The organism is Diaphorobacter sp. (assembly GCF_050251835.1).
Classification (GTDB): domain Bacteria; phylum Pseudomonadota; class Gammaproteobacteria; order Burkholderiales; family Burkholderiaceae_C; genus JBFXIE01.
Genome location: NZ_JBFWLZ010000012.1, coordinates 1 through 57,671, shown reverse-complemented (window position 1 = coordinate 57,671; position 57,671 = coordinate 1). Strand labels below are relative to the sequence as shown.

Below are 57,671 nucleotides of genomic sequence, written 5' to 3'. Positions count from 1 at the left end.
GCCGACCAGGGCCAGGGCCAGATGGGCGGCGGCGTGGGCTGGGTGCACCGTCTCAAGGCCGTGTTGCCCAAGGCGGTCTATGAACTGATGGAACTGGCTTACAGCCTGGTGGCGTACCGCAAGCTCATGGCCGCCGCGCGCGAGTTCAAACCCGACCTGATCTACGAGCGTTACAACCTGTTCCTGCTGGCCGGCCTCATGGCCAAGCGCCGACTGGGCGTGCCCTTGCTGCTGGAAGTGAACGCCCCGCTGGTCCTGGAGCGATCACAGCACAGCGGCGGCCTGGCGCTCAAAGCCCTGGCCCGATGGGCCGAGGGCACGGCCTGGCGCGGCGCCGACGCGGTGCTGCCGGTCACTGCGGTGCTGGCGGGGCATGTGCGCGCCTATGGCGTGCCGGCCGAGCGCATTCACGTCATTCCCAACGGCATCAATCGCGCCCACTTTGCCCACGCCCCCCGTCCCGATGACGCCAAGGCCCGCCTGGGTCTGCAGGGCCGGGTGGTGCTGGGCTTTACCGGCTTTGTACGCGACTGGCATGGGGTGGATCGCATCGTGGCCTGGATGGCCCGCCCTGGCGCTCCCGACAACACGCACCTGCTGGTGGTGGGCGACGGCCCGGTGCGCGCCGAGCTGCAAGCCCAGGCCCGGCAACTGGGCCTGGCCGATCGCGTCACCTTTACCGGCGTGATCCACCGCGATCTGGTGCCCGCCTATGTGGCAGCGTTCGACGTGGCGCTGCAGCCCGCCGTCACGCCCTATGCATCGCCGCTCAAGCTGATGGAATACCTGGTGCTGGGCAAGTCCGTCGTGGCCCCGGCCACGCCCAATCTGCAAGAGGTGCTGACCGACGGTGTCAACGCACTGCTGTTCAACGAAGCCGAGGCGGGCGCGCTGGAAAATGCCCTGGATCGCCTCTGCCGTGACGGCGCCTTGCGCAACCGCCTGGCCCAGGCCGCGGCCGACACCATCGACCGGCTGGAACTGACCTGGCAGGGCAACGCGCGCAAGGCGCTCAGCCTGGTGGGAGGCCGCGCATGAAGGTGCTGCTGTTTTCCACCCTCTACCCCAGCGCAGCCCGGCCCATCCACGGCATCTTTGTGGAAACGCGCCTTTGCGAACTGATCAAGACGGGCCAGGTGCAGGCCCGGGTGATTGCGCCTGTGCCGTGGTTTCCCTTCCGGGCCGAGCGCTTTGGCGAGTACGCCCGGTTTGCCGCCACGCCGCGCCACGAGGAGCGAAGTGGCGTGCAGGTCTATCACCCGCGCTACCTGCTGCTGCCCAAGGTGGGCATGAACCTGGCCCCGTACGCCATGGCCCTGGGCGCGTTGCGCACCGTGCGCCGCCTGCAGCGCGAGGGCTTTGACCCTGACCTCATCGACGCCCATTACTACTACCCCGACGGCGTGGCCGCCGGCCTGCTGGCCAGGTGGCTGGGCAAGCCGCTGGTGGTGACGGCGCGCGGCACCGATCTGAACCTGATCCCGCAATACCCCTTTGCGCGCAAGCTGATCTTGCAAGCCGCTGCGCAGGCCCGGGCGTCCATCGGCGTGTGCCAGGCGCTGATGGACACCCTGGGCGACCTGGGCGCCGACCGCAGCAAGCTGCATACCCTGCGCAACGGCGTTGATCTGGAGCGCTTCGTGCCCGAAGACCGCACCCAGGCCCGCCAGCGCCTGGGCCTGCCGCTGGATGGGCGCTATCTGTTGTCAGTGGGGCACTTGATTGAGCGCAAAGGCCACCACGTTGCCATCGAAGCCTTGCCGCGCCTGCCCGGGGTGACACTGCTCATTGCCGGTGGCGGCCCGCAAGAGGGCGCCCTTAAAGCACTGGCGACAAAGCTGAACGTAGCCGAGCGCGTGCGCTGGGTGGGTGTGGTGCCGCAGGCCGACTTGAAGTGGTGGTACAGCGCGGCCGACGCACTGGCCCTGTGCAGCAGCCGCGAAGGCTGGGCCAACGTGCTACTGGAGGCCATGGCCTGCGGCACGCCGGTGCTGGCCACCAACATCTGGGGCACGCCCGAGGTGGTCAGCACCCCCGCCGCAGGCGTGCTGATGGCCCGGCGCGACGCCGCGGGCCTGGCCGCCGCCTGGGAGCAGCTGCACCGCCAGTTGCCCACGCGGGCTGCCACCCGGGCCCATGCCGAGACTTTCTCGTGGGAGGCCACCACGCAGGGCCAACTGCGGTTGTTCCGTGAGGTGATCCATGCCGCACCCTGACGCCATGCCCATCATCGCCGGCCGCGAGCGCCTGCTGGCCTGGGCGCTGGTGCTACTGAGCCTGGCGCTGCTGTTTGCCCAGGCGCCGCATGGCGGCGCGTTTTACTGGAGCGACGCACCGCGCCACGCGCTCAACGGCGTGTTCGTCATGGACCTCATCAAGGCCATGCCGCTGGACGACCCAGCCGGCTACGCCTACCGCTACTACGCGCAGTATCCGGCGCTCACCATCCTGTTCTACCCGCCGCTGTTTTATGCGATCAGCGCGCCGTTCTACGCGGTGTTCGGCGTGTCGCACGAGACCGCCTTGCTTGTGGTGGCCCTGCATTACCTGGCCCTGGGGCTGGGCTGCTGGCGCCTGGCGCGCTTCTGGCTGCCGGCCGCGCCCTCGCTGGCCTTTGCGGTGCTGGTGCTGTGGCTGCCCGAGGTGGCCTTCTGGGGCCGCCAGGTGATGCTGGAAGTGCCCGCCTTCGCCTTTGTGGTGTGGAGCGCCGTGGCGGTGATGGCCTACCTGCGCGGCGGGCCGGTGCGCTGGCTCTACCTGGGTGCGGCGCTGCTGGTGCTGGGCATGTACACCAAGATCAGCGTGGCCTACATGGGCGTGGTGTACGCAGCGCTCATCGCCCAGCGCGATGGCTGGGCCGTGCTGCGCAACCACCATCACTGGTGGGTGGCTGCGCTGGCCGTGGTCGGCCTGGTGCCACTGGCGGTGCTCACGCTGAAGTTCGGTCAGGCCAACGTGCAGTCGGTGACCGGCGTGGCCGACGCGGTGGCCTCGCGCGCCAGCTGGCAGGGCTGGGTGTGGTACCTGCAGCAGATCCCCGCGCAGGTGGGCTGGCCCCTGGTGGCGCTGGCCCTGGTGGGCGCGGCGCTGGCCGCCTGGCGGCGCCTGCCCGGCCTGGGCTTGTGGTGGCTGGGCTTTGCCGTGGGCTACCTGTTCTTCTCGTCGATTGATCTGAAGGAAGCCCGCCACAGCGTGTTTTTGCTGCCCAGCGTGGTGTTCTTCGCGCTGCTGGCGCTGCAAACCCTGTCGCCCGCGCGCTTGCAGACCTGGGCCCTGGGGGTGCTGGTGCTGGCCACCGCCAGCCTCACCGCCTGGGCCCGCCCGGTGTACTTTGTGGACGGCTATGCCCGCGCGGCCGCCGAAGTAGCCCGCCTGGCGCCGCGGGGCAGCACCGTGATGTTCTCGGGTTACCGCGACGGCTCCTTCGTGTTCAACCTGCGCGCCCGGGAAGACCGGCGAGACCTGCATGTGATGCGCGCCGACAAGCTGTTGCTGGGCGTGGCCGTGCGGCGCGAGCTGGGCGTGGAACAGAAAGGCCTGACTGAAGCGGAGATTGCCGATGCCATCAACGCCAACGGCGTGCACTACGTGGTGATGCAGCCCGGCTTCTGGATCGACCTGCAAGCCATGCAGCGCTTCGAGCGCGTGATGACCAGCGCGCAATTTGAAGAGGTGGCGCGCATCGCCACGCCGGCCAACCACAAGGCGCATGAGACCGAGCTGGTGATCTACCGCAACAAGGGGCAGGTGGCTGAGCGCCCGCAGGGCAAAGAGATTGAATTGAAGATCATCAACCGCCGCATTCCGGCCAGCTGACCAAGAGTCCAAGGAGACAGGCAGTGGAAGCCCTCATTCTGTTGATCGATATGTGCGTCATGCTCTACCTGTGCTGGCGCCTTTTCAGGGGCCGGGACGAGGCCGACATCGACCTGGGTTTTTTTCGTTATGACAAGCCTGACGGGCCAGGCTGAGCCACCCCTAACGCCCCCACGATCGTGACTGCACATGCGTGATCTGGCTTTTGCCCTGATGTTGCTGGCGGCCTTGCCGCTGGCGCTGGCGCGTCCGTTCAATGCTTACCTGTTGTGGGGCTGGACGGGCCTGCTGGCGCCCGCGACCTACTTTTACGGTTTCATGGTGGGTGTGCGCATCCACTATGTGTGCGCCATCCTGACCTTGCTGCTGCTGTTTCTGGGCCGCGTGCGCTGGCGCGACTACCAGTTCAATACCGTCACGCTGCTGTACCTGCTGCTGGCCGCCCACGCCACTTTGGCCTGGTTGTTCGCCTATCCGGCCAATCCCCATAACGATCAGTACTACGAGATCCTGATCAAAGGCCTGCTGTTTGGCCTCGTCATGCCTTTTTTCGTGCGTGAGCGCGCGCACTTTCATGCAGTGCTCATCGTCATCGGGCTGGGTCTGGGCATTCATGGTGTGCTCAATGGCCTGAAGACTCTGGCCTCGGCCGGGGGGCACATCATGGAGGGCCCAGCCGGCACCATGCTGGCAGACCGCAACCATCTCTCAGCTGCCCTGACTGTGGTGTTGCCGGTGTTTTTCTATTTGCATTCCCATACCGCCAATCGCCTGATTCGGCTGGGCTTTCTGGGGGCGTTCTGTGCGGTGGTGGTGGCCATTGTGGGCGGCGGATCGCGTGCCGGCTTCATTGCGGTGTCGGTCGTGGGCCTGTGGCTGGTGTTGACCACACGCCGCAAGGGTCTGGCGCTGGCGCTGGTGGTGGCGGGCGTCGTGGGCTTTCTCGCCTTTGCGCCGGATGACATCATCAGCCGGTTGACCACCATCAAGGAGGCTGACGAAGACAGCTCATTCATGGGCCGGGTGATTGCCTGGCAGGTCAGCTCGGCCATCGCCCTGGGCAACCCCGTTTTCGGCGGCGGTTTTCATGCCGTGCAGGTGTATTACATCTGGGATGCCTTCAAGGAGGCACCGAGCCTGCTGGGCTTTTTGAACCTGCCGGTGCCAACGTTCAACGCCAAGGCTGCGCACAGCATCTACTTTGAGGTCATGGGCGACCTGGGCTTTGTGGGCCTGGGTCTTTTCCTGACCATCCTCTGGCGCTCCATTGCAAGCCGCTACCGCATCAAGCGCATGACCGCCAGGCTTGGCGAAACCTACCAATGGGCACGCGACATGGCCGACATGCTGATGCTGTCGGTGCTGGCATATATGGTGGGCGGCGCATCGGTCAGTCTGGCCTACCTGGAGGTGATCTACATGATCGTGATGCTGATGGAGCTTCTGCGGCTACATGTGACGCGGGCCGTGGCTGTAGCCAAAACCGGAGGGCGGCCATGATCTCCAAGTTGCTCCTCCAATCGCTGTCCAGAGACAAGCTGTCAGTTTTTCTGTTTCACAAGGTGCCCCATCAATGCGACCCGCTGGTGCCGGCCGATGTGAGCATGGCGCGCTTCGAGCGCCTGCTGGATCACACGTTCACGGCGCTGAATGTGCTGCCCCTGGAGGAAGCCATCAAGCGCCTGGTCGCCGGCAAGTTGCCGCGCAGGGCGGCTTGCATCACCTTTGACGATGGCTACCCGGACTGGCTGGCCGGTGCAGCCCCGGCCCTGCGCCAGCGCAACCTGCACGCCACGTTCTTCATTACCTCTGGTCAGTTTGACGGCGTGCCGCTGTGGCATGAGCGCATCCTGGCTGCGGTGCGCCAGCTACCCGGGCCAACGCTGGATCTGGGCATCCCATTTTTGCCGGCGCAGTCTGTAGCCAGCACGCAAGACCGTCGCCAGCAGATACAGCGGCTGGAACAAGAGCTGAAATACCTGACGCTGCACCGCCGTGAACAGATTCTTCAGCAAATAGAGGGCATGGCAGGCGTGCAGGCCACCCAGGTTCCGGTGATGAGCGAGGCGCAATTGCGTGACCTGCACAGCCAGGGCTTTGACATCGGTGCCCACACGGCCATGCACCCCATACTGGACTACTGCTCCCGCACGGAGGTCGAGCGCGAGATCGGTGGCGCGCGCGAGCGTCTGCAGTCCATCGTGGGCGGCGGGGTGCATGGGTTTGCCTACCCCAACGGGCGTCCCTATGCCGATTTTTCGCGTCTGCATGTGGATGCGGTAAAAAAGGCCGGTTATCGCTATGCCGTCACCACCAACTGGGGCGTGGCCGATGGGCGCACCTCTGCCTTTCAGATCCCGCGCTTCACCCCCTGGGCCGAACGCGACTGGCACGTCACCTACCAGCTCGTGCGCAATCTCATGACCGAACCGTTGCAGGTGCCGGAGGTGGCCTCATGAGCGCGATGGCCAGCGCGATGGTCAGCGTGAAGAACGCCATGAGGCGGGCCCTCTATCGCAGCGGCGTTCTGGGCGCCTGGCACCGCTGGCGCAACCGCCGCGTGTTAACGGTGCTGATGTTCCACAGGGTACTGCCGGCCAATGACCCGGCCTTTGCCCTGGCCGAGCGCGAGTTCACCTTCACCCTGGACGGCTTTCGGCGCACGCTGGACTTTGTCCAGCGCCACTACAACGTGGTCAGCCTGGACGATCTGCAGGCTGCGCGCCAGGGGCAGCGTCCTTTGCCCCCCAACCCGATGCTGATCACCTTTGACGATGGCTGGCGCGACACGCTGGATCACGCCGCCCCTGAGCTGGCCCGCCGCAACCTGCCAGCGGTGCTATTCGTGTCCAGCGAGGTGGTGGGGCTGGACGCCCCGCGCTGGTGGCAAGACGCACTGGTTGCAGCACTTGCCGAACAAGGGGCGCCCGCCCGTCTGTGCGCCGCCGCCGGGTGGGGCAATATGCCCGAAGGCAGCGTCAGCCAAGCCTTGGCGGCCCACCTGGGCGCCATGCCGCAGGCAGACCGCCAGGCCTGGCTGCAGCGGCACGCCCCCGGGGCGCAGCAGCAGGTTGCGCAAAGGCAAATGCTGAGCCGGGACGACCTGCAGGCGCGTATCCCCGCGCAGTTGGCCATCGGAGGGCATGGACACACGCACAGCCCTTTGACACTGTCGCCCGACCCCCGGGCCGAATTGCTGGCCAGCCGTCGCATGCTGGACGAATTGGGGCAGGGGCTCAGGAGCATGTCCTTCCCGCATGGCGCCTGGTCGCCAGAACTGGTTACCGCTGCCCGGCAATGCGGCTTTGAATGGATCTTCACCAGCGATGCCACGTTGGTGGATTTGTCACGTTGGCCTGCATCGTTGCCTGCGCTGGGCAGGATTCACTTACCTGAAAACCCCTGGACCTGCCAGGCAGGATGCATCGATTTCGCTCGTTTGGCGACTTTCCTGTTTTTTCGGCCGCTGCAAAGTGTGCCAGCCATATGAGCCGCCAAGACCTGCAAATCCAGCGCAAGCCATTTGCCGCACTGACCGCAGCCGAGCGTCAGGACTGGAGCCGCATGCTTAACCAGAGTGACACCTCGCGCTGGGCCTTCCTGTCACCCACGTATGCCGAGGCAGTCAACGAAACGCTAGGCCCGGTGGAAGTGTTGCTTTGCACGCGTGGCGATGTGCTGGTGGGCCTGATGCCCTTGCAGCGGGCCATCGGCTGGACGGGCCGCCTGGGTCTGTGGGAACCCGCCGGTCGGCAGATGACGGACTACTTCGGCTTGCTGGCGCTTCCAGGCGTTGCACTCGATTGGCCTGCAATACTGCGCGCAGCCCGCATTCCGTGCCTTTACTTCACCCATCTGGACGAAAGTCAGCGCATTCATGGGTTGACGGGTGACAACCCCAGAAAAGGCCTCAGAACCCGCATCCATGCCGATGGAGGCGTGGCTCACTGGGAATGGCTGCGCAACCGCGACAGAAAACTGGTCAGCGACACAGAGCGGCGCGAGCGAAAACTGGCGGCCGAACACGGACCCCTTCAGTTTGAAATGCAGTCGGCCAACCCGATGCAAGACCTTGAATGTCTTATTGCACTGAAGAGCGCGCAATACCGGCGCACCGGCCACCACAGCGGCCCATTGCTGGACAAGGTCAATGTCCGTTTGCTCATCCGTTTGCTGGAATCCGGTGACCCCAACTGCCTGGCCCGCCTCAGCGTATTGCGATGCGGTGGCAAGTGGATAGCAGGACATTTTGGTCTTCAGTGTGGCCCAATTCTGCATTACTGGTTTCCGGTTTACGACCATCGATTTGCCAGTTATTCACCGGGGCGCATCTTGTATCGGCATATCTTGCGCAGCGCGCAAACTGAGGGTGTGACCTGTATTGACCGCGGCGAAGGAGAAACCGCCGCCAAACGCGATTTTTCAACCGAGGAGCACTTTTTTTACAAAGGGCTTGTGGTGTATGGCCTGAAAGGGCACGGTCTGCATTTTATAAAGCGTATGCAATGGCGCCTGATGTGCAAGTAAAAAAGCGCAGCGGTTGGCAAGGCTGTGAAAGACGGTTTATGTATAGAAGCTGGACCTTAAAGAAACCTAAAATGGAGCCAAAATCTTGAGGCGAAAGATTGCCGCGCAGTTCTTGGTGAGTAATATTGCAACACTGGCAAATTTTGTGTTGACCATTATTTTGGCTCGTATTTTGACGCCATCGGATGTTGGAATATTTTCCATGTGTGTCGTGCTGATCGGTATTGCGCATGTATTCCGGGATTTCGGTGTGACTGCATATTTGAAGCAGGAAAAAGAAATCAACGATCAAACACTGAGCGGAGCTATCGGACTGTTATTTGTGTGTTCGATAGTCACAGGCCTCCTGATGTTCTTCAGTGCTTCTTTTTGGGTTGATTTTTACGGAGAGCCAGCGGTAGAGCCTGTCGTCAAGGTGCTGGCTGCCGGGTTTTTATTGATACCTTTCGGCGCAATACCCCAGGCCTTGTTGATGCGTGAGATGGATGTCACTAGATCCGCATGGGTCACAGCCGTCAGTACGGTTATCTATTTTGTGGCGTCAATAGGTTTTGCGCTCGCCGGTGCCAAACACATGACAATGGCTTGGGCTAATTTGGTAAACATCATTGTGAGCGGGTTGGCCTTTAATTATGTTCTGCCTCAAAGTCTCCGCTGGAAGCCGTCCTTCCATGGATGGCGAAAAATACTGGGGTTCGGCACTGGTAACCTGGTTTCTGCATTGATGAAAACAGCTGATACTGCGCTTCCAGACATACTTCTGGGTCGATTAAGCAATGCGTTCAATGTCGGCTTGTTTAGTCGGGCTAATTCGACAGTGAATATAGTGGGTCTGGTGATCCATCCGACGATCTATTTTTTTGCCGTGCCATACATGGCAAAAACCCATCATGCCCACGGTAATCTGTCCAGAGAATACCTGAAGAGTTCCTCCATCGTAAATTGTCTGATGTTGCCCGCATTGGCTTGGGTAGCCATTATGGCTCACGAAATAGTCAGTGTGTTGTACGGATCGCAGTGGCTAGGAGCTGTGGTGGTCATCCCGTGGCTTAGTCTGATGTGCGCTGCTGCAACCATATTTTTGATGGCAGGGTACGCTGTCACCGGAATAGGCAAGCCGCATGCGGTCATTGCTCCGTTATTCATCGCCTTGCTTGCAAAGTTTGGGGCAGTTTTCTTGTTGTATGACGGCACCATGGTCAGTTTTTCAATGGCCTTGGCTTTGGGGCAGATTGCAGCAATGCCGTTTTTTTTATGGTCTGTCGCGCATTATCTTGGTGTTGATGTCGTGGAATGGACGAAGAGCACATTGAAACCAGCGATGGTATGGGTTCCGGTGGCTGTAGGGTACTATTTTCTACATGCAGAAATCATGTCTGACTGGAATTATTTTTTAAAACTGCTGCTGGGCGCTGGGCTTTACGCGGCCATGACTTTGTCAGGATATTTAATGCTGAATATTCCTGTGAGGGATGAATTGTTGCGGATTGTGCTTGAGATGCAAATTCGAATGAGGGTGCGCAGATGACTGAAGATGTGAAGAAATCCCTTTCGATCATCATACCGACCTATAACCGTTCCCATCAGATTGATAAAACGCTGAAAAGCATTTCTGATGCCGAGTTGCCTCAAGATATGATGGTGGAGGTGATCGTGGTTGATAACAACTCACAGCCTGACCATGGCTTGCGATACCGGGAGCTGGTTGAGTCTTATCAGAAAAAAATAAAATTAAGGTATGAGTTTGAAAAAAAACAGGGGCGTTCACATGCCTGCAACCGTGGCCTGAATGCAGCAAGCTCTGACTGGGTGGGATTTATCGACGACGATGAAGCGTTGGATAGGCGTTGGCTGATCCAGGCTATGCACTGGATTGAAAGCGCACAGGCTGATTATGTCGGTGGCCCTTGCCTGCCAGACTGGGAGAAGTCCCCGCCTGACTGGCTGCCAGCGCATGCCGGACAGTACCGTGGCATCCTCGGCTGGATTGAGCTGAGCCACGCAGTGGTCTCGTATGATGATTTTGATGGAGAGTTGTGCGGGGGGAATTTCATTGCTCGAACGGATTTGTTGATCCAGTTGGGCGGTTTTAATACCAATCTTGGACGATCTGCCGGGAACTTGCTCGGAGGGGAGGACGGTGATCTTCATACGAGGCTCAAAGCAGCGCATGCAAGAGGTTATTACGATCCTGCTTTCTCCATCTTACATTCTGTTCCTTCGGAAAGAATGACCCTGCGTTACCACTTTCGATGGGCTTATTGGTCAGGTGTGGCCAATGGCATACGCATTGATAATGGCGATAGTCGCAGGGAAGATGTTCCTTATGCCTTTGGCGTGCCTCGTTATTGGTTTTCCAAGGCTTTCCGCGGGACATTTATTTTCCTGGCAGAAACTTGCTGTGGCCGTTTGAAAAAAAACTCACGGGCAGTTGTGGGTTTGATGGATTTTTTTTATCTTCTGGGCATGCTTTTGGGGAAAAATGCCCTGAAATTCAAGTGAAATCCAGCCTTTTTCGTTAAAAGGGTGGTGAATAATTCCTTGATAATGGGTGAGTTTATGAGAGAAACTATTTCTATTGCCCCTCCTGTTGTTTCGGTAATTATTCCGGTTAAAAACTGCCGACAATACATTGATCAGGCAGTGCAAAGTGTTTTGAGCCAGTCTTATCAAGATTTTGAGTTGATTGTCGTGGACGACGGGTCTGATGACGATGATTACACGCGACTGATGAGTGTGGATCCCAGAGTCAAGGTCATTCGTCTTGCCGGCTTTGGTGTTTCCAGAGCCAGAAATGTCGGCATGGGTATAGCCCTCGGAAAGTATATGGCTTTCCTGGATGCAGATGATGTGTGGTTTCCGGGCAAACTGGAAGCCCAAGTCAATTATTTTGATAGCCACCCCGAAGTCGGGGTGGTTTTTGGAGGATTCATTCGGTGGCTGCCCGAAGATAACGGAAGTTTTCGGCCTGCCACTGAATTGATGAATTTTGTGCCTCGCGACACTGGGTGCGACCCTGATCGATCAGGTTGGCTTTATCTGCGTTTGATGAATGGCTTGCTGGTTGGAATGAATACGGCGGTCATCAGGCGATCGATATATGAATCAATAGGGGGGTTCAACGAGTCCATGCGGCAGGCAGAGGATTATGATTTTTGGCTGAAAGCCTCCCGTTTGATGCAGATGCATTCCCTTGCTGGCCCCGTGGCCTTGTACAGAATTCATTCCGCCAGTGCCATGCATAGGCTGGCGAGTGAGTCAGGTCTTGCTTCTTTGTTGAGATCGGCGCGACTCAGGTGGGGGCTTTCGCAGAGTGATGGTCAAACCATGTCTGTCCACCAGTTTTCTCAGAGGCTGGGTTCTGTTTATTTTGATCACGGTTATTCGCATTATTGGCAAGGAAGTCTTGCCGTGGCGCATAAGGCGTTTGCCCATTCTATTGGGCATCGCTACCGTGTGGTTAAATCATTTGCGTATTTGGCGATGATTTGCGCTTTGGTATTGAAGAGGAAGATTTTTCAGAAAATTCACATTGGGGGATGATCGTGGCTGAATTAATTGTTCACATGCTCTGGGTTACGGGGTCCTTGTCAAAGATCGAGAAAATATCAGTCAATTCGTTTGTTTCCAAGGGATATCGCACGTTGTTGTGGTCTTATGGTGGGCTTGACAATGCACCGCCAGGTGCGGAAGTACGAGATGCCAGAGAGGTTCTTCCGGAAAATAGACTGTTCAGGGGAAAGTCTGGCTCTTTGGCACAGTTTAGCGATTTGTTTCGCTACGCCGTTCTTAATTCGCAAGGAGGGCTATGGGCTGATGCTGATGTGGTTGCATTATCCGCCCCTTCTGCTTTGGGTGCTGTTCCATTTCTTGTGACGGAGCGCGATCAAGCCAGTTTATTAAAGAAAATGGCTAAAAAAGCACTTCGAAGGCCTGATGGAAGAATTGTTAGCAATAATGTAATTTATAACCCTGTACCAGCTGCGGGCAATATTGTAGATTTGGCCTTTGGATATGCCAGCTCTTTTCCAAAAGAGAAGATTGTGTGGGGAGAACTTGGGCCGCGCTTGATATCCGCAATTGAGTCTATCTATCCTGATCATGGATTCAAGGTTCACCCTCCCGGCTTTGCCAATCCAGTGGACTGGTGGCGTTGTCCGCAGGATCTTTTGAGGTCGCCGGCAGAGAGTGTTGCCGGCGCGTCATTTCTTCATCTTTACAACGAGACTTGGCGCAGAGCTGGTGTTGACAAGAATGCGAATTTTCCCCGCAATTCTCTGATGCATGATTTGGCGGATGAGTTTCTCTATTGAGATGGCTGTATTGGATAGGGGTGGATGCTGATTTCTTCGACAGAATCAACGGATCCTGACGTAAAAAAGCCCCGTCAGGGCGGGGCTTGATGGAGTCGAATTGACTTACTGGCGGGGCACAATCGCCCAAGTGGGGTTGTTGACAAAGTCAGCATCCATCTTCGGTGTCCAGGTGCGCCATTTTGCGTAGGTTTCTGCAGCGCCGGGTACGCCAGCATTATGTGCTGCAGCCATCATGGCGCGTGCAGATGCCGCATAGCCGCCTGCCCACTCGGGATATCCTTCAACGACCAGCGATGACGAGCAGGTGGTACCGGGGTAGTTGGCTTGGAACAGGTCTCTCCAGGAGCCGTAAGGAACCCTGTTTGCGTTTTGAACGTTGAAGTAGTAACCGGCTGCGTACGCCGTACAGAAGCCATCCGCTTCAGCATTGAACCTGCCCAGATTGAACTTGCTCACCCAGTTCAGCGTTTCGGCTGCTTTGGATTCACCGTTTTCAGCCAATTGGGCAAAGACAATTGCGAAGTAGTCGTTCTGCCACGGGCCAGTCAGCGTCCAGTCGTCAGACTTTGGCATGGCGTTCATGGAGTAAAACTGCGACGCGTTGGCGTTGCGCGGATAGGCGTTTACATACCAGTCCAGGTTGGCTTCCAGTTGCCTGCCGAAGTAAGCCTTGCTGGGATGGTTGTCCGGCAGTGCACGGTAGGTTTCGCCGAGTGCGCGCATCGCCCATGCCTGGCCCCGCACCTGGTTTTCCTTAGTCAGGCCCAGACCTGCGCCGCGATAGGTCGGGTTGGGTGCCGCTGCATTCCAGGCAGTCCAGAAAGTCATTTCATCCAGGTAGAACGCGTCTCCGGTCACCAGGTAAGGAACGTAGGTGAAAGAACCTTGGTGCGCAATGTCGGCTTCCCAGATCGTCGTGCCGTTAGTCACTGGGGGCAATACAGGGTTGGACCATGATGAGTTCATCGACACGTAGGGGTACTTGTCCAGATCGATCGGGCGGTCGGTGCTCTCGTCGCGGTAGTGCACAGGCACCGATGCTGCGGCAGAGGCGTTTGCAATCATGATTTCAAACGCACGCGGATCTTGGCTCAGCAGGTATTTGACCGTCCAGGTTGGGTAGGGGCCAATTTCGCTGCGTCCGCCGGTCATAGGGAAGTAAGGTTGCAGGAAAAGGTTGGCCATGGGGCCCAGTGCTGCCTGATCGGTACGAACCTTGGCCAGCGCTGCAGCATCATTGGCGAGTGTCGATTCAGGAATCGTCAGGGCAAGGTTGTAGTTCCACACCGCCTTGCTCGCCATGAAGTAAGGCATGTTGTGGCGCACATATGCCTGCGGCTCGGCAGAGGCACCCGTCCACAGCACCTTGTGCCAGCGGGCGTGGTGGTAGTGGGTGAACTTGGGTTGGGTGTAGATGGTGCTGCCGTTGCGCTTCACGGCGAATGAATAGGTGATATTGCTGGGGTTGGCTGTCCAAGTGCGGGTGTTTTCCATCACCACGTCGGTGCGGATACGCTGGCCACCGTCCACCATGCGGGTGTGCAGCCGTGCCGTCAGGTGAGGGTGCGTGGCTCCCGTAGCCTTGTTTTTGAAGGGCAGCACAACGGTGTACTCATTGGCCACCCCACCAGACAGTCGTTTGCCTGTATTGCTGCTGATCTGCTTGACCAGCTCCGCCTGGGGCAGGGCAACCAGGGTGGTTATGGCGCCGGTCGAGTCGTATACCTGGGCTTCCAGTTCCAGATTCCAGTCCGGATTTGCGGGAACGTTGGGGGTGCTGGTGCTTTTCGCGCCGGTATAGAAGTTGATGATTTTGCTCTGGCCGGGCTGCAGGTTGTTCAGTTGGGCGCTCAGCACGGCGAAGCGGGCCGAGCCGTCGCGGTGCGATGAGATCTCGTCCGTTTGCAGCGGGATAACTGCGCCATCCACCTTGGCGACAAGGCCCTGGGTGCTGAATTGCCAGTCCCCCGCTTTGAATGGCTGCCCAAAGGTGACGGGCACGGACGATTGAACCTGCGAGCCGGTGGATGCGACTTCGACGCAAGTGATTGCATCCGCAGCGCAAGTGAAGGGCGCAGTGGAAACAGGGGTGGGCGCTGGAGCCACGGGCACAGTGGAAATCACGGTCGGAGTGGGCTCAGTGGGTGCGGGTTCCGTAGGAGCGGGTTCTGTGGGTGCCGGCTCTGTAGGGACGATGACCACAGGCTCGAACGTTGTTCCCTTGGGTGGTTTGCGGCCATTGGAGGTGGACTTTGCCTTTTCGACGATTTGTTCGCCGTCGCTGTTGCCGCCACCGCAGGCTGCCAAAGTGGCTGCGACCAAAAGGCATGACAACGACAGGTAATGTCTATTATCGAACATCTGGTGGGTGAGTGCCGAGGTTTTCATGGCAGTATTGGGTACTCAGTTTGAAAACAATTAAAAATTGGTTGGCATTGCCTCTACCGTTGCAGCGGTGACGCTTTCTAATCAAATTTGGGTAGGGGATGACCCTAGGCTAAAACGAATGACTAGCTAAGGTGCAGAGTGTTTAGGGCTTATAGCAATACTGACCACGTCTTTTGGTGAGATGAATTGTGCTGTGTGGGGTATTGTGGATACGTAACTGCATGTTGCTTCGTCAGTCATCGCGTATCACCAAGGTGAATGCAGTCTTTCTCGGATCGGTTGGATAAGCATATTTTTTACGATTGCAACGATTTAATACATTGACCTGGTGTTTTTCGGGAGTTTTGTGATGACGTTGAATGGCAATATGGATTTACATCGGGTTAATAGATTTTTCTGATTAAAAATAGAATATTCTTAGTTAAAAGGGATTGGGGTTGAAAAAGGGCCTGTGAGTATCTGGAGGCAGGCAGCGCGCGGTAACGATGCGCCAGGGGGGCTGTATCGGTTTTCCTGCGCTGCGCCCATCCCAAGGGTTCGAGCGGCTGCCTTACGCAAGTGCACCGGGCAAAGCGCAATCACAGCCGGCCCAGGCAAGTTCCGTTAAATCGTAAATACCAGACAAAATTTGATTTTTGTGCAGATAATTTTTACGGTAACGCCCGCACACGGGACGGAATTGACTGGTTAATCAGCAGTCCGTTCGCGGCGGTCGGCGTGGCCGGCGTTTTATGGAGGTTTCGTGCCTGACGAGGTCTTTCAGACAGAGGTTTGGTTTGCCAATTTGCTGGCGCACGGCTTGGTGCGTCGTCCTATTTGGCAAGGTGATTTGGCGGTGAGCTCACGCAGCGGTGATCTGGTGCACTTGCCGCTGATGCAAGAGTCTGCAAATGGCCCCTTGTGTGCCGTGAGTAACTACTACAGCGGCATTTATGGCCCGGTGGGCTCTGAGCGGGCGATTGAAAATATTGGCCCTGCAGATTGGCTGGCGGCAGCGCAGGGGTTGCGGCGATTGCCTCACGCCAGCGTGCTGCGTTTACAACCCCTGGATGCAGACAGCACCTGGCTGGCAGGGTGGCAGACAGGCCTGCGTGATGCAGGTTATTGGACCAGCCGATTTTTCTGTTTCGGTAATTGGCACCAGCCAGTGTCGGACAAGGGGTTTGAAGATTATTGGCAGCAGCGCCCTTCGGCCTTGCAGCACACCGTGGAGCGAGCACGCAAGCGGCTGAGCCGGGCGGGAGACTGGCGCATTGACATCCAGGCCGATGAATCACCCGGGCTGCAAGCCTGCCTGGCCGCTTACCTGGCGGTGTATGCCCAAAGCTGGAAGCAAGCTGAACCTTGTCCGCACTTCATGCCAGCCCTGATGCATATGGCGGCGCAACGGGGCTGGCTGCGGCTGGGCGTGTTGTGGCTGGGCCAGCAGCCACTGGCAGCCCAGGTCTGGCTGGTGTGTGATGGCAAGGCCAGCATTTACAAACTAGCCTATGTAAAGGGGCACGAAAAGCTGTCTGCCGGATCGGTGCTGACCGCGGCCTTGATGCAGCACGTCATGGACGTGGATCGGGTACGAGAAGTGGACTATCTCAGCGGCGACGACGCCTACAAGCGCGATTGGATGGCTTTGCGGCGCGAGCGGGTGGGACTATTGGCATTTGACCCGCGCCGCGTCTCGGGCTTGCTGGCGGCAAGCCGACATTTTGCGGGGCGGTTGCTGCGCGCGCCGGCAGGCCCGCAAACCGGCACCTGACAGACAAAAAAAGGGTGGCCCAAGCCACCCCTCTTATTCGCGTCATCACTAACCGGCAATGCGGCTTACTGCCTGTTCTTTTGCCTGCGCCGTGACGCCAGTGCCAGGCCAGACAGGCCCAGACCCAACAGCGCCAGCGATCCAGGTTCGGGCACCTTGGTCACCGATTCAACGTAAACCACCATGTCGTTGTAGTCCCGATCCGAGCCGGCGGACAAGGATGCGTCTTCCCAGGCCAGCAGATAGCTGGACGGGCCCCATGCGCTGGGCAGGCGGTTGGGGAACGCCACGATGTCGCCATCGCCGCGATAACTCACCATCTGCTCGTTTCCGCCGTTCAGGTCGGCCTGCGAAAAGAATGTGCCGCCAGGCCCGCTCAGGTAGTAGCCGAACGTGGCGGACGTGAACGATGCCATACCCAGCAGGCCCGGGTTGGTGAGGTCGATCGCCATGAACAGATTGGAGCTGTTGACCGTGATAGCCACCTGATTGCCGCTGCTGGCGGCGCCCGAGAACAGCTGCAACCGGGCTGCCGTGTTGTAGGGGTCGTAAATGCCGAACGTATTGGCACTGGCACCACCACTGATCTCCAAAATCATGGTGGCAGCGGATACGCCGGAAGCCTCGACCTGGAAAAGCTCTGCGAATGCCTGGGCTGCGTTCACATCAGGCGCTGCGGCCAGGGGCGTGCCTGCCGCCTGGTAGGCGTTGTTGATGATGGTCTGCAGCGGTGTCTCGGGCCCGGGCAACACGGTGGCGGCATAAGAAGCGCCAGACAGGCCAAGCAGTGCGGAGGCGAACAGGGTGGTCAGAGTCTTCATGATGGGCTTTTCTTTCTGGTGGCAGGCCACCGGATAGTGGGCATGGCTTGGTCAAGCAGTTTGCATGCCAGCTAATGAAAACAATGACTTGCAAATTTTTGTCTGGCTAAGTGTTAAAGAAACTGACGTTTGACAGCCGTGTTGTCAGCAGTGTTACCAGCGGTCACCCGGGGCCTGGCTGCTGGATGCAATGCTGCTCCCCTTGCCGCGAAAAAGCTGCGCCCGACGTGACATCCGGGATTCAAGGCGAAAACTGCAGTCAGCTGCCAGCGCCAGCGCCGGCGTCAGGCGGCTGGGGGCAGGGCGCAGGCTGGGCCTGCTCCATGCCGGCTAGCCAGGCCAGGGTCAGCTCCTGCACCTGCAGCTGGTTCGCTGGACGCGAGCAGGTGTGATCGCCCCCGGCGATGTCATGACGGCGGACGCCCGGGTGCAGCAGGGCATGGCGCCAGTCGGGGTGTGTGGCGGCGTACTCCAGAAACTCCCGAGCCGTCAGGTCGTGCTCGCTCAAAATCAGCATGATTTTGCCTTCCAGCCCTTGCCAGCCTTGCGCCATGCGCTCCTGAAATGAACTCGTTTGCGCCGCCGGTTGCCGCATCGCGCGCAGGTTGTGCCAGATGCCGCGCAGCGCTGCCCAGCCTATGCCGCCCGCGGCCAGTTTGCGCCAGAAGTCGCGATCCAGCAGGCGCTGGCGGTAGTAATGCCTGACGTGCGTGCGTGCCAGGCTGGCCTCGGACCGAACCCAGGGGTTGAGCAGCGCAAGGCCGCATACGCGTGCATCCTGCGTGGCTTGCATGTACAGCAGGCTGGCCGATGCCCCGTCGCACAGCCCCCAAAGCACCGTGCGCCCAACGGCGGCTGACTGCAGCAGCGCATCCACCGCCGCCGCAATGTGGGGGGCGGTGCGGTCAAACGGCACGGGCGCGCCGGGGCTGTCGCCCATGCCCGGCAGGTCAAAACGCAGCACCGGGTAGCCTGCCGCAGCCAGTCGGCGCGCCAATTGCACAAACTGCCGGTGGCTGCCCACGCGGTACTGGGCGCCGCCCACCACCACCACCACGCCAACGCCGCGCCCCGCCATGCCCGGCGCAGGCAGGGTGAGGATGCCCAGCATGTCAAAACCCTGGCCGTCGTCGTTGCCGGCGTCATTGCCACGGATCTGGACGGCGCGTTCCACCACCGCTGGCGTTTGCAGGGTTTGCTGTGCGGTGTTCATGGCATGGGCGGGCAGTCCAGCGCAGCCAGGGTGGCGTGCATCAGGCCGGGCGCCTCGTCAGTGTTTACGGTCTGCCAAAAGGATGGGCCCGCAACCGCCTGCGCCTGCACCTGCCAGCCTGCCGCACGCCAGGCGCTGATCTGCCTGTCTGTGGCGGGGCTGAGTGTGGCGGTCGGCGGCGGCGACACTTCCAGCCACACCAGCCGCCCGGCGCGCAGCGATGCGGGGCTGGGCATGCGCGCATCGTCCAGCCCCTGGGCCAGGCGGGGGCTCAAGACATAGCCGGCAATCTCGACGGCCTGGCCCTGGGCCAGCGCCTGCGATGGCTGTACCTGGTCCGCGTGACTGTTGCCCAGCCACTGGCTGGCCGCGTGCAGGCGCAAAAACTGCTGCAGCATCTGCCGGCCGCCGGTGACGGGCTGCCAAAGCAGCAGGTGGACGGGCTCGCCATCGCCGCCCTGCAATGGCACTGCCAAATGCGCCGCCAACTGCGCCGCCAACTGCGCCGCCAACAGGGCGCCCGATCGCAGCCCCCACAGCCACAGCGGGCCGCAGCATTGCGCGGACAGCCAGTGCAGGGCCTGCTGCGCGTCTTGCAGCCAGTCGGCCCAGCTGGCGTCGGCAAAGTGGCCGCTGCTGTCGCCGCAACCCAGCAGGTCGATCTGCAGCACGCCAAACCCGGCCTGCGCCAGCGCCCGCGCCTGCGCCGCCACCACGCGTCGGCTGGCGTTCAGCTCTTCGGCAAAGGGATGCAGGTAGAGCACGCGCCCCCGAGGTGCAATGCCCTGCGGCGGGTGGTAGAGGCAAAAGCGCTGCCCCGCGCCGATGGGCAAAAAAAAGGCCTGGGGCAGGGCGGGGCGCAATGCGCGGGGTAATCCGCGGAGGACAGGGGCGTTCATGCCCGCGCCGTCATGGCTCTTGGCGGGCCAGCGCCCGATCCACCAGCTCGCACAGGCTTCCCACGGTGGCAAAAACCGCGCCATGCAGCTCGTCGTCGCTGAAGCTGATGCCGAAGTGGTTCTCCAGCCCGGTGATGACGGCCAGCACGGCCATCGAGTCGAGCTCGGGCAGCGCACCCAGCAGCGGGGTGTTGGCATCAAAGGCGGCGGCTCGTCCTTGCAGGCTGAGGGCATGATCGAGCACATGCAGGACTTGTTCGGTCAGGTTCATGGCGGGGCGGTGTGCGCAGAAAAACTGCAGTTTGATGCCAGAGCCCCAAAGGCGCAACCACGGCGCCCGGCCTTCGCTTAACATGCGCCGCATGCCCCAAGCGCCGGACTTCCTCAGGGGGATTCCCCCTGCCTTGTTGCACGAGCTGCCCGCCCGGGCGGCAGCCTGCTGGCCTGCCGGAACGGCCTTGACTCTGGACGGTGAGCATCTCTCGTACACCCAGTTGCAGGCGCAGATCGAGCGCTGCGCCGCAGGCCTTGTGGCCCTGGGGCTGCAGCGCGGCGCGCGCGTTGCGGTGTATCTGGAAAAGCGGGTGCAGACCGTGGTGGCCAGTTTTGCCGCGCCGGCTGCGGGCGCGGTGCTGGTGCCGGTGAACCCGGTGCTCAAAGCCGGGCAGGTGGCGCACATCCTGCAGGACGCGCAGGCGCAGGTGCTGGTGACCTCGGCGGCGCGGCTGGCGAGCCTGGCGCCAGCGCTGGGCGATTGTCCCGGGCTGCAGCATGTGGTGCTGGTGGACGATGGCCCGCCCGTTGACCTGCCTGGCGGCGCCGCGCTGCACGGCTGGGCCGATGTGCTTGCCAGCCCGCTGGCCGGCCTGCCCCGGGTGCTGGACATGGACGTGGCGGTCATCTTCTACACCTCCGGCAGCACGGGACGGCCCAAGGGCGTGGTGCTGTCGCACCGCAACCTGGTGGCCGGCGCCGTCAGCGTGGCCGGCTATCTTGGCAACCATGCCGGCGACACCCTGCTTGCCGTGCTGCCCCTGTCGTTTGATGCCGGCTTCAGCCAGCTCACCACGGCATTTCTGGTGGGCGCGCGCGTGGTGCTGCTCAATTACCTGCTGGCGCGCGACGTACTGCAGGCCATGGCGCAAGAGCGGGTCACCGGTCTGACGGCCGTGCCGCCGCTGTACATGCAACTGGCAGCGCTCGACTGGCCGGCTGCGGCCGTGCAGCACCTGCGCTACTTTGCCAACACCGGCGGGCGCATGCCCCGGGCCACGCTGCAGCGCCTGCGCAGCCTGGCGCCTGCGGCCGCCCCCTATCTGATGTACGGGTTGACCGAGGCGTTTCGCTCCACCTACCTGCCGCCCGAAGAAGTGGACCGCCGGCCCGACTCCATTGGCCGGGCCATTCCCAACGCCCAGGTCTGCGTGCTGCGCGAGGACGGCACCGAATGCGCCGTCGACGAGCCCGGCGAGCTGGTGCACCGCGGCGCCCTGGTGGCCCTGGGGTATTGGCGCCGGCCCGACGAGACCGCGCGCCGCTTCAAGCCCTGGCCGCCTGCGCTGCTGCCCGCTGGCGGCGACTGGGCTGCGCCCGAGCTGGCCGTTTATTCGGGCGACACCGTGCGCCGCGACGCAGATGGTTTTCTGTACTTTGTGGGTCGGCGCGACGAGATGATCAAGACCTCGGGCTACCGCGTCAGCCCCACCGAAGTGGAAGAAGTGCTGTACGCCAGCGGTCTGGTGGCCGAGGCGCTGGTGTACGCCGTGCCCGACGAGGCCCTGGGCAGCGCCATCTGCGCAGCAGTGCTGGCCTCGCCCCAGGCCAGCGGCCGGGCAGGTGACGACAACGCCGCCCTGATGGCCCATTGCAGCCGCCACCTGCCCGCCTACATGCTGCCGCGGCAATTGCACTGGGTGGCGCAGCCGCTGCCGCGCAGCCCCAACGGCAAGCTCGATCGTCAACGCTGGATGCAGGAACATGGCCCCATTCGACCTGACGCGCAATGAGTTGCATGTGGGCGGCCTGCCTTTGTCTTTGCTGGCCGAGCGCGTGGGCCAGACACCTTTTTACGCTTACGACCGCGCGCTGATCGCGGCACGCGTGGCCGCCGTGCGCCGGGTGTTGCCGCAGGGCGCGCAGCTGCACTATGCCGTCAAGGCCAACCCCATGCCGGCGCTGGTGGGCTTCATGCGCGGGCTGGTCGATGGCATGGACGTGGCGTCGGCGGGCGAGCTCAAGCTGGCGCTCGATGCCGGTACGGATGCGCGCTGCATCGGCTTTGCCGGGCCGGGCAAGCGCGATGCCGAACTGCGCCAGGCGGTGGCGGCAGGCGTGCTGCTGCATGCCGAATCCGCGCGCGAGCTGCAGGTGCTGGCCGCGGCCGCCCAGGCGCTGGGCGTGCCCGCGCGCGTGGCCTTGCGCATCAATCCCGACTTTGAGCTGCGCGGCGCCGGCATGCACATGGGCGGCGGCCCCAAGCCCTTTGGCATCGACGCCGAGCAGGCGCCCGCTCTGCTGCGCGCGCTGGCGCGCGATGGACTGGCTTTTGAGGGCTTCCATCTGTACCCGGGTTCGCAGAATCTGCGCGCCGCCGTGATTGCCGAAAGCCTGCAGCGCTCGCTGGATCTGGCGCTGCGCCTGGCCCACGATGCACCGGCGCCGCTGCGCTACCTGAACCTGGGCGGCGGCTGGGGCATTCCTTACAGCGCTGCGGACAAACCCCTGGACCTGGCGCCCGTCGCCGACGCACTGGCGCAGGTGCAGACGGGGCTGGCGCGCGCCTGGCCCCGGGCGCAGCTGGTGCTGGAGCTGGGGCGGTATCTGGTGGGCGAGGCGGGCATCTACGTAGCCCGCGTGATCGACCGCAAGGTATCGCGCGGCCAGGTGTTTCTGGTGACCGACGGCGGCATGCACCACCACTTGGCGGCCTCGGGCAATTTTGGCCAGGTGATACGGCGCAACTACCCGGTGGTGATCGGCAACCGGCTGCAGTCGCCCCAGCGCGAAACGGCCACCGTGGTGGGGCCGCTGTGCACCCCGCTGGACGTGCTGGCCGATCGCCTGGAGCTGGCGGTGGCGCAGCCTGGCGATCTGGTGGCCGTGCTGCAGTCTGGCGCATATGGCGCCACGGCCAGTCCGCAGGCATTTTTGGGCCATCCGCCCTGCACGGAAGTGCTGGTCTGACCATGCCGGGCACCGACGTCACGGTGATTCATTGGGGGTGGGTTCTGGCTGCCCTGGCCTACGCCGTGCTGGCGGCGCGTCTGCTGCAGCAGCACGAGCTGCGGCGCCCTGTCGATCGCATTGCCATGACCATGCTGGCAGCCGCAGCCTTTACCGTGCTGTGGAGCGGCTTCAGCTTGCTGGCGCTGGCGTCTGACGAACTCTGGTGGCTGGCAGCCCAGTCCGCCGACATATTGCGCTACCTGGGCTGGGGCGGGTTTGTGTCCCTGTTGGTGGGCCGCAGCGCGGGCGACGCGGGCAGCCGCGCCTACCGCTGGTGGCCCTGGCTGACGGTACTGGCCGTCATTGCGGTGCCCCTGCTGGTGATAGGAATGGCGTTCGTGGTGGGGCCTGCGGGCTACGCCTTGGTCATGGTGATGCTCGCCGTGGCGGGGCTGGTGCTGGTGGAGCAGCTGTTTCGCAACCTGCCCGAAGAAGCCCTGTGGAGTGCCAAGCCCGTATGCCTTGGCCTGGCGGGCCTGTTTCTGTTTGACCTGTACCTGTTTTCGCAGGGGGTGCTGTTGCAGGGGCTGGACCCGGATGCCCTGAACGTGCGCCCTTTCGTGCATGCGCTCATGGTTCCGCTGCTGCTGCTGGCCACCATGCGGCATCGCCACTGGATTGCCAAGATACGCGTGTCGCGCAAGGTGGTGTTCCACTCGGCCACGCTGGTGCTGGTGGGGCTGTACCTGCTGTTCATGTCGGGCGTCGGTTACTACGTGCGCTACTTTGGCGGTGAATGGGGTCGGGTGCTGCAGGTGGGCCTGGTGTTCGTGGCGCTGGTGCTGGCGCTTGCGTTCGTGCTGTCCGGCTCGCTGCGCGCCAGGCTGCGGGTGTTTCTGGGCAAGCATTTCTTTCGCTACCGCTTTGACTACCGCGAAGAGTGGCTGAAGTTCACCGCTACCCTGTCCAGCCATGACCAGCCCCAGGAAGCCGGCCGCAGCGTGATCCGCGGCCTTGCCGACATGCTGGAAAGCCCGGCAGGCGCGTTATGGCTGCGCCGCACGGATGACGAGCACTACCGGCAGGTGGCGCGCTGGAACCTGGCTGCCGCCACGCAGACGGTGGATCCGCAGGACGAGTTGTTGGCATTCATCCGCGCCACCGGCTGGGTGATCAACCTGCAGGAGCTGGGCGAATCTTCCGCGCGCTACAACCATTTGCAAGTGCCTGCCTGGCTGGCCCAGTACCCGCAGGCCTGGCTGCTGGTGCCGCTGTGGCAGGGCAAGGCGCTGCTGGGCATGGTGCTGCTGGCCAGCCCGCGCACGCGGGTGGAGGTGAACTGGGAGGTGATCGACCTGCTCAAGACCGCGGGCTGCCAGGCGGCCAGCATCCTGGCGCAGATGCAGGCGACCGAGGCGCTGCTGGAGTCGCGCAAGTTCGAGGCCTTCAACCGCATGTCGGCCTTCGTGGTGCATGACCTGAAAAACATCGTGGCCCAGCTGTCGCTGATGGTCAAAAACGCCAAGCGGCTGCACAACAACCCCGAATTTCAGGCAGACATGCTGATGACGGTCGAAAACTCGCTGGAACGCATGCGCCAGCTGATGCTGCAACTGCGCCAGGGCGCGGCGTCCGGGGCTGCGTCTGCGGGCGTTGACCTGATCAAGGTGGCCGAGCGGCTGGCCGCCGACGGTCTGCAGCGCGGCCGCGCGGTGCAGCTGGAGGTGGCGGCACAAGTGTTTACCCGGGGTCAGGCTGACCGATTGGAGCGCATCATCGGTCATCTGCTGCACAACGCCTTCGATGCCACCCAGGCCGATGACCGCGTGTGGCTGAAGATCGACCGGTTTGGCAGCCATGCCCGCATTGAGGTGGGCGACGAGGGCCAGGGAATGACCGAAGAATTTGTCCAGACGCGCTTGTTCAAACCGTTTCAGACGACCAAGGACACGGGCATGGGCATTGGCACCTACGAGAGCTTTCAATATGTGCAGGAACTCGGCGGCAAGGTCAGCGTGGACAGCCAGGTGGGCCGGGGCACGGTGGTGACGCTGCTGCTGCCCTTGATCGAAATCAGCCGTGAATCCGATTTGCACGCGCGGGAGGATGCATGAGTCCGGACAAGTCGCAGCAGCTACTGGTGGTCGAGGACGATCTGGCGCTGCAAAAGCAGATCAAATGGTCGCTCGATCGTTTTGAATGCGTCACGGCCGACGACCGCGAAAGCGCCATGACGCAGGTGCGCCGCTTTGCGCCCGCCGTCGTCACCATGGACCTGGGCCTGCCGCCGGACGCTGATTCGGTCTCCGAGGGCTTCAGGCTGCTGCAACAAATCCTGGCCGCCGATCCCGACACCAAGGTGATCGTGCTGACGGGCCAGAACGACCAGGCCAACGCGCTCAAGGCGGTGGGCATGGGCGCTTACGATTTCCTTGCCAAGCCTTTCGAGCCCGAGGTGCTCAATTTGTGCGTGGAGCGCGCCTTCCGGATGCACCGGCTGCAGGCCGAAAACCGGCGCCTGCGGGCCATGCAGATGCCGGATGCGCTGTCGGGCCTGATCACGCGCGACCCGCAGATGCTGCGCATCTGCCGCACCATCGAGAAGGTGGCCAACACCAATGCGTCCGTCATGCTGCTGGGTGAAAGCGGCACTGGCAAAGAGGTTCTGGCGCGCGGGCTGCATCAGCAGTCGCAGCGCAAGAAGGGCAGTTTTGTGGCCATCAATTGCGCAGCCATCCCCGACAACCTGCTGGAGAGCGAGCTGTTTGGCTACGAAAAGGGCGCCTTCACGGGCGCCGCAAAAACCACGCCGGGCAAGATCGAGACGGCAAACGGTGGCACCCTCATGCTCGACGAAATCGGCGACATGCCCTTGTCCCTGCAGGCCAAGCTGCTGCGATTTTTGCAAGAGCGCGTGGTCGAGCGCGTCGGCGGCCGCCAGGGCATTGCCGTGGATGTGCGCGTGGTGTGCGCCACCCACCGCGATCTGGCGCAGTGCATCAAGGACGGCAGCTTCCGCGAAGACCTGTACTACCGCCTGGCCGAGATCGTGGTCGAGATACCTCCCCTGCGAGCGCGCGTGGGCGATGCGGCGCTGCTGGCCCATGCCTTCGTGCGCCGCTTTGGCGGCGAGCATGGCCGCAGCCTGACGCTGGCCGACGATGCACTGCGCGCCATCGAGGCCCACCCCTGGCCCGGCAACATCCGCGAGCTTGAAAACCGCATCAAGCGCGCCAGCATCATGGCCGAGGGCAACCAGATCACTGCGGAAGACGTCGGACTGGCCGCCGCCGAGGGCATGGACGATGACCGCTCGCTGGACTTGCGCCAGATGCGCGAGGCCGCAGAGCAGCGCGCCGTGCTGGCCGCGCTGGCCCGCGCCGACGGCACGGTCGCCAAGGCTGCCGACCTGCTGGGCGTCAGCCGCCCCACCCTGTATGACCTGATGCACCGCCTGGGCCTGAAGGCCTGAGAGCCTGAGAGGCAATTGCCCATGCCCGCCTTGCCCGCCAAAACACCACCACTCATCGTTGCAAATACTCGCCACAGCCCGTGCCATGGCTGCGTTTTGCGCCTTGATGGGCGGCGTTTTGACGCGCTTTTCGGGCGCGGCCAATGGCCTCCCAGCTTCTGACCCCCCTTGTTTGCACCGCAGAGGATGACCATGACGGCTCTCAACTCCCGCATCTTCGCTCGTGGCATCTGCCCGTCCCGTACCCGTGTGGCCGCAGTTGCCCTGGCGGCAACGCTGCTGGTCTCGGCCTGTGGCCGAGACGATCCCGATGCAATGGTGGCATCGGCTCAGGATTACCTGAGCAGGAACGACGCGCCGGCCGCGATCATCCAGCTTAAAAATGCGCTGCAAAGCCGGCCCGGCGATCCTCGGGCGCGCCTGATGCTGGGCCAGGCGCTGCATGCAACGGGCGATGTGCAGGGCGCCGAGACTGAGTTCAGAAAAGCCCAGGATCAGGGGGCGCCGCCCGAGCAGGTGGTGCCGCAGCTGGCCCAGACCATGCTGGAGCTTAGGCAGTACGGCAAGATCACCTCCGACTACGTCGGCCTGCAACTGGCCGATGCCCAGGCGCAGGCCAGCCTGAAAACCACCGTGGCCCAGGCCTGGCTGCGCCAGGGCGACGAAGACAAGGCCCGGGCCAGCCTCAATGACGCGCTGCGGGCCAAGGCCGACTACGCCCCTGCGTTGATCGAGCAGGCGCGCGCCCAGGTTCGCCGCGGCGATATGGATGGCGCCCTGGCGGGCCTGGAGAAGATACCGGGTCAGTCGCCCGCCGCAGCCGAGGCGATCAAGCTGCGCGGCGACATCCTGCTGTACGGCAAGCGCGACGCCGACGCCGCAATGCAGGCCTACCGCCAGTCGGTGCAGGCTGACGCCACCTACACCGAAGGGCAGGCGGCGGTTGTCGAGCTGCTGATCTTCCAGGGCAAATCCGACGAAGCCGCGCAGGCCTTGCAAGTGCTGGCAAAAGCCGCCCCCGAAAAACCCCAGACCCTGTATCTGCAGGCCATGCTGGCCTACAGCAAAAATGACTTCAAGGCGGCGCAGGAAGAGGTGCAAAAACTCCTGCGGCTGACGCCCGAGAACCCACGTGCCCTGGAGCTGGCGGGCATGACCGATCTGCAGCGGGGCGCCAACGTACAGGCCGAGGCCTCGCTGACCAAGGCGCTGCAACTCAACCCCGGTCTGGCCATGGCGCGGCGCGGCCTGATCACCACCCAGATGCGGCTGGGGCGGCTGGACAAGGCCATCGCCACGCTGCCGCCCGACATTGACAGCAGCGACCGCGACCCCAGCATGCTGGCGCTGGCGGGGCAGGCCCACATGCTGCAAGGCGATGTGGACAAGGCGCAGCGCTACTTTGCCCGCGCGTCCAGCCTGGCGCCGCAAAACGCGGTCATGCGCACGTCGCTGGCCATGAGCCAGCTGGCCGCAGGCAAGGGCGAGGCGGCGCTGGGTGCGCTGCAAAGCATTGCTGCATCCGACGAAGGCGTGGTGGCCGACCTGGCCCTGATCAATGCGCTGCTGCAGGGGCGCAAGGTGGACCAGGCCCTCAAGGCCATTGATCTGCTGGAGAAAAAACGCCCTGCCGACGTGCTGCCCGTGTTCCTGCGCGGCCGGGCGCTGCTGCTCAAGCAAGATGCGGCGGGCGCCCGCAAGGCCCTGGAGCGGGCGCTGGAGATCGACCCCAACTACTTTCCCGCGGTGGGCGTGCTGGCGGTGATCGACAACGCCGAAAAGCGCCCCGACGACGCCCGCACGCGCATCGAGGCGGCCATCAAGCGCGACCCGGCCAATGTGCAGGCGCATGTCATGCTGCTGGAGCTGCGGGCCGCCAACGGCGCCGACAAGGCAGAGCAGGCCGCCATCTTGCGCAAGGCGGCAGACGGCGCGCCCAACAATCCCGTGCCGCGCCAGCTATTGGTGGAGCACCACCTGCGCAGCGGCGAGCCCAAGGAGGCCCTGGCCGTGGCGCAGCAGGCGGCGGCCGCGCTGTCCGACAGCGCGCAGCTGGCCGACGCGCTGGGGCGTGCGCAACTGGCCAATGGTGAGCACAACCAGGCGCTGTCCAGCTTCAACCGCATGGCGGCCCTGCAGCCGCAATCGCCCGTGCCTTATCTGCGCATGGCCAGCGCCCAAATGGCGGCCAATGATCGCGCTGGCGCCGGCCAAAACCTGCGCAAGGCGCTGGAGGTCGAGCCCCGCGCGCTGGATGCGCAGCGGGGTCTGGTGAGCCTGGCCATGGCCGATGGCAGGGCCGACGAAGCCCTTGCCATTGCCCGCACCGTGCAAAAGCAAAGGCCCAAAGAGGCCGCCGGCTACGCGTTGGAGGGCGAGATTCACGCGGCGGGCAAGGCCTGGGACAAGGCCATCGACGTGCTGCGAACCGGCATCAAACAAGTGCCTGCCAGCGCCGAGCTGGCCGTGCGCCAGCACGAGGTGCTGATGCTAGCCGGCAAGCGGCCCGAGGCCGACCGCTGGGCCGCCGAGTGGCAGCGCACGCATGCCAAGGATGCCGCCTTCCCCCTGTACCTGGGCGCCCGCGCGCTGGCCAGCAAAGACCTGCAGGAAAGCCAGCGCCAGTACGAGCGCGTGATGGCGTTGCAGCCCAACAATGCCATTGCCCTGAACAACCTGGCCTGGGTCAAGGGCCAGCTGGGCCGCGACGGCGCGCTGGCCGATGCGCAGCGCGCCAATGCGCTGGTGCCCAACCAGCCCGCGTTCATGGACACCTGGGCCATGCTGCTGTCGTTCGCCAACCAGCACGACCGGGCTCTGGAGCTGCAAAAGCGCGTGGTGCAAATGCAGCCGCAGCAGCTGGACTACAAGCTGAACCTGGCCAAAATCCACATCAAGGCGGGACACAAGGACGCCGCACGCACCCTGCTCGATGAGTTGTCAGCCGCAGGGGAGCGCTATCGAGCGCAGGCCGAGGTGCAGGAGCTGAAGAAGTCGCTTTGAACCCTGCGTGAACCCGATTCAGCCCTCCTTGGAAACCACGCCCTTGTCTCCAACCGGCCCGCGATATCGCCCCATGAATTGCCAACGCAGGCTTGCGCTGCTGTCGTGCGTGCTCTTGCCCGCGTGGCTGCCGGCGGGCAGCGCACGGGCGCAGCTGCCTGATACGGTGGAGCGGGTCAAGCCGGCGGTGGTGCTGGTCGGCACCTACTCCGCGACCGACAACCCGCGGTTTCGCTACGTGGGCGCCGGCTTCGTGGTGGGTGACGGCCTGCGCGTGGTGACCAGCGCCCATGTCGTGACCCGCATGGATTCATCCGTCACCCCGTCCGGCCCGATGCCCGGCTCCACGTCTGGCCCCGCCGCCAGTCCCAACGAGCAGGCGCTGGTCGTGCAGGTGCGATCTGGTGGCAATGCCTGGCTGATGCGCAAGGCCCGGGTGCTGGAGCTGAACCCGCTGCAAGACCTGGCGCTGTTGCACATCGAGGGGCCACCGGTCGCAGCGCTCAAGGTGGCCGCGTCCGATCCGGTGCGCGAGGGGCAGGAGCTGGCGTTGATGGGCTTTCCGATTGGCGGGCTGCTGGGTTTTTCGTCGGTCACGCACCGCGCCGGCGTTGCGTCCATCACCACCATCGCCTTGCCCAGCCCGACCAGCCAGCAGCTGAGCGAGCGCGCCATTGTCAGCCTGCGCGCCGGGCCGGTGCAGGTGTTCCAGCTCGATGCCACGGCCTATCCTGGCAACAGCGGCGGCCCCTTGTTCGACCCGCGCAGCGGCGAGGTGCTGGGCGTCATCAGCATGGTGCACATCAAAACCACGCGCGAAGCAGCCCTGAGCCAGCCATCCGGCATCACCTACGCGATTCCGAGCCGCTACGTGCTCGAGATGCTGGCGCGGCATGCGCCCTGAGCGCCTGGTGCGCTATGGCGAGGGCGGCAGTCAGGAGCGCGCCACCATAAACACCCCGGCGCAGATCAGCGCCACGCCGCCCGCGCGCAAGACCGAAACCTGCTCGCCCATCATCAGGCCGGCCGCCACCGTCAGCACAAAGCCCAATCCCACCAGCGGATAGGCCTTGCTGACATCCCATTGGGACAAGACCCCCAGCCAGACGACGGCGCCCAGGCCGTAGAGCGCAAACCCGCCCAGCACGTAAGGGTTGGCCAGGACGGCGAGCGTGCTGTCCAGCGCCTGTGCCGATGCCATGGCCGCGCGGACGCCGGGTTGCGACATGCCTGCCTTCAACAGGAATTGGGCCGTCACCGACAGTGCGATGCTCAGCAGGGCAATGGCGAAGGTCTTCATGGTTGCAGATCCAGAACAAGAGAATGTGCCGCCACGACCACGGCAATCATGGCCAGCACCGTGAGGCGGCTGCCGCGGTCTTTGAGTGCATAGACGACGGGGTCATCATGCATCTCGCCGCGCGAGGTTTTGATCCACAGGCGCGCCATCCAATAGACCAGGCCCATGGCCACCAGCCACAGCAGCTGCGGCGTGCCGTAGCGCGTCTGCGTTTCGGGGGCGCTGATAAACAAGCCGAACACCACTACCGCGCACAGCGCCGCGCCCACGCCCAGCGGCCACAGCACCACCAGGTCGCTCACGCGGTAGTCGCGCCCCCGGGTGGCCTTTGCGCCCGACTCATGCATGGCTACCAGCTCCGCGCAGCGCTTGACCAGGGCCAGGCTCAGGAAGATGAAGACCGAGAACGCCAGCAGCCACGAACTGGTGGCCACCCCGATCGCCACCGAGCCGGCCAGGATGCGGATGGTGTAGAGCAGCGACAGCATCAGTACGTCCATCAGCACGTACTCCTTGATGACCCAGCTGTACAGGCTTGTCAGCGCCAGGTAGGTCAGCAGCATGCCGACAAAGCCTGGCGATACGGCCGCGGCCAAGCCCAGCGATGCCGCCAGCGCCGCGCCCGCGACAACCAGCCCGTGGTGAATGGGCAGGGCGCCGCTGGCAAAGGGGCGCAGGCGTTTGCGCGGGTGGACGCGGTCGCTGCCCAGGTCCCACAGGTCGTTGACGACGTAGGTGGCCGACGCAGCCAGCGAAAAGGCCATGAAGGCCAGCACCATGTGGATCAGCTTGTCGGGGTCGGTGAACTCGAAGGTGGTCAGCAGCGGCACGAACAGCAGCAGGTTCTTGATCCACTGGTGCACGCGCAGCGCGCGCAGCCAGGTGGCCAGGCCAGTGCGGGCTCGGGGAAAGTCGCGCTCTATGGGGGTCGCCTGGCGCACCTGCGCCGCAACATGCTGCGGCACACCCACCAAGATGGCCGCCCTGGCGCGCTGCCAGATGGGCAGGTCGGCCGTGCAGTCGCCGGCATACACGAAAGCCTCGCCCACATGATCCTGGATGGCCTGCAGTTTTGCCGGGCCCTTGAGGTTGTGCCCGGTTCGCGTGGCCAGCACCTGGTCAAACAGTCCCAGGCGCGCAGACACCGCGTCGGCAATCGAGTGGTGCGCCGCCGTGGCCAGTACGATCTGGCGCCCGCGGGATTTTTCGGCGCGCAGATAGTCCACCAGCGGCGCGTTGTAGGGGAGCCTTTCGGCATCGATGCCGACGTGGGCGGCTACCGCTTCTTTGAACCCGGCTTTGCCGCGCAGCAGCCAAAAAGGCAGTCGCAGCAGGTGGATGGGAGAGCGCTTGGCCAGCTGCACCACTGACTCCAGCAAGGTGTCCGTGGGCGTCAGCGTGCCGTCCAGATCCACCACCAAAGGTATGTCCGCCGTGTCGATCATCCGCTCCTCCTAGCCGCCCCCGGGGCAAAGGGGGATGGGTCGATTGAACCTGTGGTCGCTGCCGCGTTGCTGCATTGCCGCGTGGCGCACGCTAGTGTGCCCGAGCTTTCAGGTCGGTGGCGCTTTTTCAAGCGACGCCCGCAACCAGTGCGCGAAGCGCTGGCGGAGGACAGGGGCGAGCTTTAGCGGCGAGGGCGGGCCGGTGCGCGCGGTGCGCCGCCTGCGCGTGGGGGCAAGTGGCGGAAGGTGATGCGGCCTTTGGTCAGGTCGTAGGGTGAGAGCTCCAGAGACACCGTGTCGCCGGCCAGCACGCGAATGCGGTGCTTGCGCATTTTGCCGCCCGAGTAGGCGACCAGCTGGTGGCCGTTGTCGAGGGTGACGCGAAAGCGCGCATCGGGCAGCACCTCATCGACCTTGCCTTGCATCTCGATCAGTTCTTCTTTATTGGACATGTAACTCCTTTGTGTCAGGGCGAGTGTTGACGGGTGCGGCCGGTGGTGACTGGCTGCGGTCCGCGCTCGCTCGGGGTGTGTGCGCAATGCACACGACGGATGCGCCGGCAACCCCGGCGCGGGATGGGCGATGGGGCATCGCCCGCGCAAGACGCCGGTGTGTGCACCAGGGGCATCTGCCAGTTCTGGTTGCTGCAGCTGGAGGGCGGTTGGCCCGGCGGCTGTGCGTGGCGCGGGGCGCCCGTTGCAGCAAAGGTGGCAGGGTTTGAGGCACCAGACGCGGGCACCAGGCACGGGAACCGCGCAGGGGCTGAAGGCCGCAAAAGGTGCCGTAAAAGTGGCCGTTGGCGTGCCTGCGACAAGGCGGCGGTTCACTCGCCAAAGCGCGCCAGTGTACAGCTTGCACCGGTTACGCGTTGGAATGCGTGCGTTTGGCCCCTGGGGCAACTGCGGCATGGACACCGCTGCCGTAACGCATGCGGTGCGGTGCAACCGCTCAGATGTGTTCCTGGGGGACAGGGCTGCGGGCGCTGGCCGGTCGCGCGCCCGGGCTTGCAACCGGGATCAGCGCAGCGGAATGGGCGTCTGCCGGTCCACGGGTACAGCCGTCACGCTGTTTTGCGGCGATCCGTCGATGAGTTTTTCGGAGTAGGTCAGATAGACCAGCGTATTGCGCTTGGCGTCCACCATGCGCACCACGCGAAGGCGCTTGAACAGGATGGACATGCGCTCGCTGAACACCTCCTGCTGCGCCTTGAGCGGCTGCGTGAACGCGATGGGCCCGACCTGGCGGCAGGCGATGGAGGCTTCGGCGCGGTCTTCGGCCAGGCCCAGCGTGCCTTTGATGCCGCCGGTGCGCGCACGCGAGACGTAACAGGTCACGCCAGACACCAGGGGGTCGTCGTAGGCCTCGACGATGATGTCGTGGTCGCGGCCAATCCACTGGAAGGCGGTGTCCACCGTGCCGATGCGGTCGGACTCGGCCGCGCTGGCCGTAACCAGGCAGGCTGCGGCAAGCGTCGTAGCCGCCAGGGCGTTGCGCAGAGCCGTCATACGGCACCTGCGCAGGTGGCGGCCTCGGCGCAGCGGCGCTGCAGGTGGGCCAGGGCTTCCTCCACCTGATCCACCAGCACCAGGCACAGGTCGCCAGGCTGCAGGCGATCCAGCGCGTGGTCGATGGCGATGAACTCGCCCGTGATCTCGGTCACGTAGCGCGTGCGCGGCGCGCCCTCCAGGCCTTTTTGCAGCAGGGCCAGCACTTCGCCGTCGGCGCGGCCGCGCTGGCAGGCGTCCTGATACAGGATCACGTCGTCAAACGCGGCGCCCAGGATCTGGGTCTGTTCGATGATGTCCTGGTCGCGGCGGTCGCCAGCGCCGCTGATCACCACGCTGCGCTGGCGCGCCGGCATGGCCTGCACGGCCTGCACCAGCGCACGCATGGCGTCGGGGTTGTGGCCGTAGTCGGCAATCACGGTGGCGCCGCGAAAGTCCATCACGTTGAAGCGGCCAGGGGCGTTGTCGCTGTCGTTGAGGAAACCGGCCAGGCCGCGGCGGATGGTCTGCCAGGGCAGCCCCATGCCCCAGGCTGCGCCAATGGCGGCCATGACGTTCTCGACCTGAAAACCGATCGCGCCTGCGCGGGTGATCGGGATTTCGCGCAGGGGGATGGTCTCGCGCCACGAGCCCTCGGCCGCCACGATGGAGTCCCCATCCACGTACACCACGCGATTGCCCTGGGCGCGGTGCGTGGCCATGACGGGGTGGTGGCGGTCGGCGGCGAAGAAGATCACCTTGCCCGGGCACACGCTGGCCATGGCGGCCACGTGCGGGTCGGCGGCGTTGAGCACGCCGTAGCCGTCGGCGGCCACGTTCTGCACGATCACGCGCTTGAGCACGGCGACGTCTTCCACGGTGGTGATGAAGTTCAGCCCCAGGTGGTCGCCCGCGCCCACGTTGGTGACCACGGCCACCTGGCAGCGGTCAAAGCCCAGGCCTTCGCGCAGGATGCCGCCGCGCGCGCATTCGAGCACGGCCGCGTCCACCTCGGGGTGGAACAGCACGTTGCGCGCGCTGCGCGGGCCGGAGCAGTCGCCGCTGTCGATCTGGCGGCCGTTGACGTACACGCCGTCGGTGTTGGTCATGCCCACACGCAGGCCGTGCGCGGCAAACAGCTGGCCGATCAGCCGCGTGGTGGTGGTCTTGCCGTTGGTGCCGGTCACGGCCACCAGTGGGATGCGCCCGTCCTGGCCGGGGGCGAACAGCTCATCGACCATGGGCACGCCCACGTTGCGCGGCTTGCCGAACGACGGGGCCAGGTGCATGCGCAGGCCCGGTGCGGCGTTGACTTCGACAATGCCGCCGTTTTGCTCTTCCAGGGGCTTGAGCATGGTCTCGCAGACCACGTCCACACCGCAGATGTGCAGGCCGATGGTCTGCGCGGCCTCAATGGCGCGCGCGGCGATCTCGGGGTGCACATCGTCGGTCACGTCGGTGGCGCTGCCGCCGGTGGACAGGTTGGCGTTGTTGCGCAGCACCACGCGCTGGCCCTGCACGGGCACGGAGTCGGGCGTGAGGCCCTCGGAGGCGATGCGCGCGATGGCGATGTCGTCCAGGCGCACCTTGGTCAGCGCCGTGCCGTGGCCCGAGCCGCGGCGCGGGTCCTGGTTGACGATGTCCACCAGCTCGCGGATGGTGTGCACGCCGTCGCCCAGCACCTGGGGCGGCTCGCGGCGCGCGGCGGCCACGAGCTGGTGGCCCACCACCAGCAGGCGGAAGTCGTGGCCGGGCAGGAAGCGTTCGACCATGATCTCGTCGCCAAATTCGCGGGCGGTCTTGTAGGCTGCCTCCAGGCCCTCGCGGGTGGTGATGTTGACCACCACCCCCTTGCCCTGGTTGCCGTCTTGCGGCTTGACCACCACGGGCAGGCCCACTTCCTGGGCGACTTTCCAGGCGTCTTCCACGTCGGCCACCGGGCGGCCCAGCGGCACGGGCACGCCAGCGGCGTGCAGCAGGCGCTTGGTCAGGTCCTTGTCCTGGGCGATAGATTCGGCCACGGCGCTGGTGGTGTCCAGCTCGGCGGCCTGGATGCGGCGCGCCTTGGAGCCCCAGCCCAGCTGCACCAGCGAGCCGCTGGTCAGGCGCCGAAACGGTATACCGCGCGCTACGGCCGCATCGACGATGGCGCCGGTGGACGGGCCGATGCGCTCGTCCTCGTCCAGCTCGCGCAGCCCGGCGATGGTGGCGTCGGCATCGAAGGGCGTGTCGGCCAACGCGGACTGCACCAGGGCTTCGGCGCGCTCCATGGCCAGGCGGCCCACGGCTTCTTCGGTGTATTCGACGACCACCTGGCTGGTGCCGGGCTCCAGCGTGGCCTGGGTGCGGCTGAAGGTGACGGGGCAGCCAGCCTGGGCCTGCAGCGACAGCGCAGCGGCCTCCAGCACATGGGCCAGCGACAGGCGCTGCCCGGCGCCCTGGGGCTGCAGTGCGCCGATCTGGGGGAAGCGCGCGCGCAGGCGGTCTTCAAAGCCGGAGAGGTTGGCGTGGTCGCACTCGTGCGGCTCGCAGTGCACTACGGCCTCGATGGCGGTGTTGCGGCTCCAGAGGTTGGGGCCGCGCAGGGCGCGGATGCGGGTGATCTGCATGGTGTGTTCTTTCAGCCCGGTGTTGATTCAAATTGGCATTCAGCCTTTATGGGATAAGCGCTAGTAGCTATGCATTCAATAGCAAATGCGGCGCTTATCCGGCGTAGTCGAAGGTCTTGATGCCCGCGGCAATCAGGTCCGGCCCGATGTCCATGGACCACGCCGCAGCCACTGCGGCCAGCAGCGCGGCGGTTTCGGGGCGGTGGCCGCCGGGCAGGCTCAGTGCGGCCAGCGTGCCCAGTACGCGCTCGCTGGCGCCCGTGGCCAGCACCACCTGCTCGCCGCGCACGAACACCGCGCGGCCGTCGCGACCGTTGTTGTTCTGGGCGCGGTGCTCGGCAATCACCGGGTTGTCGGCGCTCAGCGAATACAGCAGCACCTCGCCGTCGCACAGGCGCGCCAGGTCGGCCACCTGCTCGATGTCGGCGTTGAGCACGCCCGCGCCTTCGTCCAGCACCACGTCGATCTGGGTGCGCAGCACGCGTGTCATCTGGGCCTGCTCCAGCACGTCGTGGTCGGCCAGGGTTTCAAAGCCGTCCATGTCGGTCACCACGCCGACCAGGCAGCGGTCGTAGGCCAGGCCTTCTTCCAGGATGGAGCGGGCCGTGGTCTGGATGACCGCGGCCTGCGCCAGCGGGTTGGTCAGCAGGCGGTGCGCGCCGGCCCAGTCGGCGGTGTTGGTCTTTTGCGTTCGGCGGTTGTTCAGGAACATGCCCTCGCTGCTGGCCACGCCCGTCAGCTTGCCTGACAGCTGCAGCAGCCAGCCGACAAAACGCGCGGTGAAGGCGTTGTGGCGCGTGCCGGCAATGCCCACGATGGGGATGCGCCCGGCGCCCGTGCCCTCGTCGGCAGTGGCGGGGAACAGGTGCTCGACGATGGCCTGGCCGACGGGGCGCGGCGCGCCGCTGGTGGGCTTGAGGTGCATCAGCAGGCCGGGGCCGGCATTCACCTCGAGGATGGCGCCGCCTTGTTCCTTCATGGGCTTGGACACGTCTTTCAGGATCATGTCCATGCCCGCAATGTCCAGGCCGACGATTTTTGCGGCCAGCTGGGCATAGTAGGCCACGTCGGGGTGCACGTCGTCGGTGCAGTCGATGGCCATGTTGCCGTTGCGCTGCAGCAGCACGCTCTGGCCCTTGGGGACTACGGTGTCGGGCGTGACGCCCTGGCGCCGGAGCTCCAGCTGCACGGCACCTTTGTCCAGGTCGATCCAGTCCAGCGGGTATTCCTGCTCGGGGCCGCGGCGCGGGTCCTGGTTGAGCACGGCCACCAGCTCGCGCAGCGTGGCGTGGCCGTTGCCGTGCACGCTCACCGGCTCGCCCTTGGTGGCGGCGACCACCTTGCCGCCCACCACCAGCAGGCGGTGCTCCACGCCGTCGATGAATTTTTCGACGATGACCTCAGAGCCCTCGGGCTCGGCCAGCGCAAAGGCGGCCTTGATGTCGGCCTCGCGCGACAGCTCCAGCGTCACGCCGCGCGCGTGGTTGCCGTCCGACGGCTTGACGGTGACGGGAAAGCCGATGTCCTGTGCCACTTCCCAGGCTTCGTCGGCGTTCTTGACGACCTGGCCCTCGGGCACGGGCACGCCGCACGAGGCCAGCAGCCGTTTGGTGAAGTCTTTGTCTTGCGCGATGCCCTCGGCGATGGCGCTGGTCTGGTCGCTCTCGGCCGTCCAGATGCGGCGCTGCGCGGCGCCATAGCCCAGTTGCACCAGGTTGCCGTCATTCAGGCGGATGTGCGGGATGCGCCGGGCACCCGCGGCATCGACGATGCAGCCGGTGCTGGGGCCCAGGTAGCGGTCGTTGATGGCCGTCTTGATGGCGTGGATGGCGGCCTTGAGGTCAAACGCCTCGTCGTTGATGGCCGCCATCAGCAGGCGGTGGCCATGTTCCAGCGCCACGCGGGCCACGGCCTCTTCGGGGCAGCGGAACACCATGCGATAGACCCCGCGCCGGGAAATCTCGCGCGTCTGCCCGAACTCGGCCGGCATGCCCGAGAGGTTGAGCAACTCAATGATCACGTGCTCCAGCACGTGGCCCATCCAGGTGCCTTCTCTCAGGCGCAGCAAAAAGCCGCCGCGCTCGCCCACGCCGCAGTGGTGCTCCACCAGGTCGGGCAGCCAGGCGGTCAGGCGGTCGTTGAGACCGGGAATCTTGTTGGAGGGGTAGTCCTCCAGTTCGCCCAGATCCAGCCAGACTTCAAGAACCGGGCGGTAGGTCCAGACACTGGGGCCGCGCAGGTAAGTGGTGCGCAGCAGTTGGATTTCGTTGAATGTGGCCATGAAGTGCAGGTGGGAAGAATCGGGTGACCGCAGGGGTGCGGCGATTGCGGCAATGCCTGTGACGGGCAATTGTGCGCTGATGTGGGGGTGAATCACATCGACGCAGTGTCAGCCGTGGGCCGATGATGTGCGTTACTAAAGGGTGGAGCTGCAGCGCAGTGGCCCACAATGCCGCCCAGTGGCGTGGGCCAGACCGGCAAATCTCCGCCTGTGCGGGGATGGACATACAAAACCAAATGCAACATCACCATTCTGTGGACGCCTCGGGTGTCTTGTCTGGCCCCTGGGGGGCCGAGGTGCGGGCAGTGCTCGCTCCCGACGAAAACGTACAGGCTGCCTTCGAGGTTGACCTGACGGCCGACCTGCGCTTTGCGCCGGGCATGCTGGTGCTGACCGAGCGGCGTCTGCTGGCCTGCACCGCCGGTGCACCTGTGCGCGACTGGCCTCTGGCGCCCGGCATGGCCCTGCGCATGCAGGATCATGGCGGAGTGGGCCAGCTGTCGCTGCACGACGCAGACAGTCGCCTGGCGCTGTGGCGCTTCACGCTGGGGCGCCACCCTCAGGCGCTGCACCTGCAGCAGAGGCTGGAGCGCCAGGTGCAGCGCCTGGACGGCCCGCCAGGCGCGCAGTCACCCGATGAGGACGACGTGCCGCGTTGCGCTGCCTGCGGCACGCCGCTGCCGCCGGACAGCGACGAGTGCACCGCCTGCGCGCGCCAGCAGGCGCCGCAGACTTCCACCTGGGTGCTGCTGCGCCTGTGGCGCTTTGCGCGGCCCTACAAAAAGCAGCTGGCCGCCGGTTTTGCGCTCACGCTGGCCTCCACCGCCGCGTCGCTGGTGCCGCCGTACATGACCATCCCGCTGATGGATGACATCCTCATCCCCTACCAAAGCGGGCGGCCCATCGACTTTGCCCAGGCCGGCATGTACCTGGGCGGGCTGCTGCTGGCGGCGCTGCTGGCCTGGGGGCTGGGGTGGGCGCGCACCTACATCCTGGCGCTGGTGTCCGAGCGCATCGGCGCCGACCTGCGCACCACCACGTATGAGCACCTGATGCGGCTGTCGCTGGACTACTTCGGCAGCAAGCGCACGGGGGATCTGATGGCGCGCATCGGTTCAGAGACAGACCGCATCAACGTCTTCTTGTCGCTCAATGCCCTGGACTTTGCGACCGACGTGCTCATGATCTGCATGACGGCGGTGATTCTGTTTTCCATCAACCCATGGCTGGCGCTGGTCACGCTGGTGCCGCTGCCCTTCATTGCCTGGCTGATCCACACCGTGCGCGACAAGCTGCGCACCGGTTTCGAGAAGATCGACCGCGTGTGGTCCGAGGTCACCAACGTGCTGGCCGACACCATCCCCGGCATCCGCGTGGTCAAGGCCTTCGCCCAGGAAAAGCGCGAGGCCGACCGCTTTCGCGCGGCCAACCAGCACAACCTGGAGGTTAACGACAAGCTCAACAAGACCTGGAGTTTGTTCTCGCCCACTGTCTCGCTGATGACTGAAGTGGGGCTGCTGGTGGTCTGGGGCTTCGGCATCTGGCTGGTGGCCCAGAACCAGATCACCGTGGGCGTGCTGGCGGCCTTCATTGCGTACATCGGGCGCTTTTACATACGGCTGGATTCGATGAGCCGCATCGTCTCCGTCACGCAAAAGGCTGCCGCCGGTGCCAAGCGCATCTTTGACATCCTGGACCACGTAAGCAACGTGCCCGACCCCGTCAACCCGGTACGGGTGCAGCAGGTGCAAGGCGGCATCGAGATGCGGGGCGTGGGCTTTCGCTACGGCAGCCGCACCGTCATCAAGAACCTGTCGCTGACCATTCGCCCCGGCGAGATGATCGGCCTGGTGGGCCACAGCGGCTCTGGCAAAAGCACCCTGGTCAACCTGATCAGCCGCTTTTATGACGTGAGCGACGGCGCGATCCTGGTGGACGACGTGGACATCCGCCGCATGGCGGTGGCGGATTTCCGTCGCCACATCGGCCTGGTGCTGCAGGAGCCGTTTTTGTTCTTCGGCACCATCGCCGAGAACATCGCTTACGGCAAGCCCGACGCCACGCGCGACGAGATTGTGGCCGCCGCGCGCGCCGCGCACGCGCATGAGTTCATCTTGCGCCTGCCGCACGGCTACGACAGCCTGGTGGGCGAGCGCGGCCAGGGACTGTCGGGCGGTGAGCGCCAGCGCATCTCGATTGCGCGCGCGCTGCTGATTGACCCGCGCATCCTGATATTGGACGAGGCCACGTCCGCCGTGGACACCGAGACCGAAAAAGAAATCCAGAAGGCGCTGGACAACCTGGTGCAGGGCCGCACCACCATTGCCATTGCCCACCGCCTGTCCACGCTGCGCAAGGCCGACCGCCTGGTGGTCATGGACCGCGGCGAGATCGTCGAAGTGGGCCCGCACGACGAGTTGATGGCGCAGCAGGGTGCGTATTGGCGCCTGTACGAGGCCCAGGCGCGGCGCGCCGAAGAAGATGCCCAGGCCGCGGGTGTGCTGATTGACAGCCCCCGCCTGCACAGCGCCCACCCCGCAGGCCAGTGACCAGAGGATTTGGCGATGAACACCAACACCGCAACGGCCCCGCATTCAGCAGCAAGCGAGGGCCTGAAGCTGCACCGCAACCCCCACGGCCGCCTGGTGCTGCAACTGGCCGACGGCAGCGAGCATGTCGGCGTGACGCCCGTGCGCGCCTTTCCCATTGCGGCGCCGGGTGAAGGCCTGTCGCTGGTGGGCCCGGACGGCCATGAGCTGGCCTGGGTGCAGCGCGTAGATCAATTGCCGCCCGCCGTGCACGCGCTGATCGACGAAGAACTGGCGGCGCGCGAGTTTGTGCCCACCATCACGCGTATCCGCTCAGTCTCCAGCTTTTCCACGCCCAGCACCTGGGACGTGGACACCGACCGCGGCGCCACGCAGCTGGTGCTCAAGGCCGAGGAGGACATCCGCCGCCTGTCTGGTCGCACCAAGCTGCTGATCGCCGCCAGCGACGGCCTGCAATTCTCTTTACCCGATGTCACGGCGCTGGATCGCGGCTCGCGCAAGCTGCTCGAGCGTTTTTTATAGCGCCTTGCGCATGGTTCATGCGTCCAGCGCCTGATTCGGCCCAGTCAAACAGGTCTGCCAAAGTGCTGCCGCCGTGGCAGTGCGGATGCATTACGACCAGGTAAAAACCCCCGGTTGTGCCCGATTGCGCGAAAAGGCCTTAATTTCCCCGTCAAGTTGCCGTTTAAGAAGTACGACGACGTGGTACTCGTAGCTATCACCCGTCGTTAACCATGAGGGGATCCACGCCATGCAAATACCACCTGTTGACCGATCGCCCACCCAGTGGCGTAGCCAGGGTGCGGATTTGTATTCCACGGGTGCTTCGGGCCCGGTGCCAGTGCGGCCGGTGCACGCGGCCAATCCTGTCGAGTCCACAGACCGCCTTGGCGAGGGCACCACGTTGCGCGAGCCCACCGAGCCTTCTGTACCCGACGAGGCCAACCGCGACTGGACGGTGTCCGAAGCCAAGAAAGACGCCCCCAAGGAACCCGAGGAGCCGCCCAAGGAGCCTATTTCCAAGCAGCTTCTGGAGTTTCTCCAGACGTTGTGGCGCGCACGCGCCGAGGCCGTGGATCTGGCGCAGGAAATCAACAAGGCCACGCTTCCCGAGCGCCTGGCCCAGCAGGCCCAGCAGGCGCAAGACAAGCAGTCGCTGACCTACTCCGACCCCAAGATCAAGCGTACCGGCGGTCTGTAGAGCCATTTCGGGCTGGTGCACGCGGGTATCCGCAGCATTCAGGCGGTTGAGGTGTTTTCGGGCTCTAACCGTTGTGATGAAGGCGCTTGAAGCTATATTTTTAATAGTGAATCGCATCGCCGCATGAATCCCTGCGCCGCACGCGGATGCAGGGCTTGGCGCAGACTCGGGCTGTCACAGTCCCAGGAGTCCTGCCATGCTCATCCGCAACCACGAAAGCGCATTCGACCACCCGCACGCCAGCGAGATCACGCCGCCAGCCGTTTATGCGCAGCGCCGTGCGCTGCTGCGCCAGCTGGCGGGTGGAGCGGCCGGGGCAGCGCTGGCGTCTTGGGCCGGCCGCCAGGCGTTGGCGCAGACCGGCCAGGCGCCCGGCCGGCTGGCGGCCCTGGCGGGTCAGCGTTCCAGCGTGGCTGGCGCAGTCACCGTGGAAAAAATCACCGCCTATCAGGACGCGACCAGCTACAACAACTTTTATGAATTCGGCACCGACAAGGCCGACCCCGCCCGCAACGCCCATACGCTCAAGACCCGCCCGTGGACGGTGGAGGTGGAGGGCCTGGTCAACAAGCCCCGGCGCTTTGACATCGAAGAGCTGCTCAAGCTCAGTGCGCAGGAAGAGCGCATCTACCGCCTGCGCTGCGTGGAAGGCTGGTCCATGGTCATTCCGTGGGTGGGGTACTCGCTGGCCGAGCTGATCAAGCGCGTGGAGCCGCAGGGCAGCGCCAAGTACGTCGAGTTTGTCACCCTGGCCGACAAGGCCACCATGCCCTATGTGGGCTCGCGCGTGCTGGACTGGCCCTACACCGAAGGACTGCGCCTGGACGAGGCGATGCACCCGCTCACCCTGCTGGCCTTTGGCATGTATGGCGAGGTGCTGCCCAACCAGAACGGCGCGCCGGTGCGCATCGTGGTGCCCTGGAAGTACGGCTTCAAGAGCGCCAAGAGCATCGTCAAGATCCGCTTCACCGACAAGGAGCCCGCCACCGCCTGGAACAAGGCGGCGCGCCATGAATACGGTTTTTATTCCAATGTGAACCCCGACGTGGCCCACCCGCGCTGGAGCCAGGCCACCGAGCGGCGCATTGGCGAGGACGGGCTGTTTTCCCGCAAGCGCAAGACCCTGCTGTTCAACGGCTACGAGGCCCAGGTGGGCCAGCTGTACGCCGGCATGGACCTGAAGAAGTTTTACTGAGCCTGTCTTGATGGAACACGCACGCCTTGCCGGCCGCGGCGCCGTCGCCACCGGCCCGCGCGCAGCAGCCGGCCGGCTGCTGCTGCACCCCGCGGCCAAGCCGCTGCTGTGGCTGTTGTGCCTGCTGCCGCTGGTCTGGCTGGTGGCTGGCGCGGCCCTTGATCGGCTGGGCGCGAATCCGGCCGAGGCGCTGATCCGCTCCACGGGTGACTGGACACTGCGCATGCTGTGCCTGACCCTGGCCATCACCCCTTTGCGCCTGACGCTGGCGCTGCCCGCGCTGGCGCGCTTTCGGCGCATGCTGGGCCTGTGGACCTTCGCCTACGCCGCGCTGCATTTGCTGTGCTATGCCTGGTTCGACATGGGGCTGGATGCTGGCGAGATAGCGCGCGACGTGGCCAAGCGGCCCTTCATCCTGGTGGGCATGGGCGGCTTCGCCTTGCTGCTGGTGTTGGCGGCCACATCTTTCAATCGCGCCATTCGCTGGCTGGGCGCGCGCCGCTGGCAGCGCCTGCACCGCAGCGTGTACCTCATTGCAGGGCTGGCGGTGTTGCATTTTTTCTGGATGCGCGCCGGCAAGAACGATTTTGCCGAAGTGGCTGTGTATGCCGGCGTGCTGGTCACGCTGCTGCTGTCACGGCTATGGCTGCGGCGCGGCCGCGGCGCAACCGCCTGATTGCTATGCTATTTGTAGCTGTTAGCGCTTGATACATAAGCGCTAGAGGCTGATTTGGCTGTGGTTGGCGAGGAGTCAATCAGGTCATCAGGCGCCCACGGCCTGCAGCTGCGGGCGTACTTGGCGCGTGATGGGGTCGATCTGCGTCGTGGGGATTTGGTAGGCGCGGTCGTCGAACAGGTCGATGCCGCACATCAGCCCGTCAAGCCAGTTGTAGAAGTCGTTGATGGCCTGCTTGCCCATGATGGGAGCGCCGTGCTGCGGCACGATCATGGCCACGTCCAACTGGCGCACCATGCGCGTCCACAGCCGCAAAATCTTGTTGGACACCATGTAGCGGCGGTGAAAGCCCTCCATGCGCGCAATGTGGGGAGCCAGGTCGGTCACCGGCACGCGGGCTTCGGCGCCCGAAGTCATCGACACGCCCAGGTCGCCCGTGAAAAGAATGCGGCTGACCGGGTCGTAGAAGTGGAAGTTGCCCTCGGAGTGCATGAAGTGGGCCGGCAGCAGCACCAGCTCGTGGCGGCCCAGCGGCAGGTGGCCGCCGGCGTCAGGCACGCCGATGACGCGGTTTTCTGTCTTGCCCAGCTTCGTGAAGTGCGGAGCAAAACGCTCCCAGATGCGCGAGATGACCAGCGTGGCCTTGGTGCTGGTCAGCCAGCGATCCAGCGAGGCGATGATGTCCGGGTCGGCGTGCGAGGCGATCAGGTACGACAGCTTTTGCGGCGTGAAGTGCTTGGACATGCCCATGAACAGCTCATTGAACGCCAGATTGCCACCGGGGTCGATGATGGCGCCGGTGTCGTCATCCACAATCAGGAACTGGTTGGCTTGCACGGCCTGACCGTCTTCTTCGATCAGGTCCGAGAACATCAGGCAGGCGTGGTTTTTATCTCGATACAGTTCTGTTGGCTGGTGCGGCATGCAGATGACCCCGTTGTGAAAATAGGGATGGTAGTCTCGCCCGCGATGGTTATCGCTTGATGACCATCAACCTTTTTTGGGCAGCGGGACGAGTCTTTCGCTGCGAAAGATGTCGCTGACGCTTTCACGGGCGCGAATCAGGTGGGTTGCAGTGCCGTCTATCAGCAACTCGGCCGGGCGCGGGCGGGTGTTGTAAGTGCTGCCCATGGAGCTGCAGTACGCGCCAGCTGACAGCACGGCCAGCAGGTCACCGGCAGCCACGGCCAGACTGCGGTCGCGGCCCAGCCAGTCACCGCTTTCGCAGATCGGTCCAACCACGTCATAAACCTGCGGCACCCGGTCGGCGGCGGGCTCTTGCAGCGGCACGATGGCGTGATAGGCCTGATACATCGCGGGGCGGGGCAGGTCGTTCATGGCTGCATCGACGATGCAGAAGTTTTTCTGCTCGCCCGGCTTGACGTACAGCACCTCGGTCAGGCACACGCCGGCGTTGCCCACCAGCGAGCGGCCTGGCTCGATCATGAGCTGGCGGTCGCCGTAGCCGCGCGCGTCCAGCCGCGCCAGCAGCTTGGCCCACAGGGCATCGGCTTCCGGGGGGGTGTCGCCGTTGTAGTCGATGCCCAGCCCGCCGCCAAAGTCGATGTGGTGGATGGCGATGCCCGCGGCCTCGATGGCCTGCACCAGATCCAGCATGCGATCCATCGCGTCCAGGTAGGGCGTTTCGTCGGTGATCTGCGAGCCAATGTGGCAATCGATGCCCACCACGCGCAGGCCGGGCAGTTGCGCCGCGCGCTGGTAGGTGGCCACCGTGCGCTCGTGGGCGATGCCGAACTTGTTGCCCTTGAGGCCGGTGGAGATGTAGGGGTGGGTCTTGGCGTCCACGTTGGGGTTGACGCGGATGCTGACCGGCGCACGCAGCCCCATGGACTGGGCGACTTCGCTCAGCACTTCCAGTTCGGGCTCGCTTTCGACGTTGAAGCAGCCAATGCCGGCCTCCAGCGCCTGGCGCATCTCGGCGCGGGTCTTGCCGACGCCCGAGAAGATGACCTTGCTCGGGTCGCCACCCGCTGCAACCACGCGCTGTAGCTCGCCGCCAGAAACGATGTCGAACCCACAGCCGTGCTGTGCAAAAAATTGAAGCACACCCAGCGAAGAGTTGGCCTTCATGGCGTAGCAGATCTGCACCTTGCGCCCCGCAAAACCGCGCTGGTAGGCCTGCAGGGCCTGCAGCATTGCCGCCTGCGAGTAGACATACAAGGGCGTGCCGTGTTCACGCGCCAGGTCGGACAGCTGCTGGTCTTCGATATAGAGAGTCTGGTTGCGGTAATGGACGTGCGGATGGCCGGGCAGAGTGGGAGAGGTCATGGACGGGAGGGGGATGCGGGGGCGGAGGAAGGTGCGGCGGGTGGGTTGGCGCGCGGCGAGGTGGTGGGGTTGAGCGTCTCGGGCAGCGTGGCGCGTTGCGCCGCTGCTGGGTCGGTCGGCAGGAACAGCGGGCCACGCTGGCCGCAGCCCAGGACTGCCGCGCTTGCAGCAAGGGCAATCGTGCTGACTAGAATTTGGCGGGATTTCAACATACGCAAATTGTAGTAATGACCGACCTTGAATATATGGATCGTGCCGAGCAGCTTTTGTTGGCGGTGGAGCAGGCTTGCGATCGCATCAATGAAGAGACAGAGGCCGACTTGGACAGCCAGCGCACGGGCGGCATGGTCACCATCACCTTCAGCAATCGCAGCCAGATCGTCATCAACCTGCAAAGACCGTTGCACGAGGTCTGGATGGCCGCGCAGTCTGGCGGCTACCACTACCGCTTTGACGGCCAGCACTGGATGGACACCAAGGGCGCGGGCGAATTCTTTGCTGCGCTGAGCCATAACGCCAGTGTGCAGGCGGGGCTGGCGCTGCGTTTCGCGCCCTGACGCCGCGTGCTGGCCTCTGGCCTCTGGCCGCGCGCGCGGTAAGCGGCTGCGTCAGTTACGAAACAAGTCGAGGATGCGGCTGCGTTCCTCGGGAGCGGGCGCAGGCGTTCCATCGGGCGCAGCCGCCGCGGCGGCGTTCTCGATGCCCACGCTGGCCACTCCCGCGTTGCGGGCGTATTCTTCGTAGAACCACTCGCCGTTCACATTCACCACGCCGGGGGGCACCGTGGGTTCGGCCACGGGGACGCCCTTGAGGGCTTTTTCCATGAAGCTGATCCAGACGGGCAGGCTCAAGCCGCCGCCGGTTTCTCGGCTGCCCAGGTTGCGCGGCGTGTCATAGCCGATCCAGGTCACTGCGGCCAGCGTAGGCTGGAAGCCGCCAAACCACGCGTCCACCGCGTCATTGGTGGTGCCGGTCTTGCCGTAGATGTCCGGGCGCTTGAGCGTGGCCTGCGCGCGTGCCGCCGTGCCCGACCGCGTCACCTCCTGCAGCAGGCTGTTCATGATGAAGGCGTTGCGGGCGTCTATGGCGGGCGTGTAGCTGGTGAGTGGCGGGGGCTGGAAGTCCGACAGGACGCGCCCCTTGTGGTCGGTCACGCGGGTGATCAGATAGGGGTTGACGCGGTAGCCGCCATTGGCAAACACCGCGTAGCCTACCGCCAGCTGCATCGGCGTGACCGAGCCCGCTCCCAGCGCCATCGTCAGGTAGGGTGGGTGCTTGTCGGCATCAAATCCGAAACGGGTCAGCCACTCCTGCGCCGTCTTGGGGCCCACGGCCTGCAGCACGCGGATCGACACCACATTCTTGGAGCGCGCCAGTCCGGTGCGCATGGTCATGGGGCCGTCGTACTTGCTGTCATAGTTTTTGGGCTCCCAGGGCTGGCTTCCTGTCACCCCAGCACTGAAGAACAGGGGGGCGTCATTGATCATCGTCGCTGGCGTAAAGCCCTTTTCAAGGGCGGCGGAGTAGATGAAAGGCTTGAATGCCGAACCCGGCTGCCGCCAGGCCTGGGTGACGTGGTTGAACTTGTTTTTGTCGAAGTCGAAGCCCCCCACCAGTGCGCGAATCGCGCCCGTGCGCGGGTCCAGGGCCACGAAGGCGCCCTCCACCTCGGGCAGCTGGGTGATCTCCCAGGTCTTTTTGGGCGTCTGAACCACGCGAATGACAGCGCCGCGGCGCAGCTTGATGTTGGGCGGCGCCTTGTCACTGAGGCCCGACTGGGCCGGTTTCAGCCCCTCGCCAGTGATTTCGATCTGCTCGCCGTCGGCACGAGCGGCCACGATCTGCCTGGGGCTGACTTTCAGCACCACTGCAGCCAGCACATTGCCGTTGTCCGGGTGATTGGCCAGCGCATCATCAATGGCCTCTTCCTCCTCGGCGGGGGAATCGGGCAGATTGACGAAGCGCTCGGGCCCACGGTAATGCTGGCGCCGCTCATAGTCCATGATGCCTTTGCGCAAGGCGGTATAGGCGGTTTCCTGTTCGCCCGCGTTGAGGGTGGTATAGACATTGAGGCCGCGTGTGTAAGCCTCGGCGCCGTACTGGGCAAAGATCAGCTGGCGGGCCATTTCGGCCACGTATTCGGCATGCACGCGGGTGTCAGCCGTGGATGAACGCAGCTTGAGATCTTCCTGTTTGGCGGCGGCGGCTTCCTCGGCAGTGATGAAGCCGTTTTCCAACATGCGGTCGATGATGTGCAACTGGCGAATGCGCGCTCGCTTGGGGTTGCTGATGGGGTTGTAGGCCGACGGAGCCTTGGGCAGGCCCGCCAGCATTGCAGCTTCGGCAATCGACAAAGATTTCAGCGGTTTTCCAAAATAGGTTTCTGCAGCCGCGGCAAAACCGTAGGAGCGATTTCCGAGAAAAATCTGGTTCATGTAAATCTCGAGAATCTGATTTTTGGTCAGCAGATGCTCCAGCTTGAATGTTAGTAATATTTCGTAAATTTTCCGGGTAAAAGTTTTTTCTGACGAGAGGTACACGTTGCGTGCCACCTGCATGGTGATGGTGGACGCGCCCTGGCTCTTTACCCGCCCCAGGTTGGCCAGCGCAGCGCGCAGCACACCCTTGTAGTCCACGCCGCCGTGCTCGAAGAAGCGGGCATCCTCAATCGCCAGCACCGCATTCTTCATCACTGGCGGGATGTCCTCGATGGGAGTCAGGTTGCGGCGCTCCTCGCCAAATTCTCCCAGCAAGGCGCCCTCGGTGGAGTACACGCGCAGCGGCAGTTTGGGGCGATAGTCCGCCAACTCCGAGATATCAGGCAAGTTGGGATAAGCAGCAGCCAGGCCCAGTCCGACGGCCATCACGCCCGCCAGCGCCACGGCAGCGCCAAGACCGACAATCCAGGCAAACAGGCGCGAGAGCCAGCGCAACCAGCGGGGTGAGCGGGAAGTGGAAGTAGGAGCGGTGGGAGGGGGAGAGGTTGTGTCTTGTTGATGTGGCATAAGGCTTGATTGACGCGCAGCAGGGCATTATAAAAATCCACAGTCGGCTGCTGTTTCGCGGGATGATTGCAAGCGTAGCCGGCTCGAAAATTCGACACAAAATACCTGTAAGGTGAACAGAAAATCGTCTGCTTTTGACAACGTGTTGGACGTCTTGGGGGGCTGAAACGCTTTGCCGGTGAAGAACCTTGCTGCTAGTATTCAAGTGAAGTGTTAAGTTGTGTCGCACTACATAGATAAGTTAGAGGGGGTACCTTGATCTCAATGGGGTCGTTGTTTGGTCGTCAGTCGGCCCCGTTGCTGGGTGTTGACATAAGCTCTTCCAGCGTCAAGCTGGTCGAGCTCGGGCGCGATAAAGGAGGGGCTCTGGTTCTCGAATGCTGTGCAATCGAGCAGCTTGAGCGTGGCTGGATCACCGATGGCAACATTGAGAAGTTCGACGAGGTCGCCGAGGCGCTGCGTCGGGCTGTCAAGAAAAGCGGTACCAAGACCAAGAACGTGGCGATGGCGCTGCCCTCGTCTGCGGTCATCACCAAGCGCATCACTCTGCCCGGTGGCATGACCGAGCAGGAGCTCGAGGTGCAGGTGGAGTCTGAGGCCAATCAGTACATTCCTTTTTCACTCGAAGAAGTCAGCCTTGACTTTTGCGTCGTGGGGCCCAGCAAGAGCGCACCCGGCGATGTGGAGGTGCTGATCGCAGCCTCGCGCAGGGAGAAGGTGCAGGATCGCCAGGGCTTGGCAGAAGCAGCGGGTCTGAAGCCCGTGATCGTAGACATAGAGTCCCACGCTGCGCGTTTGGCTGCGGGGCGGCTGATACAGGCTCTGCCCAACCAAGGCGTGGACTCAGTGGTTGCATTGTTCGAGGTGGGTGCGCTGACCACAAGCATGCAGGTTATCCGCAATGGAGACGTCCTCTATGAGCGAGATCAGGCCTTCGGCGGTGCGCAGTTGACTCAGTTGATCGTGCGCCAGTATGGTTTTTCACAAGAAGAGGCAGAGAGTAAAAAGCGCAACGGCGATCTGCCTGAGGATTACCAGTCGGCGGTACTGCGCCCGTTTGTGGACAGTCTCTCGCAAGAGATTGGGCGTGCGCTTCAGTTTTTCTTCACCAGCACGCCCTATAACCGGGTCGATCACATCATGCTGGCGGGTGGCTCCGCTCCCCTGCCCGGTTTGATGGAGGCCGTCATTCAGCACACCGGTTTTGCTTGCAGCATCATCAATCCCTTTGACGGGATGGAGGTGGGCAATGCGGTTCGCCTCAAGAAAATGGTGCGCGAGGCTCCTTCTTACCTGACCTCGTGTGGGTTGGCGATGCGGAGGTTCATGCAGTGATTCTCATCAACCTGCTCCCGCACCGGGAGGCTGCCCGCAAACGTCGGCGAGAACTGTTTCAGGCCATCATGGTGGCTTCCGCTCTGGGTGGGCTCGCCATTGCTGCAATGATTTACTGGTGGTTCCAGGTGATGATCGCCGACCAGCAGGGTCGTAACGATTTTTTGCGCCAGGAAATCAAGGTTCTTGAAGGACAGATCAAGGAAATTGCCACTATCGAAGACGAAATCGCAGCGCTGCAGGCACGCCAAAAGGCAGTGGAAGACTTGCAGTCCGACCGGAATCTGCCGGTTCATTTGTTGAATGAGTTGGTCATGCAATTGCCGGATGGCGTATATGTGACCAGTCTCAAGCAGGCTGATCAAGTCGTCACGATGCAGGGCATGGCGCAGTCCAACGAGCGCGTCTCTGAAATGTTGCGTAACCTCTCCAGCAATACGCCCTGGTTCTCCAAGCCCGAACTGGTGGAAATCGTAGCGGCCAATGTGGCCTTGACGCCCAAAGATCAACGCCGCGTCGCTTCCTTCAATCTTCGTTTTCAGTTGATGCGCAGCTCTGACGTCCAGAAGGCTGCAGATGCGGCAAGCGGCGCAGCTTCGGGGAAATAAACATGGCAAAAAAGAAAGAGCCCAAGTTTGATTTCGCCAAGCTGCAAGAGGACTTGCAGCGCCAGTTTCAAAATCTTGATCCCAAAGATCCATCGCTTTGGCCGGCGCTCCCTCGCGCCCTGCTGTGCATTTTTATTGCCGCAGGCGTGGCCACGTTCTTATGGTTCTTTATTTTGACGGATTATGAGGAGCAACTTGCTGCTGAGCGCACCACCGAGAAAACTCTGCGGGACGACTACCAGAAGAAGCTGGTCAAGGCCGTCAGTCTTGATGGGCTGAAAAAGCAACGCGAGCAAATTCAGCAATATGTGATGCAGCTTGAAAAGCAGCTGCCCAGCAAGGCAGAAATGTCGGCCTTGCTTTCCGATATCAACCAGGCGGGCTTGGGCCGCAATCTGCAATTCGAATTGTTTCGCCCTGGCCAGATCGTGGTCAAAGATTACTACGCAGAGTTGCCTATCTCGATTCGCGTGATCGGCAAATATCATGATGTGGGTGCTTTTGCGGCAGATGTGGCCAATCTGTCTCGCATTGTCACTCTCAACAATATCTCCATGGGCCCCACCACCAAGGACGGCGGTGGTCAGCTGACTATGGAGGCCACGGCAAGAACCTTTCGTTATCTCGACGCTGAAGAAATTCAGGCGCAAAAAGCTGCAGCAAAGGGAGGCAAAAAATGACTTGGCTACGCTCCAAGCTGACTGCGGTGCTGGGTGTGGCGATGCTCTTGACGGGCTGCGGTCCCCTTGGCGAGGATGAACTGAGGCAATGGACGACTGAACTGCGCGCTACCACAAAGCCGCGCCTCATGACCCTGAAAGAGCCCAAGCAGTTTTTCCCGCAAGAGTACATTGCCAGTAATGGCACTGAACCTTTCAATGCCATGAAGCTGACGCAGGCACTGCGTCGTGAGTCTTCCGAGTCAGTGGCTAATGCCTCTCTGATAGCGCCTGAGATGACTCGGCGAAAAGAGCCGCTTGAGGCCTATCCGCTGGACGCAGTGAAAATGGTGGGTAGTCTGACGAAAACCGGAGCTCCCACTGCCTTGGTTAGTGTGGACAAGTTGCTGTATCAGGTGCGGGTAGGTAATTATCTTGGGCAGAACTACGGAAAAATCGTCAGTATTTCAGAAACAAATATGAGTTTGCGGGAAATCGTCCAGGATCCCACTGGCGATTGGGTGGAGCGCACGACAACACTGAACCTGCAAGAGGGAACGGAGGTGAAGAAATGATTCAAAAAACGGCACAAATACGTCAACGGCTATGGCTGGCCGGTGCGGCAGTCTTTCTTGCGCTGGGTTCCGCAACGGCACAAGCCAGGGGGGCTATTGAATCTGTTTCCGGTTTCCTGCAGGGCGGCTCTGAAGTCCTGCGCATCGAATTTACAGAGCCACAGACAGAACTGCCTAAGGGGTTTTCCATTCAAAGTCCCGCGCGTATCGCGCTGGACTTTCAAGCCGTAGCCAATGCCACTGGGCGCTCGCTGATTGAAATCAATCAGGGTAATGTCAAGTCGGCAAACATCGTGCAGGCCGGCGAGCGCTCGCGCATCGTTTTGAATCTCAAGCAGCCCACGTCTTATCGCGCAGAACTCCAGGGCAACGCGGTGCTGGTGGTGCTGGACTCGGTCAACAGCGGCGCCGGCGCCCCCAGTGCACCCACCCGTACGTTCGCCGAGAGCCAAAACACCGACGTGCTGCCCCTGAAGGATCTGGACTTCCGCCGTGGCACCGATGGGGCGGGGCGCATCGTCATCGGGCTGGCAAGCAATCAGGTCGGCGTCGATCTGCAACAGCAGGGCAAGGGGCTGGTGGTCGACTTTCTGCGCTCGTCGCTGCCTGAAGGTTTGCGCAGGCGACTGGACGTATCTGACTTCGGCACGCCAGTGCAAACCATCACCGCAGCCCAGCAAGGCGAACGCGTGCGCCTGACCATCACCCCCGTGGGCGACTGGGAGCACAGCGCCTACCAAAGCGATAACCAGTTCGTTGTGGAAGTGCGACCCAAGAAGGTTGACCTGAGCAAGCTGACGCAAGGCCCCAACTACTCGGGTGAAAAGTTGTCGCTGAACTTCCAGAACATCGAAGTTCGGTCGCTGCTGCAGGTGATTGCCGACTTCACCAATTTCAACATCGTCACGTCGGACACGGTCACCGGGGCGCTCACTCTGCGGCTCAAGGACGTGCCGTGGGATCAGGCGCTGCAGATCATCATGGACGCCAAGGGTCTGGGCATGCGCAAATCTGGCACGGTTTTGTGGATCGCGCCCAAGGACGAAATCGATGAGCGCACCAAGAAGGACTACGAAGCAGCCATGGCCATTCAGAAACTGGAGCCGCTGCGCACACAGGGCTTTCAGCTCAATTACGCCAAGGCCGACGCCATCGTCGATCAGCTGACTAAAACCAGCAGTGGCGCCACTGGAGGCACCAGCACCCGTTTCCTGTCGGAACGTGGCAGCGCCATTTCAGAGCCGCGTACCAACCAGCTGTTTGTCACCGACACTCCCTCGAAACTGGAGGAAGTCAGGCAGTTGCTGCAGACGCTGGATGTGCCGGTGCGTCAGGTGATGATCGAGGCGCGCATCGTTGAAGCGCGCGACACCTTCGGCCGATCGCTGGGCGTCAAGCTGGGTGGTGGCGACCTGCGTGCCAACCGTGGCGGCGACGGCGGCTATAGCCTGGGCGGCGGCAACCGCGTGGCGCTGGGCACCAACTACGCCAATGCCACCAGCTCGTCAGGTATGGGCGGTACCGTGGACGTGTCGGGCAATTTTGTCAATCTGCCGGCTTCTTTGTCCAATACGCCCGCCTTTGGGTCGTTTGCACTGTCGATTTTTAATTCGGCTGCTAATCGGTTTTTGACGTTGGAGCTTTCTGCAATGGAAGCAGACGGCCAGGGCAAGATCGTATCCAGCCCCCGCTTGATCACAGCAGACCAGACCAAGGCGCTGATTGAGCAGGGTACTGAATACCCATATTCTGTGACCGCCCCCAACGGCGCTACCACCATTGCCTTCAAGAAAGCCGTTCTTAAACTGGAAGTAACGCCGCAGATCACGCCAGAGGGCAACATCATTCTTGACTTGGACGTCAATAAAGACAGCCGTGGTGAAAGCACGCTCCAAGGCGTGGCTATTGATACCAAGCACATCAAGACTCAGGTGCTGGTTGAGAATGGTGGAACTGTTGTGATTGGTGGTATTTTTGAGATGGAAGAAACCAACCAGGAAAACAAAATTCCTGTGCTGGGAGATGTGCCGGTGGTGGGAAATCTTTTTAAAAACCGCACCAAAGAATCCAGTAAGCGTGAAATGCTGGTATTTATTACGCCGAAGGTCATTACAGACCGTGGTCCAGTGCGATAAATAGATTCAAAGAGAGTGAAAAAATGCGAAAACTTTTCAAAGTATTGACGGTGCCACTCGTCGCGGTATTGGTGGCTTGTGGTGGTGGGGGAGGTAACTCCGGGACTACTCCTGGCGCCATCGTTTCTCCGTCGGTTGCCAGTTTTGATTACCAAATCGACAAGGCTGCTCTAACCAATTCTGGGTTGGACGACGCGACTCTAACAATCACGGCACTGGATGATAAGAACAACCCGGTTGCCAACGCGCCCGTGAGTGTGACAGTGGATTCTGGTATTTATACCCCGACGGCTCCTTCAACTGACGCATCTGGTAAGGCGTCTGGAAAGATTTCGGTGGGTAGCAACAAGGGCAACCGTAATATCAACTACACGATGACCGTGGGTGGTCAGACGAAGACTGGCGTCATCGCCGTGACGGGCACTACCATTGATGTGACGACAGTGCCCGCGGCGCCTAGCCCGGGCAGTAAGGTGACGGTCACAGTTAAAGTGGCCGATGTGAATGGGGCAGGAATTGCCAACGCATCTGTTAAATTGGGTGGTAGCTTGGGTTTTACGCAGTCCCTAAAGACGGCTTCCAATGGAATAGTGACTGAATCGATCCCTGCCGCTCCGGCTGCAGGGCTTTATACGGTGACGGCTTCGGGCGCGGGTGTGGTCGTGAGCCGAGATGTGCTGGTGGTGGGAGATACCGGTGGTGTAGCTCCAGTAACGGAAAGCATAACCGCTGCAAGTTTGGCAATCACACCGAATACGATTGCACCAAACCAGGCTGGCGCCACCACGAACCGGTCTACCTTGAGAGCGCTCTTTCAAAATGCTTCTAATCAGGCAATTAAGAATGTGCGTGTCCGATTTGAAATCATGGCGCCGGGATTGGGGAACGGTGAACAGATTTCGACCGGGAATGCGGTGGTTTATTCCAACGAAAGTGGTGTTGCAACGGCTGAATACATCTCAGGTTCGCGTACCAGCCCGACTAATGGCGTTCGCATTCGTGCTTGCTACGGTTCCACTGATGCAGAGCTCGCTAATGGAGCATGTCCCAACCAACAGACTGCTACGTTGACTGTGGCCAGCTCTGCATTGTCCATTACTCTGGGAGAGAACAACGAGTTGGAAAAGGGTCAGTACAATCTGACGTATATCAAGAAGTTGGATGTTGCAGTGTCTGATGCTGCAGGAAATGCCGTCTCTGGAGCGCAGATTTCGGCCAGCGTGGATTTGATACGTTATGGCAAGGGCGCGTGGCAGGGAGAAGAGAGGCCTACTACGGCTTGGTGGTGTCTTAATGAAGATAAGAACCGCAACGGCGTGATCGATGCAGGCGAAGATATTGATAACGATGGTCAATTGGAGCCCCGCAAGGCAGACGTGGTTATCTCTTACCTAGGTGGACAAGTGACGGGTAGTAACGGGCGTGCCACTTTGCAGGTGGAGTATCCGCAGAACGTGGGTTCTTGGATCGAATACGTCGTCAAGGTCACGACGTCTGTCGCGGGGTCTGAAGGTACTTATGAGAAGTCATTCGTGACGGATGTGCTGGAGGCCGATGTGAAGAATGGCTCGTTCCGAGTCTCTCCGTTTGGAGTAATTCCAAGCTGCACTAACCCTAATTAAGTCAACGGCGTGAAATTAGAACCCAGCGAAGGCGGTGTCGCCTTTGCCGGGTTTTTTTATTTGTTCATGATGGAGTAAATACTTTTGAGCATGGAAGTTGTAAACATCATCCTGGCCGACCGCAGCTACCCCATCACCATCGCCCACGACCAGCTCACCAAACCCACGACCTACGCTGCGCTACCCAGTGCTGCTGCGGCGTTGATCGTCACCAACACCACAGTCGCCCCGCTCTATGCCGATGCCTTGCGCTCCGCACTCGCACCCAGGTACCCACAGGTGCATATGGTGGTGCTGCCTGACGGCGAGGAGCACAAAACCTGGCAAACCCTCAACCTGATCTTCGACGCCCTGCTGCAGCATGGCTGCGACCGCAAGACGGTGCTGTTCGCTCTGGGCGGCGGCGTCATCGGCGACATGACGGGTTTTGCTGCAGCTTGCTACATGCGCGGCGTGCCGTTTGTGCAGGTGCCCACTACGCTACTGGCGCAGGTGGATTCGTCGGTGGGTGGCAAGACTGCCATCAACCACCCGCTGGGCAAGAACATGATTGGCGCGTTTTATCAGCCGCGGATGGTGGTGTGCGACCTGGCCACGCTGGACACGTTGCCCGCGCGCGAGCTGTCTGCCGGGCTGGCTGAAGTGATCAAGTACGGGCCGATTGCCGACATGGAGCTGTTCGCCTGGCTGGAGGCGAACATGGATGTGCTGCTCGCGCGCGAGCGCGGTGCGCTGGCCCATGCCGTCAAGCGCAGTTGCCAGATCAAGGCTGCAGTAGTGGGCGCGGACGAGCGCGAGGCCGGGCTGCGCGCCATTCTCAACTTTGGTCACACCTTTGGTCACGCCATCGAGGCCGGCATGGGCTATGGCGCGTGGCTGCATGGTGAGGGCGTGGGCGCCGGCATGGTGATGGCGGCCGAGCTGTCGGCGCGCCTGGGGCTGGTGGAAGCGGCTTTTGTGCAGCGCCTCACGCAGCTGATTGCCCGTGCGGGCTTGCCTACGCGTGGGCCGATCATCGACGCGGCCGATAACGCCGGTCGTTACCTGGAGCTGATGCGCGTGGACAAAAAGGCCGAGGGCGGCGAGATTCGCTTTGTGCTGATCGACGGCCCGGGCAAGGCCGTTGTGCGCCCTGCGCCCGACGCGCTGGTGCGCGAGGTAATCGACCATTGCTGCGCTGGCTGATTGCTCTTTATTTGATAGCTGCTGGCGCTTTTATCTAAAGGGCTAGAGGCAATTTTGATATGACAATGCATTTGCCACAAACGCCCCTCATCCCTCCCTCTCCCCAAAGGGGCGAGGGCGACAGGTTGCGCCGGTGTGACTCCCT

Annotated in this window: 47 protein-coding genes (1 of these 47 running past the window's edge); 32 read left to right on the top strand and 15 right to left on the bottom strand. The window is 62.9% G+C overall.

The window, feature by feature from the left end; translation table 11 throughout:
- The 12 genes from AB7E35_RS06410 to AB7E35_RS06355 form a co-directional block, all read left to right on the top strand.
- A protein-coding gene (locus AB7E35_RS06410) for a glycosyltransferase family 4 protein (protein WP_428162299.1) crosses the window boundary here: on the top strand, positions 1–1,038 show its 3' portion. The gene continues 117 nt to the left of window position 1, outside the view; 1,038 of the gene's 1,155 nt are visible here — the last part of the coding sequence; its start codon lies off the left edge, out of view; its stop codon occupies positions 1,036–1,038.
- Positions 1,035–2,216 (top strand): glycosyltransferase family 4 protein, encoded by a 1,182-nt coding sequence (locus AB7E35_RS06405; protein WP_428162298.1) that lies wholly within the window; start codon positions 1,035–1,037, stop codon positions 2,214–2,216. Before AB7E35_RS06410 ends, AB7E35_RS06405 begins: the two co-directional genes overlap by 4 nt.
- A complete protein-coding gene (locus AB7E35_RS06400; protein WP_428167254.1) occupies positions 2,203–3,816 on the top strand; it encodes an ArnT family glycosyltransferase in 1,614 nt (537 codons plus the stop codon). The genes AB7E35_RS06405 and AB7E35_RS06400 overlap by 14 nt, the downstream gene beginning before the upstream one ends.
- 23 nt (positions 3,817–3,839) lie before the next feature.
- Complete coding sequence (locus AB7E35_RS06395) at positions 3,840–3,971, top strand: hypothetical protein (protein ID WP_428162296.1); 132 nt, start codon at positions 3,840–3,842, stop codon at positions 3,969–3,971.
- A gap of 34 nt (positions 3,972–4,005) precedes the next feature.
- A complete protein-coding gene (locus AB7E35_RS06390; protein WP_428162295.1) occupies positions 4,006–5,316 on the top strand; it encodes a putative O-glycosylation ligase, exosortase A system-associated in 1,311 nt (436 codons plus the stop codon).
- Positions 5,313–6,275, top strand: a complete 963-nt coding sequence (locus AB7E35_RS06385) for a polysaccharide deacetylase family protein (RefSeq protein ID WP_428162294.1) — start codon at positions 5,313–5,315, stop codon at positions 6,273–6,275. Before AB7E35_RS06390 ends, AB7E35_RS06385 begins: the two co-directional genes overlap by 4 nt.
- A complete protein-coding gene (locus AB7E35_RS06380) occupies positions 6,272–7,306 on the top strand; it encodes a polysaccharide deacetylase family protein (protein WP_428167253.1) in 1,035 nt (344 codons plus the stop codon). Before AB7E35_RS06385 ends, AB7E35_RS06380 begins: the two co-directional genes overlap by 4 nt.
- Positions 7,303–8,343 carry a GNAT family N-acetyltransferase gene (locus AB7E35_RS06375; protein ID WP_428162292.1) on the top strand — a complete coding sequence of 347 codons (1,041 nt, stop codon included), beginning with the start codon at positions 7,303–7,305 and terminating at the stop codon, positions 8,341–8,343. The genes AB7E35_RS06380 and AB7E35_RS06375 overlap by 4 nt, the downstream gene beginning before the upstream one ends.
- Before the next feature lie 85 nt (positions 8,344–8,428).
- Positions 8,429–9,871, top strand: coding sequence for an oligosaccharide flippase family protein (locus tag AB7E35_RS06370; RefSeq protein WP_428162291.1), 1,443 nt, complete (start codon positions 8,429–8,431; stop codon positions 9,869–9,871).
- Positions 9,868–10,845: a glycosyltransferase gene (locus tag AB7E35_RS06365; protein ID WP_428167252.1), complete on the top strand. Its 978-nt coding sequence runs from the start codon at positions 9,868–9,870 to the stop codon at positions 10,843–10,845. The genes AB7E35_RS06370 and AB7E35_RS06365 overlap by 4 nt, the downstream gene beginning before the upstream one ends.
- A gap of 27 nt (positions 10,846–10,872) precedes the next feature.
- On the top strand, positions 10,873–11,886 hold the full coding sequence (locus AB7E35_RS06360) for a glycosyltransferase (RefSeq protein ID WP_428167251.1): 1,014 nt from the start codon (positions 10,873–10,875) through the stop codon (positions 11,884–11,886).
- Positions 11,832–12,656 carry a hypothetical protein gene (locus AB7E35_RS06355; protein ID WP_428167250.1) on the top strand — a complete coding sequence of 275 codons (825 nt, stop codon included), beginning with the start codon at positions 11,832–11,834 and terminating at the stop codon, positions 12,654–12,656. The genes AB7E35_RS06360 and AB7E35_RS06355 overlap by 55 nt, the downstream gene beginning before the upstream one ends.
- A 105-nt stretch (positions 12,657–12,761) precedes the next feature.
- On the opposite strand, the gene AB7E35_RS06350 is transcribed toward AB7E35_RS06355, so the two are convergent.
- Complete coding sequence (locus tag AB7E35_RS06350) at positions 12,762–15,047, bottom strand: hypothetical protein (protein WP_428162287.1); 2,286 nt, start codon at positions 15,045–15,047, stop codon at positions 12,762–12,764.
- A 1,207-nt stretch (positions 15,048–16,254) separates the two neighbouring features.
- On the opposite strand from AB7E35_RS06350, the gene AB7E35_RS06345 reads away from it, so the two are divergent.
- Positions 16,255–16,800, top strand: a complete 546-nt coding sequence (locus AB7E35_RS06345) for a GNAT family N-acetyltransferase (RefSeq protein WP_428167249.1) — start codon at positions 16,255–16,257, stop codon at positions 16,798–16,800.
- 65 nt (positions 16,801–16,865) lie between these two features.
- Here AB7E35_RS06345 and AB7E35_RS06340 read toward each other — a convergent pair whose 3' ends face one another.
- The 4 genes from AB7E35_RS06340 to AB7E35_RS06325 all read right to left on the bottom strand — a co-directional run bounded on the left by AB7E35_RS06340 (position 16,866) and on the right by AB7E35_RS06325 (position 20,004).
- A complete protein-coding gene (locus AB7E35_RS06340) occupies positions 16,866–17,621 on the bottom strand; it encodes a DUF4114 domain-containing protein (protein ID WP_428162285.1) in 756 nt (251 codons plus the stop codon).
- A 259-nt stretch (positions 17,622–17,880) separates the two neighbouring features.
- Positions 17,881–18,834, bottom strand: coding sequence for a hydrolase 1, exosortase A system-associated (locus tag AB7E35_RS06335; RefSeq protein ID WP_428167248.1), 954 nt, complete (start codon positions 18,832–18,834; stop codon positions 17,881–17,883).
- Positions 18,831–19,733, bottom strand: a complete 903-nt coding sequence (locus AB7E35_RS06330) for a hydrolase 2, exosortase A system-associated (RefSeq protein ID WP_428167247.1) — start codon at positions 19,731–19,733, stop codon at positions 18,831–18,833. The genes AB7E35_RS06335 and AB7E35_RS06330 overlap by 4 nt, the downstream gene beginning before the upstream one ends.
- A 10-nt stretch (positions 19,734–19,743) precedes the next feature.
- A complete protein-coding gene (locus AB7E35_RS06325) occupies positions 19,744–20,004 on the bottom strand; it encodes an acyl carrier protein (protein ID WP_428167246.1) in 261 nt (86 codons plus the stop codon).
- An 82-nt stretch (positions 20,005–20,086) separates the two neighbouring features.
- Here AB7E35_RS06325 and AB7E35_RS06320 point away from each other — a divergent pair, with 82 nt between their 5' ends.
- The 6 genes from AB7E35_RS06320 (at position 20,087) to AB7E35_RS06295 (ending at position 30,277) form a co-directional block, all read left to right on the top strand.
- Positions 20,087–21,739 (top strand): acyl-CoA ligase (AMP-forming), exosortase A system-associated, encoded by a 1,653-nt coding sequence (locus AB7E35_RS06320; RefSeq protein ID WP_428167245.1) that lies wholly within the window; start codon positions 20,087–20,089, stop codon positions 21,737–21,739.
- Positions 21,711–22,916 (top strand): pyridoxal-dependent decarboxylase, exosortase A system-associated, encoded by a 1,206-nt coding sequence (locus tag AB7E35_RS06315; protein ID WP_428167244.1) that lies wholly within the window; start codon positions 21,711–21,713, stop codon positions 22,914–22,916. The genes AB7E35_RS06320 and AB7E35_RS06315 overlap by 29 nt, the downstream gene beginning before the upstream one ends.
- 2 nt (positions 22,917–22,918) lie before the next feature.
- Positions 22,919–25,012, top strand: a complete 2,094-nt coding sequence (prsK, locus tag AB7E35_RS06310; RefSeq protein ID WP_428167243.1) for an XrtA/PEP-CTERM system histidine kinase PrsK — start codon at positions 22,919–22,921, stop codon at positions 25,010–25,012.
- Positions 25,009–26,370 carry a PEP-CTERM-box response regulator transcription factor gene (gene prsR, locus AB7E35_RS06305; RefSeq protein ID WP_428162278.1) on the top strand — a complete coding sequence of 454 codons (1,362 nt, stop codon included), beginning with the start codon at positions 25,009–25,011 and terminating at the stop codon, positions 26,368–26,370. Before prsK ends, prsR begins: the two co-directional genes overlap by 4 nt.
- A gap of 192 nt (positions 26,371–26,562) precedes the next feature.
- On the top strand, positions 26,563–29,373 hold the full coding sequence (prsT, locus tag AB7E35_RS06300) for an XrtA/PEP-CTERM system TPR-repeat protein PrsT (protein ID WP_428167242.1): 2,811 nt from the start codon (positions 26,563–26,565) through the stop codon (positions 29,371–29,373).
- 73 nt (positions 29,374–29,446) lie between these two features.
- Complete coding sequence (locus AB7E35_RS06295) at positions 29,447–30,277, top strand: trypsin-like peptidase domain-containing protein (RefSeq protein WP_428162276.1); 831 nt, start codon at positions 29,447–29,449, stop codon at positions 30,275–30,277.
- Between the two features lie 30 nt (positions 30,278–30,307).
- On the opposite strand, the gene AB7E35_RS06290 is transcribed toward AB7E35_RS06295, so the two are convergent.
- From AB7E35_RS06290 to cphA (AB7E35_RS06265), 6 genes are all read right to left on the bottom strand, one after another.
- A complete protein-coding gene (locus tag AB7E35_RS06290; protein WP_428167241.1) occupies positions 30,308–30,673 on the bottom strand; it encodes a hypothetical protein in 366 nt (121 codons plus the stop codon).
- Positions 30,670–32,118: a UbiA family prenyltransferase gene (locus AB7E35_RS06285; protein ID WP_428167240.1), complete on the bottom strand. Its 1,449-nt coding sequence runs from the start codon at positions 32,116–32,118 to the stop codon at positions 30,670–30,672. The genes AB7E35_RS06290 and AB7E35_RS06285 overlap by 4 nt, the downstream gene beginning before the upstream one ends.
- A 182-nt stretch (positions 32,119–32,300) precedes the next feature.
- Entirely contained in the window at positions 32,301–32,570 is a 270-nt protein-coding gene (gene infA / locus AB7E35_RS06280; protein WP_428162273.1) for a translation initiation factor IF-1, read from the bottom strand.
- Between the two features lie 564 nt (positions 32,571–33,134).
- Entirely contained in the window at positions 33,135–33,623 is a 489-nt protein-coding gene (locus AB7E35_RS06275) for a CreA family protein (protein ID WP_428162272.1), read from the bottom strand.
- Positions 33,620–36,211 (bottom strand): cyanophycin synthetase, encoded by a 2,592-nt coding sequence (cphA, locus tag AB7E35_RS06270; RefSeq protein ID WP_428167239.1) that lies wholly within the window; start codon positions 36,209–36,211, stop codon positions 33,620–33,622. Before cphA (AB7E35_RS06270) ends, AB7E35_RS06275 begins: the two co-directional genes overlap by 4 nt.
- 94 nt (positions 36,212–36,305) lie before the next feature.
- Positions 36,306–38,492: a cyanophycin synthetase gene (gene cphA / locus AB7E35_RS06265; RefSeq protein WP_428162270.1), complete on the bottom strand. Its 2,187-nt coding sequence runs from the start codon at positions 38,490–38,492 to the stop codon at positions 36,306–36,308.
- Between the two features lie 236 nt (positions 38,493–38,728).
- On the opposite strand from cphA (AB7E35_RS06265), the gene AB7E35_RS06260 reads away from it, so the two are divergent.
- From AB7E35_RS06260 to AB7E35_RS06240, 5 genes are all read left to right on the top strand, one after another.
- Entirely contained in the window at positions 38,729–41,041 is a 2,313-nt protein-coding gene (locus tag AB7E35_RS06260) for an ABC transporter ATP-binding protein (RefSeq protein WP_428162269.1), read from the top strand.
- Between the two features lie 15 nt (positions 41,042–41,056).
- Positions 41,057–41,563, top strand: coding sequence for a DUF1854 domain-containing protein (locus AB7E35_RS06255; protein ID WP_428162268.1), 507 nt, complete (start codon positions 41,057–41,059; stop codon positions 41,561–41,563).
- 229 nt (positions 41,564–41,792) lie between these two features.
- The gene (locus tag AB7E35_RS06250) at positions 41,793–42,242 is read left to right on the top strand and encodes a hypothetical protein (RefSeq protein ID WP_428162267.1); all 450 of its coding nucleotides are present in this window, start codon (positions 41,793–41,795) and stop codon (positions 42,240–42,242) included.
- Positions 42,243–42,438: 196 nt separating this feature from the next.
- Entirely contained in the window at positions 42,439–43,437 is a 999-nt protein-coding gene (msrP, locus tag AB7E35_RS06245; RefSeq protein WP_428162266.1) for a protein-methionine-sulfoxide reductase catalytic subunit MsrP, read from the top strand.
- A 10-nt stretch (positions 43,438–43,447) separates the two neighbouring features.
- Positions 43,448–44,113, top strand: a complete 666-nt coding sequence (locus AB7E35_RS06240) for a sulfite oxidase heme-binding subunit YedZ (protein ID WP_428162265.1) — start codon at positions 43,448–43,450, stop codon at positions 44,111–44,113.
- Positions 44,114–44,200: 87 nt separating this feature from the next.
- On the opposite strand, the gene AB7E35_RS06235 is transcribed toward AB7E35_RS06240, so the two are convergent.
- From AB7E35_RS06235 to lptM, 3 genes are all read right to left on the bottom strand, one after another.
- Positions 44,201–45,037, bottom strand: a complete 837-nt coding sequence (locus AB7E35_RS06235; protein WP_428162264.1) for an MBL fold metallo-hydrolase — start codon at positions 45,035–45,037, stop codon at positions 44,201–44,203.
- Positions 45,038–45,103: 66 nt separating this feature from the next.
- Positions 45,104–46,402, bottom strand: coding sequence for a diaminopimelate decarboxylase (gene lysA / locus AB7E35_RS06230; protein ID WP_428162263.1), 1,299 nt, complete (start codon positions 46,400–46,402; stop codon positions 45,104–45,106).
- Positions 46,399–46,614, bottom strand: coding sequence for an LPS translocon maturation chaperone LptM (gene lptM, locus AB7E35_RS06225; protein WP_428162262.1), 216 nt, complete (start codon positions 46,612–46,614; stop codon positions 46,399–46,401). Before lptM ends, lysA begins: the two co-directional genes overlap by 4 nt.
- Before the next feature lie 15 nt (positions 46,615–46,629).
- Between lptM and cyaY the strand changes: the two genes are divergently transcribed.
- Positions 46,630–46,959 (top strand): iron donor protein CyaY, encoded by a 330-nt coding sequence (gene cyaY / locus AB7E35_RS06220; protein ID WP_428162261.1) that lies wholly within the window; start codon positions 46,630–46,632, stop codon positions 46,957–46,959.
- Positions 46,960–47,010: 51 nt separating this feature from the next.
- Here cyaY and AB7E35_RS06215 read toward each other — a convergent pair whose 3' ends face one another.
- Positions 47,011–49,407, bottom strand: coding sequence for a penicillin-binding protein 1A (locus tag AB7E35_RS06215; protein WP_428162260.1), 2,397 nt, complete (start codon positions 49,405–49,407; stop codon positions 47,011–47,013).
- Between the two features lie 264 nt (positions 49,408–49,671).
- Here AB7E35_RS06215 and AB7E35_RS06210 point away from each other — a divergent pair, with 264 nt between their 5' ends.
- The 7 genes from AB7E35_RS06210 to aroB all read left to right on the top strand — a co-directional run bounded on the left by AB7E35_RS06210 (position 49,672) and on the right by aroB (position 57,526).
- A complete protein-coding gene (locus AB7E35_RS06210) occupies positions 49,672–50,742 on the top strand; it encodes a pilus assembly protein PilM (RefSeq protein WP_428162259.1) in 1,071 nt (356 codons plus the stop codon).
- Complete coding sequence (locus AB7E35_RS06205) at positions 50,739–51,350, top strand: PilN domain-containing protein (protein ID WP_428162258.1); 612 nt, start codon at positions 50,739–50,741, stop codon at positions 51,348–51,350. Before AB7E35_RS06210 ends, AB7E35_RS06205 begins: the two co-directional genes overlap by 4 nt.
- A gap of 2 nt (positions 51,351–51,352) precedes the next feature.
- Complete coding sequence (locus tag AB7E35_RS06200; RefSeq protein WP_428162257.1) at positions 51,353–52,030, top strand: type 4a pilus biogenesis protein PilO; 678 nt, start codon at positions 51,353–51,355, stop codon at positions 52,028–52,030.
- Positions 52,027–52,584, top strand: a complete 558-nt coding sequence (locus tag AB7E35_RS06195; RefSeq protein WP_428162256.1) for a pilus assembly protein PilP — start codon at positions 52,027–52,029, stop codon at positions 52,582–52,584. The genes AB7E35_RS06200 and AB7E35_RS06195 overlap by 4 nt, the downstream gene beginning before the upstream one ends.
- The gene (gene pilQ / locus AB7E35_RS06190; protein ID WP_428162255.1) at positions 52,581–54,719 is read left to right on the top strand and encodes a type IV pilus secretin PilQ; all 2,139 of its coding nucleotides are present in this window, start codon (positions 52,581–52,583) and stop codon (positions 54,717–54,719) included. Before AB7E35_RS06195 ends, pilQ begins: the two co-directional genes overlap by 4 nt.
- Positions 54,720–54,742: 23 nt before the next feature.
- Positions 54,743–56,341, top strand: a complete 1,599-nt coding sequence (locus AB7E35_RS06185) for an Ig-like domain-containing protein (protein ID WP_284465909.1) — start codon at positions 54,743–54,745, stop codon at positions 56,339–56,341.
- A gap of 90 nt (positions 56,342–56,431) precedes the next feature.
- A complete protein-coding gene (gene aroB / locus AB7E35_RS06180) occupies positions 56,432–57,526 on the top strand; it encodes a 3-dehydroquinate synthase (protein ID WP_428162253.1) in 1,095 nt (364 codons plus the stop codon).
- Positions 57,527–57,671 lie beyond the last annotated feature (145 nt).

Coding starts and splice junctions, on each gene's coding strand:
- AB7E35_RS06380 (WP_428167253.1), top strand. CDS start 6,272: ATGAGCGCGATGGCCAGCGCGATGGTCAGCGTGAAGAACGCCATGAGG.
- infA (WP_428162273.1), bottom strand. CDS start 32,570: ATGTCCAATAAAGAAGAACTGATCGAGATGCAAGGCAAGGTCGATGAG.
- AB7E35_RS06365 (WP_428167252.1), top strand. CDS start 9,868: ATGACTGAAGATGTGAAGAAATCCCTTTCGATCATCATACCGACCTAT.
- AB7E35_RS06320 (WP_428167245.1), top strand. CDS start 20,087: ATGCGCCGCATGCCCCAAGCGCCGGACTTCCTCAGGGGGATTCCCCCT.
- AB7E35_RS06405 (WP_428162298.1), top strand. CDS start 1,035: ATGAAGGTGCTGCTGTTTTCCACCCTCTACCCCAGCGCAGCCCGGCCC.
- prsT (WP_428167242.1), top strand. CDS start 26,563: ATGACGGCTCTCAACTCCCGCATCTTCGCTCGTGGCATCTGCCCGTCC.
- pilQ (WP_428162255.1), top strand. CDS start 52,581: ATGATTCAAAAAACGGCACAAATACGTCAACGGCTATGGCTGGCCGGT.
- AB7E35_RS06350 (WP_428162287.1), bottom strand. CDS start 15,047: ATGAAAACCTCGGCACTCACCCACCAGATGTTCGATAATAGACATTAC.
- AB7E35_RS06200 (WP_428162257.1), top strand. CDS start 51,353: ATGGCAAAAAAGAAAGAGCCCAAGTTTGATTTCGCCAAGCTGCAAGAG.
- AB7E35_RS06260 (WP_428162269.1), top strand. CDS start 38,729: ATGCAACATCACCATTCTGTGGACGCCTCGGGTGTCTTGTCTGGCCCC.
- cphA (WP_428167239.1), bottom strand. CDS start 36,211: ATGCAGATCACCCGCATCCGCGCCCTGCGCGGCCCCAACCTCTGGAGC.
- AB7E35_RS06255 (WP_428162268.1), top strand. CDS start 41,057: ATGAACACCAACACCGCAACGGCCCCGCATTCAGCAGCAAGCGAGGGC.
- AB7E35_RS06290 (WP_428167241.1), bottom strand. CDS start 30,673: ATGAAGACCTTCGCCATTGCCCTGCTGAGCATCGCACTGTCGGTGACG.
- AB7E35_RS06250 (WP_428162267.1), top strand. CDS start 41,793: ATGCAAATACCACCTGTTGACCGATCGCCCACCCAGTGGCGTAGCCAG.
- lysA (WP_428162263.1), bottom strand. CDS start 46,402: ATGACCTCTCCCACTCTGCCCGGCCATCCGCACGTCCATTACCGCAAC.
- AB7E35_RS06325 (WP_428167246.1), bottom strand. CDS start 20,004: ATGAACCTGACCGAACAAGTCCTGCATGTGCTCGATCATGCCCTCAGC.
- AB7E35_RS06285 (WP_428167240.1), bottom strand. CDS start 32,118: ATGATCGACACGGCGGACATACCTTTGGTGGTGGATCTGGACGGCACG.
- AB7E35_RS06385 (WP_428162294.1), top strand. CDS start 5,313: ATGATCTCCAAGTTGCTCCTCCAATCGCTGTCCAGAGACAAGCTGTCA.
- AB7E35_RS06315 (WP_428167244.1), top strand. CDS start 21,711: ATGGCCCCATTCGACCTGACGCGCAATGAGTTGCATGTGGGCGGCCTG.
- AB7E35_RS06210 (WP_428162259.1), top strand. CDS start 49,672: ATGGGGTCGTTGTTTGGTCGTCAGTCGGCCCCGTTGCTGGGTGTTGAC.
- lptM (WP_428162262.1), bottom strand. CDS start 46,614: ATGTTGAAATCCCGCCAAATTCTAGTCAGCACGATTGCCCTTGCTGCA.
- cphA (WP_428162270.1), bottom strand. CDS start 38,492: ATGGCCACATTCAACGAAATCCAACTGCTGCGCACCACTTACCTGCGC.
- AB7E35_RS06390 (WP_428162295.1), top strand. CDS start 4,006: ATGCGTGATCTGGCTTTTGCCCTGATGTTGCTGGCGGCCTTGCCGCTG.
- AB7E35_RS06215 (WP_428162260.1), bottom strand. CDS start 49,407: ATGCCACATCAACAAGACACAACCTCTCCCCCTCCCACCGCTCCTACT.
- cyaY (WP_428162261.1), top strand. CDS start 46,630: ATGACCGACCTTGAATATATGGATCGTGCCGAGCAGCTTTTGTTGGCG.
- AB7E35_RS06295 (WP_428162276.1), top strand. CDS start 29,447: ATGAATTGCCAACGCAGGCTTGCGCTGCTGTCGTGCGTGCTCTTGCCC.
- AB7E35_RS06330 (WP_428167247.1), bottom strand. CDS start 19,733: ATGAACGCCCCTGTCCTCCGCGGATTACCCCGCGCATTGCGCCCCGCC.
- prsR (WP_428162278.1), top strand. CDS start 25,009: ATGAGTCCGGACAAGTCGCAGCAGCTACTGGTGGTCGAGGACGATCTG.
- AB7E35_RS06340 (WP_428162285.1), bottom strand. CDS start 17,621: ATGAAGACTCTGACCACCCTGTTCGCCTCCGCACTGCTTGGCCTGTCT.
- msrP (WP_428162266.1), top strand. CDS start 42,439: ATGCTCATCCGCAACCACGAAAGCGCATTCGACCACCCGCACGCCAGC.
- AB7E35_RS06235 (WP_428162264.1), bottom strand. CDS start 45,037: ATGCCGCACCAGCCAACAGAACTGTATCGAGATAAAAACCACGCCTGC.
- AB7E35_RS06185 (WP_284465909.1), top strand. CDS start 54,743: ATGCGAAAACTTTTCAAAGTATTGACGGTGCCACTCGTCGCGGTATTG.
- AB7E35_RS06275 (WP_428162272.1), bottom strand. CDS start 33,623: ATGACGGCTCTGCGCAACGCCCTGGCGGCTACGACGCTTGCCGCAGCC.
- AB7E35_RS06335 (WP_428167248.1), bottom strand. CDS start 18,834: ATGAACACCGCACAGCAAACCCTGCAAACGCCAGCGGTGGTGGAACGC.
- AB7E35_RS06400 (WP_428167254.1), top strand. CDS start 2,203: ATGCCGCACCCTGACGCCATGCCCATCATCGCCGGCCGCGAGCGCCTG.
- AB7E35_RS06195 (WP_428162256.1), top strand. CDS start 52,027: ATGACTTGGCTACGCTCCAAGCTGACTGCGGTGCTGGGTGTGGCGATG.
- AB7E35_RS06375 (WP_428162292.1), top strand. CDS start 7,303: ATGAGCCGCCAAGACCTGCAAATCCAGCGCAAGCCATTTGCCGCACTG.
- AB7E35_RS06240 (WP_428162265.1), top strand. CDS start 43,448: ATGGAACACGCACGCCTTGCCGGCCGCGGCGCCGTCGCCACCGGCCCG.
- aroB (WP_428162253.1), top strand. CDS start 56,432: ATGGAAGTTGTAAACATCATCCTGGCCGACCGCAGCTACCCCATCACC.
- prsK (WP_428167243.1), top strand. CDS start 22,919: ATGCCGGGCACCGACGTCACGGTGATTCATTGGGGGTGGGTTCTGGCT.